This is a genomic window from Streptomyces sp. 3330 (genome assembly GCF_031456635.1).
In the GTDB taxonomy this organism is placed as follows: Bacteria; Actinomycetota; Actinomycetes; order Streptomycetales; family Streptomycetaceae; genus Streptomyces.
This window is the reverse complement of the sequence record NZ_JAVDVA010000021.1, coordinates 1-57671: the sequence shown is the minus strand read 5'-3', so window position 1 is coordinate 57671 and position 57671 is coordinate 1. Positions and strand designations below refer to the sequence as shown.

Annotated in this window: 48 protein-coding genes, 1 tRNA gene and 1 rRNA gene (1 of these 50 running past the window's edge); 19 read left to right on the top strand and 31 right to left on the bottom strand. The window is 72.0% G+C overall.

Annotated features, from left to right (window positions below):
• Nucleotides 1-678: the 5' portion of a tRNA (adenosine(37)-N6)-dimethylallyltransferase MiaA gene (gene miaA, locus J2X68_RS29715; protein WP_310435681.1), read on the bottom strand. Its footprint begins 261 nt before the window's first position; only the first 678 of its 939 coding nucleotides appear in the window; it begins with the start codon at nt 676-678; its stop codon lies off the left edge, out of view.
• A 180-nt stretch (nt 679-858) separates the two neighbouring features.
• Here miaA and J2X68_RS29710 point away from each other — a divergent pair, with 180 nt between their 5' ends.
• A complete protein-coding gene (locus J2X68_RS29710) occupies nt 859-1176 on the top strand; it encodes a hypothetical protein (RefSeq protein WP_310435680.1) in 318 nt (105 codons plus the stop codon).
• A 24-nt stretch (nt 1177-1200) separates the two neighbouring features.
• Nucleotides 1201-1470, top strand: a complete 270-nt coding sequence (locus J2X68_RS29705; protein WP_310435679.1) for an antitoxin — start codon at nt 1201-1203, stop codon at nt 1468-1470.
• 181 nt (nt 1471-1651) lie between these two features.
• Here J2X68_RS29705 and J2X68_RS29700 read toward each other — a convergent pair whose 3' ends face one another.
• The 4 genes from J2X68_RS29700 to J2X68_RS29685 form a co-directional block, all read right to left on the bottom strand.
• Nucleotides 1652-2368 (bottom strand): class III extradiol dioxygenase subunit B-like domain-containing protein, encoded by a 717-nt coding sequence (locus tag J2X68_RS29700; protein WP_310435678.1) that lies wholly within the window; start codon nt 2366-2368, stop codon nt 1652-1654.
• Between the two features lie 61 nt (nt 2369-2429).
• Complete coding sequence (miaB, locus tag J2X68_RS29695) at nt 2430-3959, bottom strand: tRNA (N6-isopentenyl adenosine(37)-C2)-methylthiotransferase MiaB (RefSeq protein WP_310435677.1); 1530 nt, start codon at nt 3957-3959, stop codon at nt 2430-2432.
• Nucleotides 3960-4068: 109 nt separating this feature from the next.
• A complete protein-coding gene (locus tag J2X68_RS29690) occupies nt 4069-4767 on the bottom strand; it encodes a response regulator transcription factor (protein WP_310435676.1) in 699 nt (232 codons plus the stop codon).
• Complete coding sequence (locus J2X68_RS29685) at nt 4767-5750, bottom strand: sensor histidine kinase (RefSeq protein ID WP_310435675.1); 984 nt, start codon at nt 5748-5750, stop codon at nt 4767-4769. Before J2X68_RS29685 ends, J2X68_RS29690 begins: the two co-directional genes overlap by 1 nt.
• Nucleotides 5751-6187: 437 nt before the next feature.
• On the opposite strand from J2X68_RS29685, the gene J2X68_RS29680 reads away from it, so the two are divergent.
• Nucleotides 6188-6673: a TrkA C-terminal domain-containing protein gene (locus J2X68_RS29680; RefSeq protein WP_310435674.1), complete on the top strand. Its 486-nt coding sequence runs from the start codon at nt 6188-6190 to the stop codon at nt 6671-6673.
• Between the two features lie 4 nt (nt 6674-6677).
• Complete coding sequence (locus tag J2X68_RS29675) at nt 6678-7910, top strand: cation:proton antiporter (RefSeq protein ID WP_310435673.1); 1233 nt, start codon at nt 6678-6680, stop codon at nt 7908-7910.
• 43 nt (nt 7911-7953) lie between these two features.
• On the opposite strand, the gene J2X68_RS29670 is transcribed toward J2X68_RS29675, so the two are convergent.
• Nucleotides 7954-8361, bottom strand: coding sequence for a MazG nucleotide pyrophosphohydrolase domain-containing protein (locus J2X68_RS29670; RefSeq protein ID WP_310435672.1), 408 nt, complete (start codon nt 8359-8361; stop codon nt 7954-7956).
• 99 nt (nt 8362-8460) lie between these two features.
• On the opposite strand from J2X68_RS29670, the gene J2X68_RS29665 reads away from it, so the two are divergent.
• On the top strand, nt 8461-9459 hold the full coding sequence (locus tag J2X68_RS29665) for a TAXI family TRAP transporter solute-binding subunit (RefSeq protein WP_310435671.1): 999 nt from the start codon (nt 8461-8463) through the stop codon (nt 9457-9459).
• 9 nt (nt 9460-9468) lie between these two features.
• Here J2X68_RS29665 and J2X68_RS29660 read toward each other — a convergent pair whose 3' ends face one another.
• Both J2X68_RS29660 and J2X68_RS29655 read right to left on the bottom strand, forming a co-directional pair.
• A complete protein-coding gene (locus J2X68_RS29660; protein ID WP_310435670.1) occupies nt 9469-10875 on the bottom strand; it encodes a HAMP domain-containing sensor histidine kinase in 1407 nt (468 codons plus the stop codon).
• Between the two features lie 12 nt (nt 10876-10887).
• Nucleotides 10888-11574, bottom strand: a complete 687-nt coding sequence (locus J2X68_RS29655) for a response regulator transcription factor (RefSeq protein ID WP_310435669.1) — start codon at nt 11572-11574, stop codon at nt 10888-10890.
• 314 nt (nt 11575-11888) lie between these two features.
• Between J2X68_RS29655 and J2X68_RS29650 the strand changes: the two genes are divergently transcribed.
• From J2X68_RS29650 to J2X68_RS29620, 8 genes are all read left to right on the top strand, one after another.
• Nucleotides 11889-12665, top strand: a complete 777-nt coding sequence (locus tag J2X68_RS29650) for an amino acid ABC transporter ATP-binding protein (protein WP_310435668.1) — start codon at nt 11889-11891, stop codon at nt 12663-12665.
• Nucleotides 12666-12729: 64 nt separating this feature from the next.
• Nucleotides 12730-13590, top strand: a complete 861-nt coding sequence (locus J2X68_RS29645; RefSeq protein WP_310435667.1) for a glutamate ABC transporter substrate-binding protein — start codon at nt 12730-12732, stop codon at nt 13588-13590.
• Nucleotides 13591-13699: 109 nt separating this feature from the next.
• Nucleotides 13700-14365, top strand: coding sequence for an amino acid ABC transporter permease (locus tag J2X68_RS29640; protein ID WP_310435666.1), 666 nt, complete (start codon nt 13700-13702; stop codon nt 14363-14365).
• Complete coding sequence (locus J2X68_RS29635) at nt 14362-15264, top strand: amino acid ABC transporter permease (protein WP_310435665.1); 903 nt, start codon at nt 14362-14364, stop codon at nt 15262-15264. Before J2X68_RS29640 ends, J2X68_RS29635 begins: the two co-directional genes overlap by 4 nt.
• A 175-nt stretch (nt 15265-15439) precedes the next feature.
• Nucleotides 15440-17062 carry an FAD-dependent monooxygenase gene (locus tag J2X68_RS29630; RefSeq protein ID WP_310435664.1) on the top strand — a complete coding sequence of 541 codons (1623 nt, stop codon included), beginning with the start codon at nt 15440-15442 and terminating at the stop codon, nt 17060-17062.
• A gap of 460 nt (nt 17063-17522) precedes the next feature.
• Nucleotides 17523-17636, top strand: coding sequence for a putative leader peptide (locus J2X68_RS40345; RefSeq protein ID WP_348983243.1), 114 nt, complete (start codon nt 17523-17525; stop codon nt 17634-17636).
• Between the two features lie 97 nt (nt 17637-17733).
• Nucleotides 17734-18264, top strand: a complete 531-nt coding sequence (locus J2X68_RS29625; RefSeq protein WP_310435663.1) for a cysteine dioxygenase — start codon at nt 17734-17736, stop codon at nt 18262-18264.
• Nucleotides 18261-18689 (top strand): rhodanese-like domain-containing protein, encoded by a 429-nt coding sequence (locus tag J2X68_RS29620; RefSeq protein WP_310435662.1) that lies wholly within the window; start codon nt 18261-18263, stop codon nt 18687-18689. Before J2X68_RS29625 ends, J2X68_RS29620 begins: the two co-directional genes overlap by 4 nt.
• Before the next feature lie 21 nt (nt 18690-18710).
• On the opposite strand, the gene J2X68_RS29615 is transcribed toward J2X68_RS29620, so the two are convergent.
• The 5 genes from J2X68_RS29615 to recA all read right to left on the bottom strand — a co-directional run bounded on the left by J2X68_RS29615 (nt 18711) and on the right by recA (nt 25317).
• Nucleotides 18711-19688, bottom strand: coding sequence for a sugar ABC transporter substrate-binding protein (locus J2X68_RS29615; RefSeq protein WP_310435661.1), 978 nt, complete (start codon nt 19686-19688; stop codon nt 18711-18713).
• Nucleotides 19689-19978: 290 nt separating this feature from the next.
• Nucleotides 19979-22516 carry an ABC transporter permease gene (locus J2X68_RS29610; protein WP_310435660.1) on the bottom strand — a complete coding sequence of 846 codons (2538 nt, stop codon included), beginning with the start codon at nt 22514-22516 and terminating at the stop codon, nt 19979-19981.
• The gene (locus tag J2X68_RS29605; RefSeq protein WP_310435659.1) at nt 22513-23280 is read right to left on the bottom strand and encodes a helix-turn-helix domain-containing protein; all 768 of its coding nucleotides are present in this window, start codon (nt 23278-23280) and stop codon (nt 22513-22515) included. Before J2X68_RS29605 ends, J2X68_RS29610 begins: the two co-directional genes overlap by 4 nt.
• A 111-nt stretch (nt 23281-23391) precedes the next feature.
• Nucleotides 23392-24183: a recombination regulator RecX gene (gene recX, locus J2X68_RS29600; RefSeq protein WP_310435658.1), complete on the bottom strand. Its 792-nt coding sequence runs from the start codon at nt 24181-24183 to the stop codon at nt 23392-23394.
• 3 nt (nt 24184-24186) lie between these two features.
• Entirely contained in the window at nt 24187-25317 is a 1131-nt protein-coding gene (recA, locus tag J2X68_RS29595; protein WP_310435657.1) for a recombinase RecA, read from the bottom strand.
• 356 nt (nt 25318-25673) lie between these two features.
• Here recA and J2X68_RS29590 point away from each other — a divergent pair, with 356 nt between their 5' ends.
• Nucleotides 25674-26516 (top strand): hypothetical protein, encoded by an 843-nt coding sequence (locus J2X68_RS29590; RefSeq protein WP_310435656.1) that lies wholly within the window; start codon nt 25674-25676, stop codon nt 26514-26516.
• A 43-nt stretch (nt 26517-26559) separates the two neighbouring features.
• Here the strand turns inward: J2X68_RS29590 and J2X68_RS29585 are convergent, their stop codons facing one another.
• Entirely contained in the window at nt 26560-27819 is a 1260-nt protein-coding gene (locus tag J2X68_RS29585) for an AI-2E family transporter (protein ID WP_310435655.1), read from the bottom strand.
• A 60-nt stretch (nt 27820-27879) separates the two neighbouring features.
• Nucleotides 27880-28074: a DUF3046 domain-containing protein gene (locus J2X68_RS29580; RefSeq protein ID WP_310435654.1), complete on the bottom strand. Its 195-nt coding sequence runs from the start codon at nt 28072-28074 to the stop codon at nt 27880-27882.
• Between the two features lie 79 nt (nt 28075-28153).
• Between J2X68_RS29580 and J2X68_RS29575 the strand changes: the two genes are divergently transcribed.
• A complete protein-coding gene (locus J2X68_RS29575) occupies nt 28154-29098 on the top strand; it encodes a hypothetical protein (RefSeq protein WP_310435653.1) in 945 nt (314 codons plus the stop codon).
• Between the two features lie 62 nt (nt 29099-29160).
• Here J2X68_RS29575 and J2X68_RS29570 read toward each other — a convergent pair whose 3' ends face one another.
• Genes J2X68_RS29570 through J2X68_RS29560 form a run of 3 tightly spaced genes read right to left on the bottom strand, consistent with a single transcriptional unit; the run spans nt 29161 to nt 31105 of the window.
• Nucleotides 29161-29469 (bottom strand): AzlD domain-containing protein, encoded by a 309-nt coding sequence (locus tag J2X68_RS29570; RefSeq protein ID WP_310435652.1) that lies wholly within the window; start codon nt 29467-29469, stop codon nt 29161-29163.
• Nucleotides 29466-30218, bottom strand: a complete 753-nt coding sequence (locus J2X68_RS29565) for an AzlC family ABC transporter permease (RefSeq protein ID WP_310435651.1) — start codon at nt 30216-30218, stop codon at nt 29466-29468. Before J2X68_RS29565 ends, J2X68_RS29570 begins: the two co-directional genes overlap by 4 nt.
• The gene (locus J2X68_RS29560; RefSeq protein ID WP_310435650.1) at nt 30119-31105 is read right to left on the bottom strand and encodes an AraC family transcriptional regulator; all 987 of its coding nucleotides are present in this window, start codon (nt 31103-31105) and stop codon (nt 30119-30121) included. The genes J2X68_RS29565 and J2X68_RS29560 overlap by 100 nt, the downstream gene beginning before the upstream one ends.
• A gap of 274 nt (nt 31106-31379) precedes the next feature.
• Here J2X68_RS29560 and J2X68_RS29555 point away from each other — a divergent pair, with 274 nt between their 5' ends.
• The 3 genes from J2X68_RS29555 (at nt 31380) to J2X68_RS29545 (ending at nt 38148) form a co-directional block, all read left to right on the top strand.
• Entirely contained in the window at nt 31380-36392 is a 5013-nt protein-coding gene (locus J2X68_RS29555; protein ID WP_310435649.1) for an ATP-dependent helicase, read from the top strand.
• Between the two features lie 42 nt (nt 36393-36434).
• On the top strand, nt 36435-37277 hold the full coding sequence (locus J2X68_RS29550) for a DNA-formamidopyrimidine glycosylase family protein (protein WP_310435648.1): 843 nt from the start codon (nt 36435-36437) through the stop codon (nt 37275-37277).
• A 106-nt stretch (nt 37278-37383) separates the two neighbouring features.
• Nucleotides 37384-38148, top strand: coding sequence for an SDR family NAD(P)-dependent oxidoreductase (locus J2X68_RS29545; protein WP_310435647.1), 765 nt, complete (start codon nt 37384-37386; stop codon nt 38146-38148).
• Nucleotides 38149-38576: 428 nt separating this feature from the next.
• Here the strand turns inward: J2X68_RS29545 and J2X68_RS29540 are convergent, their stop codons facing one another.
• From J2X68_RS29540 to J2X68_RS29495, 10 genes are all read right to left on the bottom strand, one after another.
• Complete coding sequence (locus tag J2X68_RS29540; RefSeq protein ID WP_310435646.1) at nt 38577-38840, bottom strand: hypothetical protein; 264 nt, start codon at nt 38838-38840, stop codon at nt 38577-38579.
• Between the two features lie 175 nt (nt 38841-39015).
• Complete coding sequence (locus J2X68_RS29535; protein ID WP_310435645.1) at nt 39016-39486, bottom strand: DNA starvation/stationary phase protection protein; 471 nt, start codon at nt 39484-39486, stop codon at nt 39016-39018.
• A gap of 206 nt (nt 39487-39692) precedes the next feature.
• Nucleotides 39693-40073 carry a helix-turn-helix domain-containing protein gene (locus J2X68_RS29530; RefSeq protein ID WP_062650917.1) on the bottom strand — a complete coding sequence of 127 codons (381 nt, stop codon included), beginning with the start codon at nt 40071-40073 and terminating at the stop codon, nt 39693-39695.
• A 109-nt stretch (nt 40074-40182) separates the two neighbouring features.
• Nucleotides 40183-40728 (bottom strand): CinA family protein, encoded by a 546-nt coding sequence (locus J2X68_RS29525; RefSeq protein WP_310435644.1) that lies wholly within the window; start codon nt 40726-40728, stop codon nt 40183-40185.
• Nucleotides 40725-41525: a CDP-diacylglycerol--glycerol-3-phosphate 3-phosphatidyltransferase gene (pgsA, locus tag J2X68_RS29520; protein ID WP_310435643.1), complete on the bottom strand. Its 801-nt coding sequence runs from the start codon at nt 41523-41525 to the stop codon at nt 40725-40727. The genes J2X68_RS29525 and pgsA overlap by 4 nt, the downstream gene beginning before the upstream one ends.
• A complete protein-coding gene (gene rimO, locus J2X68_RS29515) occupies nt 41522-42991 on the bottom strand; it encodes a 30S ribosomal protein S12 methylthiotransferase RimO (protein ID WP_310435642.1) in 1470 nt (489 codons plus the stop codon). The genes pgsA and rimO overlap by 4 nt, the downstream gene beginning before the upstream one ends.
• Nucleotides 42992-43080: 89 nt before the next feature.
• Entirely contained in the window at nt 43081-43920 is an 840-nt protein-coding gene (locus J2X68_RS29510; protein WP_310435641.1) for a RodZ domain-containing protein, read from the bottom strand.
• 255 nt (nt 43921-44175) lie between these two features.
• A complete protein-coding gene (locus tag J2X68_RS29505; RefSeq protein ID WP_310435640.1) occupies nt 44176-46896 on the bottom strand; it encodes a DNA translocase FtsK in 2721 nt (906 codons plus the stop codon).
• A gap of 164 nt (nt 46897-47060) precedes the next feature.
• Nucleotides 47061-47750, bottom strand: coding sequence for a response regulator (locus tag J2X68_RS29500; protein ID WP_310435639.1), 690 nt, complete (start codon nt 47748-47750; stop codon nt 47061-47063).
• 261 nt (nt 47751-48011) lie between these two features.
• The gene (locus tag J2X68_RS29495) at nt 48012-53474 is read right to left on the bottom strand and encodes a HAMP domain-containing protein (protein ID WP_310435638.1); all 5463 of its coding nucleotides are present in this window, start codon (nt 53472-53474) and stop codon (nt 48012-48014) included.
• A gap of 375 nt (nt 53475-53849) precedes the next feature.
• On the opposite strand from J2X68_RS29495, the gene J2X68_RS29490 reads away from it, so the two are divergent.
• Nucleotides 53850-56591, top strand: coding sequence for a SpoIIE family protein phosphatase (locus J2X68_RS29490; protein ID WP_310435637.1), 2742 nt, complete (start codon nt 53850-53852; stop codon nt 56589-56591).
• A gap of 59 nt (nt 56592-56650) precedes the next feature.
• On the opposite strand, the gene J2X68_RS29485 is transcribed toward J2X68_RS29490, so the two are convergent.
• The 3 genes from J2X68_RS29485 to rrf form a co-directional block, all read right to left on the bottom strand.
• A tRNA-Thr gene (locus J2X68_RS29485) sits at nt 56651-56726 on the bottom strand.
• Nucleotides 56727-56801: 75 nt separating this feature from the next.
• Nucleotides 56802-57464, bottom strand: a complete 663-nt coding sequence (locus J2X68_RS29480; protein WP_310435754.1) for a DegT/DnrJ/EryC1/StrS family aminotransferase — start codon at nt 57462-57464, stop codon at nt 56802-56804.
• Nucleotides 57465-57578: 114 nt separating this feature from the next.
• Nucleotides 57579-57671, bottom strand: a 5S ribosomal RNA gene (gene rrf, locus J2X68_RS29475); the annotation flags it as partial.

The following is a 57671-nucleotide window of genomic DNA, read 5'->3' as shown; positions in this document are numbered from 1 at the left end:
CGCGCGGACCTCCTCCACCAGCCCCGCGTCCCACATCCGGTCGACGCGGCGGGCGATGCGCTCGTCGAGTTCGGGGCGTGCCACGTCGACCCCGATCTGGACGGTGTCGTAGACCGAGTCGTGACCGGGCAGGTTGGCCGTGAAGGGCTTGCCGGTGATCTCGATCACCTCCAGGGCCCGGACGATACGGCGGCCGTTGCCCGGCAGGATCGCCTGCGCGGCCTCCGGGTCGGCGGCGGCCAGCCGGGCGTGCAGCGCGCCCGAGCCGCGCAGTGTGAGCTCCTCCTCCAGCCGGGCCCGGACCTCGGGGTCGGTGCCGGGGAACTCCAGGTTGTCGACGGCGCCTCGGACGTACAGCCCGGAGCCGCCGACGAGGACCGGCCAGCGCCCCTCGGCCAGCAGGGCGTCGATCCGCTCGCGCGCCAGCCGCTGGTACTCGGCGACTGAGGCGGTTTCCGTCACGTCCCAGACGTCCAGGAGGTGGTGCGGGACGCCGCCGCGCTCCTCGAGCGTCAGTTTGGCGGTGCCGATGTCCATCCCTCGGTAGAGCTGCATGGAGTCGGCGTTGACGACCTCGCCGCCGAGCCGCTGGGCCAGAAAAACGCCCAGATCGGACTTTCCGGCTGCGGTCGGTCCGACGACGGCGATGACGCGGGGGGCGGGGGGTGCGCTGCTCACTGCACCAGTCTCGCAAACCCCGGGCACCGCCCTCGAACGAGTTGCGTGACGGGGCCCGTCCGCCGTCGTTGCCCGTTGCGAGATTCCCGTCACCCTTCGCGGGGGCGGTGACCCGGTGACGCGAACGGACGCACCGGCCGACGCGGGATTTCGCCCGCACGAGTACCGTATGGAGTGGAAATGGGCGTATTGGCGCGAATTCTTCGGAGGCCGAAGGCGACGGAGGAGGCGACGGAGGAGGCGACGGCGGAGACGGCCGGCGCGGCGACCGGTCCGCGGGTGGACGGCGTCGAGGCCGAGCAGACGGGCGAGCCGACGTCGGCGGCATCTGAGCCGGCCGAGGACGGGGACGCCGCGGACGCCGCCGGACCGGAGACAGAGACGGAGGCGACGGCGGAACCGGTTGCCGCCATCGCCGCCGACGGGGTCGAGATTCCCCGGCAGCAGTCCGCCGAAGAGGCGGCCGACAGCGAAGCGGGCGAAGGCGCCCGCGCGTAACGGAACCCGCGAGGAAGGTGCCCCATGGGTCTCTTGCACAACTTGAAGGCCAGACTCTCCCCGGCCAAGGACAAGGTCTCGGGCCTCGCGCACCAGCACGGGGACAAGGTGCAGCACGGTCTCGACAAGGCCGCGAAGGTCGTCGACGAGAAGACCAAGGGCAAGTACAGCGACCGGATCCACTCGGGCACCGGCAAGGCCAAGGGCGCCGTGGACCGGCTCGCGCACAAGGACCAGCCCGCCGGGGGCGGCGACACCTTCACCCCGCCGAAGACTCCCCCGCCGGCCTCCTGACCGGCACCTCACGCGGGCCCGTAGATCGGCGGACGGCCCCGCAGCGGAAACGCGCGCGGCCGTCCGCCGTATCACCGGGGCCCGCGCGTCGCGTCGGCCCGCGCCACTCACCGGGATCCGGACGATTCCGCCGTCCGGATGCGCCGTCCGGATCCGCGGGACGACATCCCCGCAGGGCCGCCTACGACCAGGTCGCCACCACGTATCCGACCCCGTAGGGGGCGTCCTCGTAGAGCAGCTCGCCCGTCAGGCCCGCGTCCTCGGCCGCGCCCGCCAGCACCTGCCAGGGCGCGCGGCCCGAGGCCTTGAGCTCGTACGCCAACTCGGCGTCCAGCGCCTTGAGTGCCGCGAGGTCCGCCGTGCCGACCGCCCGTGCGACCTCGGCGTCGAACGGTGCCGCGCGCTCGTCGAGATAGCCCGGCGCCTTCAGCGTCCGGCAGGCGCTGCCGTCGCCCATCACCAGCAGCGCGACCCGCTCCGCCGACGCGCCGATGCCCCGGCCGACCTCCACGCAGCGCTCGGCCGCGAGCGGTTCCCCGACGCCGAGCCCCTCGACGGGCGCCGCCGACCATCCCGCCCGCTCCAGCAGCCAGGCCGCGACGGCCAGGGACGGCGGCAGCTCGCGTGCGGACGTCGGGTCACCGCCGCCCGGGCCCAGCCGTACGGCGAGATCGACCCCGAAGCCGGCGAACGAGCCCCGTCCGCCCTCCGGGTGCGGGCCACGCCCGGACTGCTCGGCCGGCCCGACGACCACGAGCCGGTCCGGCCGGGCGGCGGCCAGGACGGCCAGCGCGTCCGAGCAGGCGGCCCGCGCGGTGTCGAGCTCGGCGGCGGCGCCCGCGGCGACCTCGGGCACCAGCAGGGGCGGACAGGGACACACAGCGGCGGCGACAAGCATGATCGGCAGCGTAACCCCGCACGCGGGTCACGGGACTACCGGCCGGGCGCCGCGCCGGCGGTCAGTCGCAGCCGCAGCCGCTGCCCGTGGCCACCGGCAGCGGCGCGGGCACGCCGATCTTGGGCAGGCCGAGCAGCACGCCGGCCGGCTTCGCCGCCTTCTCGGCGGTGCGCTTCTCCCAGGCGTCCCCCGCACGCGTGCGGCGCACTTCCAGGACCGGGCCCTCGGCCAGCAGGTGGTGCGGGGCGGCGTACGTCACCTCGACGGTGACGACGTCGCCGGGGCGCACCTCCTGCTCCGGCTTGGTGAAGTGGACCAGGCGGTTGTCGGGGGCACGGCCGGAGAGGCGGTGGGTGGCGCCGTCCTTGCGGCCCTCGCCCTCGGCCACCATCAGCTCGAGCGTGCGGCCGACCTGCTTCTTGTTCTCCTCCCAGGAGATCTCCTCCTGCAGGGCGACGAGACGCTCGTAGCGCGCCTGCACGACCTCCTTGGGGATCTGGTTCTCCATGGTCGCGGCCGGGGTGCCGGGGCGCTTGGAGTACTGGAAGGTGAACGCCTGCGCGAAACGGGCCTCGCGGACCGCGTGCAGGGTCTGCTCGAAGTCCTCCTCGGTCTCGCCGGGGAAGCCCACGATGATGTCAGTGGTGATCGCCGCGTGCGGGATGGCGGCCCGCACCTTCTCGATGATCCCCAGGTAGCGCTCCTGCCTGTAGGACCGGCGCATCGCCTTCAGGACCGTGTCCGAGCCGGACTGCAGGGGCATGTGCAGCTGCGGCATCACGTTGGGCGTCTCGGCCATGGCCGCGATGACGTCGTCGGTGAAGTCGCGCGGGTGCGGGGAGGTGAAGCGGACGCGCTCCAGGCCCTCGATCGCGCCGCACGCCCGCAGCAGCTTGCTGAAGGCCTCGCGGTCGCCGATGTCGGAGCCGTAGGCGTTGACGTTCTGGCCGAGCAGGGTGATCTCGGAGACGCCCTCGGCGACCAGCGCCTCGATCTCGGCGAGGATGTCGCCGGTGCGGCGGTCCTTCTCCTTGCCCCGCAGGGCCGGGACGATGCAGAAGGTGCAGGTGTTGTTGCAGCCGACGGAGATCGACACCCACGCCGCGTAGGCGCTCTCGCGCCGCGTCGGCAGGGTGGAGGGGAACGCCTCGAGCGACTCGGCGATCTCGACCTGGGCCTCCTCCTGCACGCGCGCGCGTTCCAGCAGGACGGGGAGCTTGCCGATGTTGTGCGTGCCGAAGACGACGTCCACCCAGGGCGCCTTCTTCACGATGGTGTCGCGGTCCTTCTGGGCGAGGCAGCCGCCGACCGCGATCTGCATCCCGGGGCGGCTCGCCTTCCTCGGCGCGAGCCGCCCGAGGTTGCCGTAGAGGCGGTTGTCGGCGTTCTCACGGACCGCGCAGGTGTTGAAGACGACGACGTCCGCGTCACCGTCGGACCCCTCGGGGGCGCGCACATACCCGGCTTCTTCGAGCAGACCGGACAATCGCTCGGAGTCGTGGACGTTCATCTGGCACCCATAGGTGCGGATCTCGTAGCTCTTGGGTGTGTGAACGTCCACTGCGAGGCTCCGGTCGCTGCTGCTGGTCATGGCTCAAGGGTAGGCGCTCCCAGGAGCACGCCCGCCTGCCTCGGCCCCCGGCACCAGCACCAGCACCAGCACCAGCACCAGCACCAGCGTCGTACGCCGTCCCCGGGCGTCAGGGATCGATGAGGCCCGCGCGGATCGCGTAGCGGGTGAGCTCCAGGCGGTCGCGCATGCCGAGCTTCTGCAGGAGGTTGGCGCGGTGCCGTTCCACCGTCTTGGCGCTGATGAACAGGAGCGCGCCGATCTCCCTGGAGGTGTGCCCCTCCGCGACGAGCTTGAGGATCTCCTCCTCGCGCTCGGTGATGGGCCGCTCGGGCAGCCCGTCGACGCCGTCGCCGCGGTGCAGCCGCTCCAGGTACGAGCGGACCAGCGCCCGTTCCGCGCCCGGATAGATGAACGGTTCGTCCCGCACCACGGCCCGGCACGCCTCGACCAGGTCCCGGTCGGCGACCGACTTCAGCACGTACCCGCCCGCTCCGGCCTTGAGCGCCTCGAAGAAGTACTGCTCGTTGTCGTACATGGTCAGGATGAGGATGCGCAGGGCCGGCAGGCGGCGGGAGAGTTCACGGGCCGCCTGGAGACCGGTCATCCGGGGCATGGCCACGTCCAGTACGGCCAGGTCGATGTCCCCGGCCCGGGCGCGTTCGACCGCCTCGGCGCCGTCCCCGGCCTCGGCGACCACCGTCAGATCGGGCTCGCCGTCCAGGATGAGCCGCACCCCCCGGCGTACGAGGGTGTGGTCGTCGGCGAGCAGGACCCGGGTCGGAGAGGGCGCCGCCCCGGAGCCGGCCGGTGCCGTGCGGGGCGCCATCAGCGGCCTCCCGCGGCGGCCGCCGCGTCCGCCGCCCGGCCGGTGCCCGCGGCCGCACGCAGCCGTACGTCCGTCCCGCCGCCGTCCGCCCTCGACGACACGGTGAGGGTCGCGCCGATCAGCAGGGCCCGCTCCCGCATGCCCCGGATCCCGGCGCCCTCCCCGGCCGCCGCGCCCAGGCCTCGGCCGTTGTCCCGGACGAGGAGCTCGACGCCGTCGGCGACCGGGCGGAGGCCGAGCTCGGCGCGGTCGGCGCCGGCGTGCCGGGCGGTGTTGGTGAGGGCCTCCTGGGCCACGCGGTAGAGCACGAGTTCCGTCTCCTCGGTCAGCGGGGGCAGGCCGGCGCGCAGGTCGTGGCGCACGGTCAGCCCGTGGGTGGTGAACTCGCTCGCGAGCGAGCGCAGGGCGCTGAGCAGTCCGAGTTCGTCGAGGACGCCGGGGCGCAGCCGACGGGCGATACGGCGGATCTCGTCGAGACCGGCCCGGGTGGCCTCCTGCGCCTGGCCCAGTTCCGCGCGCAGATCCCGCGGGGCCCGGTCGGCGACCCGCTTGAGCTGGAGCAGCACGGCGGTGAGGGTCTGGCCGACCTCGTCGTGGAGTTCGCGGGCGATGCGGTGCCGCTCGCGCTCCTGGGCGGACAGCGCCCCGGCCGCGCTGGCGGCACGCTCGGCCTCCAGCCGGTCCAGCATGGCGTTGTACGTCGTGATCAGCTCGGCCGTCTCGACCGGTCCCGAGACGACGGCCCGGGCCCCGGGGTGCAGCAGGTCGGCGTCGGCCATGGCCCGGCCCAGCCGCCCCAGCGGGGCCAGGCCGACGCGCAGCACGACCGCGTTGACGGTCAGCAGCGCGGCCAGCCCCGCGACCACGACGAGCACCTCGCCCGGCAGGATGGGCGTGGAGACGGTGACCGGGCCCAGCAGCAGGGCGGCCGCGACGATCAGACCGACGGCGTCGAGCATGAAGATCCGCCAGAACAGTGACATGTGCGCGGCTCCTCCTCGTCCCACTCGTCCGATGCGCCCGACCGGGCCCACTCGCCCGTCTTCACCGGCTCGCCCGTCTCCGCCTGCTCCCCTGTCTTCACCGGCTCGCCCGTCCTTGCCGACTCGGCCGACTCGGCCCACCCGCTCGTCTCGGTCGCCTCTTGCGCCTCGGTCCTCTCCTGCGACTCGGACGTCTCCTGCGCCTCGCTCGTCGTTCGGCTCCTGCCGGCTTCCGGGCCGGTCACGCCGGCCTCCCGGTCTCCATGGCACTGCCGTGACCAGCCTCTCCGCCCACCGCCGGCGCTGTCCATCCGTCACGACACCCATGTCGTCACGGTACGGGGGGATGGCAGCATGGCGGCTTCGGGCACGTGTCCCATACGTCGCGGAAAGCGACCACCAACGGCCGAACAACATGACCAGCAAGGGGAAGAAACGTGTCTGCTCCACGTCTCCGGACGACACCGCTGCCAGGCATCGGAGTCCAGTACGACCTCGTGACGCGGGAGCAGCGCCACCTGTCCGTGGTGGCCCACCGCGACGGCACGCGGACGGTCGGCCTGTACCAGGCGGACGACCCCGAGTCCTGCGCCCAGTCCCTGCGGCTGACCGGCGCCGAGGCGGGCTCGCTGATCGACGCGCTGATGCCGTCCCACCACAGCGCGAGCCTGCTGTACACCACCGACCTGGGGCTGGTCGCCGAGCGCATCGAGGTGGCGGCCACCTCGCGCTGGAACGGGCGGCTGCTGGGCGACACCCGGATGCGCACGGAGACCGGCACCTCCATCGTCGCGGTGCTGCGGCGGGCCGAGGCGATCCCGTCCCCGGCGCCGGACTTCCGTCTCGCGGGCGGCGACACCCTCATCGTCATCGGCACCCGCGAAGGTGTGGACGCGGCCGCGGCCATACTCGGTCGGGAGTGATCGCGTGCACTCCGCGGTCCTGCTGATCGAGTTCGGTTCCATCATCCTCGGCCTCGGCCTGCTCGGCCGGTTCGCCGCCCGTTTCCGGTTCTCGCCGATCCCGCTGTACCTGCTGTCCGGTCTGGCCTTCGGCGAGGGCGGGCTGCTGCCGCTCGGCGCGAGCGAGGAGTTCGTCGCCACCGGCGCCGAGATCGGCGTCATCCTGCTGCTGCTGATGCTCGGCCTGGAGTACACGGCGAGCGATCTGGTCTCCAACCTCAAGGCCCACTATCCGGCCGGTCTCGTCGACTGCGCCCTCAACGCCCTGCCCGGCGCGGCCGCCGCGCTGCTGCTGGGCTGGGGGCCGGTGGCGGCCGTGGTGCTCGCGGGCGTCACCTGGATCTCCTCGTCCGGGGTGATCGCCAAGGTGCTGGGCGATCTGGGCCGGGTGGGCAACCGGGAGACCCCGGTGATCCTCAGCGTCCTGGTTCTCGAGGACCTGGCCATGGCGGTCTACCTGCCCATCGTCACCGCGCTGGTGGCCGGGGTCGGACTGGCGGCAGGCAGCGTCACCCTGGCGATCGCGCTCGGTGTCGCGGGACTCGTGCTGTTCGCGGCGGTGCGCTACGGCCGGGTCATCTCCCGGTTCGTGTCGAGCGACGACCCGGAGAAGCTGCTCCTCGTCGTGCTGGGGCTCACGATCCTGGTCGCCGGTGTGGCGCAGCAGCTGCAGGTGTCGGCGGCGGTGGGGGCGTTCCTGGTGGGCATCGCGCTGTCCGGGGAGGTCGCCGAGGGCGCGCACACCCTGCTGAGCCCGCTGCGCGACCTGTTCGCCGCCGTCTTCTTCGTCTTCTTCGGGCTGCACACCGACCCGGCGAGCATCCCGCCCGTCCTGCTGCCCGCCCTCGCGCTGGCCGTCGTCACCGCCGCGACCAAGATCGCCACCGGCTACTGGGCGGCCCGGCGGTCCGGGATCTCGGTCAAGGGGCGCTGGCGGGCCGGCGGCGCGCTGGTGGCGCGCGGCGAGTTCTCGATCGTCATCGCGGGGTTGGCGGTGACCGCCGGGATCGAGCCTTCCCTCGGACCGCTGGCAACGGCGTACGTCCTGATCCTGGTCGTGGTGGGCCCGCTGACCGCCCGCTACACCGAGCCGCTGGCGGCCTGGTGGGCACGGCGGCGGACGCCCCACGACGACGGCCACGGCGCCACCGGGCAGCTTCCCGAGGCGAGGACGACACAGCCCGCGGTCCACGACTGAGGGACGGCCCGCGACCGGGCGACGGTCCGCGACCGAGGCGGCTTCAGGCGGCGCCGTCGGGGGTCCAGCCCTGGCGGCGCAGCACCGCGGACACGTCCGGTCTCTCGTAGTGCTCCCCCTTGAGGACCTTGCCGTCGGCCCGACGGGCGACCTGGCCGTCCGGGCCCAGCTTGGTCATGTTGGACCGGTGGATCTCGGCGAGCACCGCGTCGAGGTCGATCCCGTGCACCAGGGCCGTGCCGTAGGCGACGTAGACGACGTCGGCCAGCTCGTGCGCCAGGCGGTCCAGCGGGCCGCTCACCGACACCTCGGCGACCTCCGCCGCCTCCTCGGCGAGGAGCTCCCCGCGGTGCGCGGCGAGGCGGGGCGACACCTCCGTCGGCGTGCTGCGGGCGTCGAGCCCGAAGGCGCGGTGGAACTCACGGACCAGTTCGGCGGGCGAGGAACTCATGCACCGACTGTAACGACGGCCACTGACAGCCCGGTCCGGAACCGGCCCGGTGAGCCCCGCCCTGGCCAGCACCGCGTCCCGGCTGGCAGGATCGCGCCCATGTCCCCGTTGTTCTCCCGTATCGGCAGGCGGCGCGCCCTCCTGGGCACCGCCGCCGGTGCCGTCGTCCTCGGGCTGCTGCTGTGGTGGCTGCTGCCGCTGGGCGAGGACCCGCCGAGCGGGTCGATCACCTTCAGCACGGGCACGACGAGCGGCGTCTACTACGAGTACGGCAGCCGGCTGCGCGCCGAGCTCGCCCGGGACATGCCCGACCTGGACGTGAAGCTGTCGACCAGCAACGGCTCGCAGGAGAACGTCGCGCGCGTGGCGACCGGCGAGGCCGACTTCACCATCGCCGCCGCCGACGCGGTGGAGACCTACGAGCGGCAGCACCCCGGCTCGGCCGCCCGGCTGCGCGGGGTGGCCCGCCTGTACGACGACTACGTCCAGCTCGTGGTGCCGCGCGACTCCGACGTCCGGTCCGTCGCCGACCTGCGGGGCAGGACCGTGGCGACCGGGCTGCCCCGCTCGGGTGTGCGGCTGATCGCCGAGCGGGTGCTCCGGGCGGCGGGCCTGGACCCGGCGCAGGACATCAAGGCCGTCTCGCAGGGCATCGACACCGGCCCCGAGCAGCTGAAGAAGGGCACGATCGACGCCTTCTTCTGGTCCGGCGGGGTGCCGACGGCCGGGTTGGAGAAGCTGGCCGACACCTTCACCTTCCGGTTCGTGCCGATCGGCCCCGACCTCGTGGCCAAGATGCACGACCAGGACGACTCCACCGGCTTCTACCGGGCCACGAACATGCCGGAGTCGGCGTACCCCACGATCCAGAACGGCTCGACCGTGCCGACGATCGCGGTGTCCAACCTGCTGATGACCCGTACGGACACGGCGCCCCGGCTCACCGAGTGGCTCACCCGGACCGTGATCAAGAGCCGGGACGGGATCGGTGCGCATGTGCACTCCGCGCAGCTGGTCGACCTGCGCACGGCCATCTACACCGACCCGCTGAAGCTGCACGAGGGCGCCCGGCGCTACTACCGCTCCGTCAAGCCGTAGGCCCCCCGGCTACGACGTCGGCGACCTCGGCACCGACACGGTCGCCGTCAGTCCGCTGGGCTCGTGGTGGTCGTAGGAGAGGGAGCCGCCGCCCGCCGCCAGCAGCGCCCGGGAGATGGACAGGCCGAGCCCCGAGCCCTTGATGTTCTGATGGCGGCCGCTGCGCCAGAAGCGGTCGCCCACGCGCGTGAGTTCCTCGTCGGTCAGCCCGGGGCCGTTGTCGGTGACGACGACGGTGGAGGTCTCGCCGTCGGCCGTGACCGTGACCGTGACGTCCTCTCCCGCCGGGGTGAACTTCACCGCGTTGTCGATCACGGCGTCCAGCGCGCTGGACAGCGTCACCGGGTCGGCCCACGCGGTGGTGGGCGGGCAGTCGCCGACCAGCCGCACGCCCTTGGCGTCGGCGGTGGGCGCCCAGGCGGCCACCCGCTCGGCGGCCAGCGCGCCGATGTCGGTGACCCGCAGGTCGGCCTCGGCGTGCTCGGCCAGGGCCAGGTCGAGCAGGTCGTCCAGGACCTGGGCCAGTCGTTTGCCCTCGTTCTGGACGGAGGCGATCTCCTCGTTGCCCTCCGGGAGCGCGTACCCCAGCAGTTCGATGCGCAGCAGCAGTGCGGCGAGCGGGTTGCGCAGCTGGTGCGAGGCGTCGGCGACGAAGGCGCGCTGCTGCTCCAGCACGTCCTCGACGTTGTCCGCCATCTCGTTGAACGCTCCGGCCAGCCGCCGGAGTTCCGGCGGCCCGCCGGCCACCGCGACCCGGGACTTCAGCCGGCCGCTCGCGATCTCGTGGGTGGTGGCGTCCAGGACCCGCACCGGCCGCAGCACCCAGCCGGTCAGCCGCAGGGCGGCGCCGATGGCCAGCAGCATGGCGGCGATCTCACCCGCGCCGACGACCAGCCAGCCGTGCAGGATCCGCGACCGCATCGGCCCGGTGGGCGAGTCGGTGACGACGACGGCGACCACGTCTCCGTCCCGGATGACCGGTGACGCCACGACGAGCCGGTTGCGCTGCCATGGCCACACCTGGCGGGGGTCGTGGCTGCGCCGGCTGAGCAGCGCTTCCTCGAAGGCTTCCCGCACCTCCCCCGTTTCGGGGAGGTACCAGTCCCTCGGGGCATGAGCCATGGGGGTGTCGGTGCCGTAGAAGACACCGGCGCGAATGCCGTAGACGTCGTAGTAGCTGTCGAGCTCCCGGCTGAGCGTGGCGCGTCGCTCGTTCGTCGCCGACGCGGAGTCGTTGACACCCGACGAGGCGGTGACGAACTGGGCGAGCGCCGCGAACCGCGCGGTGTCGTCGATGCGGTCGACGACCACGTTCTGCTGCTGGGCGCCCGCCACACTGACGGCCAGCGGCACCCCGAGGGCCAGCAGGACGGCCGCCATCAGCACGATGAGCAGCGGGAGAAGACGGGTACGCAACCGCGGTCCCCGCTAAGCGGCCGGGGCGACGAGCCGGTAGCCGACGCCGCGTACGGTCTCGATCAGCGCGGGCATGCGCAGCTTGGCTCGCAGCGAGGCCACGTGCACCTCCAGGGTGCGCCCGGTCCCCTCCCAGCTGGTGCGCCACACCTCGCTGATGATCTGTTCCCGGCGGAAGACCACGCCGGGACGCTGGGCGAGCAGCGCCAGCAGGTCGAACTCCTTGCGGGTCAGCTGGACGACCGAACCGTCCACGGTGACGCGCCGGGTCGGCAGTTCGATGTGCACGGGGCCCAGCCGCAGCGCGTCCTCGCCGCCCGCCTCCTGGTCCTCGGGGACCGTGCGGCGGCTGACGGCGTGGATACGGGCGAGCAGCTCCCCCGTGTCGTACGGCTTCACCACGTAGTCGTCGGCGCCCAGGTTGAGGCCGTGGATGCGGGAGCGCACGTCGGAGCGCGCGGTCACCATGATCACCGGGGTGGCGGTGCGCTTGCGGATCTTGCCGCAGACCTCGTAGCCGTCCTGGTCGGGCAGGCCCAGGTCGAGCAGGACGACCCCGAAGCCGGGGCCCTCCGGGACGAGGGCCTGGAGGGCCTCCTCGCCGCTGCGCGCGTGGGTGACGTCGAAACCGTGCCGCTTCAGGACGGCGGACAGCGCGGCGGCGACGTGGTTGTCGTCCTCGACGAGCAGCAGTCTCATGCCGGCCTCCTCCGGTTTATCGGGCATACGGTCTGACTCACTAATACAGGCGTTCGGTTCTCCGGTCGGGAAAACACGGGCACACGCGTGTGTGCATCATGGCAGTCACGCTGATGGACGAGGACGCCGTCAAGAGGGTTCCGGTTGCGCCCGGCTTCCGTTATCCGCCCGATACGCCCGCAGGTCACAAGTGCTACGACACGTGTCCGATTGCTATCGGATCGTGATGCTCAGATTCCCCTCAGATGTAATGACGCTGGTCGCGGCAGGTCACTACTGTCCTCCGAAACCGAGGAGGACGGAGCACCAGAGCGATGACCGAAGTATCGGTGACCAAGGAAGACGCGGTCGCGAGCGGTGAACTGGTCGTCCTGAAGAGCGTCAACAAGCACTTCGGCGCGTTGCACGTTCTCCAGGACATCGACCTCACGATCGACCGCGGCGAGGTCGTCGTGGTCATCGGACCCTCCGGGTCCGGCAAGTCGACCCTGTGCCGCACCATCAACCGCCTGGAGACGATCGACGAGGGCGCCATTACTATCGATGGGAAGCCGCTGCCCCAGGAGGGCAAGGCGCTGGCCCGGCTCCGCGCCGACGTCGGCATGGTGTTCCAGTCGTTCAACCTGTTCGCGCACAAGACCGTGCTCGAGAACGTGATGCTCGGCCAGATCAAGGTCCGCAAGACCGACAAGGCGAAGGCCGAGGAGAAGGCGCGCGCCCTCCTCGACCGGGTCGGTGTGGCCACCCAGGCCGACAAGTACCCCGCACAGCTCTCCGGTGGTCAGCAGCAGCGCGTCGCCATCGCGCGGGCGCTGGCGATGGACCCGAAGATCATGCTCTTCGACGAGCCGACCTCCGCCCTCGACCCCGAGATGATCAACGAGGTCCTCGAGGTCATGCAGCAACTGGCCCGGGACGGCATGACGATGATCGTCGTCACCCACGAGATGGGTTTCGCACGATCGGCTGCAAATCGCGTGGTGTTCATGGCGGACGGGCGCATCGTCGAAGAGGCTGCGCCCGACCAGTTCTTCAGCAATCCGCGCAGCGACCGTGCCAAGGACTTCCTGTCGAAGATCCTGCACCACTGATCTGCACCCCTGACGAAGCCCGCACCGCACGCAGTACTTCACCACTCTTCTAAGGAAGTTCCCCATGAAGCTTCGCAAGGTCACCGCCGCCTCCGCCGCAGCCCTCGTCCTCGCCCTCACCGCGACCGCCTGCGGTGGCGACGACAGCAAGGACGACACCGGCAGCGGCAGCTCCAGCGGCGGCAGCGGCAAGATCAAGGTCGGCATCAAGTACGACCAGCCCGGCCTCGGCCTGAAGAAGCCCGACGGGTCTTTCGCCGGCTTCGACGTGGACGTCGCGACGTACATCGCCAAGCAGCTCGGCTACGAGCCGGGCCAGATCGAGTTCGTCGAGACCAAAAGCGCCGACCGCGAGAACGCCCTCGCGCGCGGCGACGTGAAGTTCATCGCCGCCACCTACTCGATCAACGACGAGCGCAAGCAGAAGGTCGACTTCGCCGGCCCGTACCTGCTCGCCCACCAGGACCTGCTGGTCAAGTCGGACTCGAAGATCGCCAAGGGCGACGACCTCAACGGCAAGAACCTGTGTTCCGTGACGGGTTCGACCTCTGCGCAGAACGTGCAGAAGTCGATCGCCCCGAAGGCGAACCTCAAGGAGGTGAGCTCCTACTCGGAGTGCATCGCCGGTCTCCAGAACGGCTCCGTCGACGCGGTCACCACCGACGACTCGATCCTCGCCGGCTTCGCCTCGCAGGACCAGTACAAGGGCAAGTTCAAGCTCGCGGGCCTGAAGCTCAGCAACGAGAACTACGGCGTCGGCGTCAAGAAGGGCGACTCCGCGACCGTGGACAAGATCAACAAGGCGCTGGAGCAGATGGTCAGCGACGGCTCCTGGCAGAAGGCCGTCGACGCCAACTTCGGCCCGGCCGGTTACAAGAACGAGCCCGCCCCGAAGATCGGCGTGATCGTCCCGAACGCCTCGTAACCACAGCTCAGCAAGCGGGGTATCCGCGGTGCGCCGCCGTCCGTCGCGATCACGGCGGCGGCGCGCCCCGCCCTCCACATACGCCACCCACCCGGAAGCGCGGGAGATCGTGTTCGACTTTCTTGAAGGTTACGACGTCCTAGGGGCGTTCTGGATGACGGTGAAACTCACCGCCCTCTCCGCCGTGGGCTCCCTGGTCTGGGGCACCCTGCTGGCCGGCATGCGGGTCAGCCCGGTCCCGCTGATGCGCGGGTTCGCCACCGCCTACGTCAACATCGTCCGGAACATCCCCCTGACGGTCATCATCCTCTTCAGCTCGCTCGGCCTGGCCGACGTCTTCGGTATGACCCTGGGCGCCGAGGACTTCAAGGTCCAGGGCTTCCGGCTGGCCGTGCTCGGTCTGGTCGGCTACACCGCGGCCTTCGTGTGCGAGGCGATCCGCTCAGGCATCAACACGGTGCCCATGGGACAGGCGGAGGCGGCCCGGGCCATCGGGCTGAGCTTCACCCAGACCCTGACGCTCATCGTGCTGCCGCAGGCCTTCCGCTCGGTCATCGGCCCGCTCGCGAACGTTCTGATCGCCCTGACCAAGAACACCACGGTGGCAGCCGCCATCGGCGTCGCCGAGGCCGCCTACCTGATGAAGACGATGATCGAGAACGAGGCGCAGACGCTGCTCATCGGCGCGGTCTTCGCGTTCGGGTTCGTGGTACTGACCCTGCCGACCGGCCTCTTCCTCGGCTGGCTCAGCAAGCGACTGGCGGTGAAGCGATGAGCTCGGTCCTCTACGACACTCCCGGCCCTCGCGCCAAGCGGCGCAACGTCCTCTTCTCGGTGGTCTTCACCGTCCTGCTCGCCCTTCTCCTGTGGTGGGTGTGGCAGAAGATGGACGACAAGGACCAGCTCACCTCCGCGCTGTGGAAGCCGTTCACCGAGTCCGAGGCCTGGACGACGTACCTGCTGCCCGGCCTCGAGAACACGCTCAAAGCGGCCGCGCTCTCCATGGTGATCGCCCTTCCGCTCGGCGCGGTCTTCGGTATCGCCCGCCTGTCCGAGCACCGGTGGGTGCGGGCCGTCTCCAGCACGGTGGTCGAGTTCTTCCGGTCGATCCCCGTACTGCTGCTGATGCTGTTCGCCAACGAGTTCTACGCCCGCTCCACGGACGTCACCAGCGAGGACCGGCCCCTCTACGCCGTCGTCACCGGCCTGGTGCTCTACAACGCCTCGGTCCTCGCCGAGGTCGTCCGGGCCGGCATCCTCTCCCTGCCCAGGGGGCAGACGGAGGCCGCGTACGCGATCGGCCTGCGCAAGGGGCAGACGATGACCAGCATCCTGCTTCCGCAGGCGGTCACCGCGATGCTCCCGGCGATCGTCAGCCAGCTGGTGGTCATCGTGAAGGACACCGCGCTCGGCGGTGTGATGCTCGGGTTCCCCGAGCTGCTCAACTCCCGCGGCACGCTGGCGGCCAACTACGCCAACGTGATCCCGAGCTTCATCGTCGTCGCGATCATGTTCATCGTGCTGAACTTCATCCTCACCAGCTTCGCGAGCTGGCTGGAGCGTTACCTGCGGCGCAGCAAGCGCAGCACGGGCGCGGTGCTCGGCGTCGACAAGGTGGACGAGCTGAACGCGGCCGAGGTCGGCGGCGGCTTCGGAAGCGGCGCGTCCGCCTGACGCCCGCTCAAGTGGTGTGACCTGTACGGAGGCAGTGGCGTGCGCGCCACTGCCTCCGTCACTTGACGCAAGCAGCGGCAATGGGTTGCATACGTTCTGTGATCGTGCACCCTGCTCCTGCCTCTTGTTCCCTTACGTCCCTGAGGACACCGTCGCGGGCAGGGGGCGGCACGCCGTGGACCCGGTGATCATCGTCGGCGCGGGGCCGGTGGGACTCACGCTCGCCCTCGCGCTGGCCCGCCAGCAGGTGCCGTCCGTGGTCCTCGACGAGGGCCCCGGCAAGGACGAACCACGGCTCGCGCGCACCGTCGTCCTGCGCGAGGACACCGCCGCCCTGATCGAGCGGCTCACCGGAACGCCCCTCGACGGGGCCGGGGTCCACTGGGCCGGATGGCGGTCGATGCGGCGCAAGCAGGTGACACGCGAGGTCAGGTTCGACGACGCGACGGATCCCGCTCCCCTGCACATCGCCCAGCACGCGCTGACGGGCGTCCTGCGCGGCGCCCTCGTGAACCAGCGGCTGGTGAAGATCGCCTTGGACAGCCGCCTGGACGGCATCGAGCAGGAACCTTCCGGCGTCACGGCCCACACCCGCGGCCCCCGGGGCACCTGGTGGCGCGGCAGCCACCTGGTCGGCTGCGACGGCCCGCGTTCCACCGTCCGCAAGCTCCTCGACATCCGCTTTCCCGGCCGCACCGCGGTGGAACGACACGCCGTGGCCGCGCTGCGCACGGAACTTCCTTGGCCCGACGAGGCGCTGCTCCATCGGACACCCCCGTGGCGGGCGTCCGGCCCCTCCGCCGGGGAGGTCATCGGACGCCCGCTGCCGGACGGCGTCTGGCGCCTGGACTGGCTGCTGCCCCCCGGCAAGGACCTCGTCACCCCCGAGCTGCTCGTGGCCCGTGTCCGCGAGACCCTGGGGGGCTGGACCGGCGGCGCCACGCCCGCCTACGAGCTGCTCGACACCGGCGTCCACACCGTGCACCACCGGCTCGCCCGCCGCTGGCGCGTGGGCCGGGTGTTCGTCGCCGGGGACGCCGCGCACCTGCTCGGCGCGTTCGGCACCCAGGGCCTCGACGAGGGCCTGCGGGACGCCGACAACCTGGCCTGGAAACTGAGCCTGGCCTGGCACCACGGCTCGCACGAGGCGCTGCTCGACAGCTACCAGGCGGAGCGCCGCGCGGCCGTCGCCGCCCGGCTGCGCGCCGCCGACCAGGCGCTGCCGGTGCTGCGCGGCGGCGCGGGCATAAGGGCGTACGTCCCCGGCACGGCCCGCGGTCACGACGTGCTGCTCACCGACGGCCACCTCGGCCGCGGTCCGCTGGGCGCGCCGGGCACCTACGACGGCTCGCCGCTCGCGCCCCGTCACCTGGAGGCGGAGGTGCCCGTGGACACCCTTCCCGGCGCGCCGGTCGAGGACGTGCGCGTGACGGCGGAGGACGGCTCCTTCGTACGGCTGCGGGACCGGCTGGGGCGCGGCGCCCTGCTCGTCCTGCTCATCGCGCCGGGCACCGGCGTGTGGGAGCGTCGGCACTGGGTGGGCGCCGGGATCATGCCCCGGCTCGCCGCCGCGGTGACGGCCCTGCCGAGCCCGGCCGAGCTGCTGGTGGCCGAGAGCTATCCGGGCGCGGCCGCCCACACCGTCCTGCTGATCCGGCCCGACGGTCATCTGGTCACCGCGCTCAGCGGGGTCCGCGCGGCCGACCTGTACGCGGCGGCGGAGGCGACGGTGGGCGGCCCCACCGGGGCACGGGAGACGTCCGGGACGGAGGCCACGGCGGGCTCAGCGGCCAAGTGACGGAAGTACCCGCCACCCGCCCGCAACGGGGGCACACGGGGGTCCCACACCTTCCCGCACGGGGAGTTCGGCGCCCTCCGGCACCGGGGGGGGCAGGCGCTCGCCCGATCAGGTGCAGGACGCCGAGCGCACGGGACCGGGCCGGTGCCCGGACCCCGGAAGCGGGCGGGCCGGGCCCGTGACCGGACCCCGGAAGCGGGCGGGCCGGGCCCGTGACCGGACCCCGGAAGCGGGCGGGCCGGGCCCGTGACCGGACCCCGGAAGCACGCGGGCCGGGCCCGTGACCGGACCCCGGAAGCACGCGGGCCGGGCCCGTGACCGGACCCCGGGAGCGGGCGGGCCGGGCCCGTCCACCGGAGAAGACGTGGGAGCCGAGAACCCGGAGGAGAACCGAGGGGCGCACGCGGGATCGCACCGGCGGTGACCGTGCGGTCCACAGGGTGACAGTCAGTTGACCGGGGTGCACCGGCGTGGTGTACTCCGGATCGTGACCGACACCGATGTGCGCCTGTGGCGGAGGGTCCATATGGACCTCGTCCGCTATGCGGGCTGCGTGTGTCGTCCGTCCTGCTGAATTCGCACCCCCCTTCCCCACCGGCGCGCGCCGCCGATGCGCACTGCACCCCGTGCGCGGCCGCACGCTCCCCGCGAACGCCCTCAGGACGGTATCCGTGTCTGTCTCCCCCTCTGTGCCCACCACCGCCGTCGCCGCGCCCACGCAGGCGGACCTCCTCGACTTCGTCCGGCGCACAGCCGCCGACGCGGAGCTGATCGCCTCGCTCCCGCTGGACCCGGAAGGCCGCACCTGGGTGCGCCTGGAGGGCCCCGGCGGCAGCGAGGCCTGGCTGATCGGCTGGCCGCCCGGCACCGGCACCGGCTGGCACGACCACGCCGACTCGGTCGGCGCCTTCCTGACCGCGCGGGGCGAGCTGAAGGAGTACTCGCTCGCCGCACGGCTGCCCACCGACGGCTGGAAGACCCTGGAGCTGACGGACGACGTGGACCGGGAGCGCACGCTGCCGGCCGGCCGGGGCCGCTCCTTCGGGCGTCACCACGTCCACGAGGTCCTCAACGGGTCCACCGAGGAACACGCCGTCTCCGTCCACGCCTACTACCCGCCGCTGCCGCGCATCCGCCGCTACAGCCGTACGGGACACGTCCTGCGGCTGGAGCAGGTCGAGCGCCCCGAGGACTGGCAGTGAGCGGCCCGGTCACGCCTCGGGACGAGCGACCGGACGGCGAGCGGCCGACGGGCGTGGACGAGCTGCTGGAACGGGTGCGCGCGGGGTACGCGCGCGTGCAGGCGCGAGAGGCGTACGAGGCCGCCCGCGCGGGCGAGGCCCTGCTGATCGACATCCGGTACGCGGCCCTGCGCGAGCGGGACGGACTGATCCCCGGCGCCCTGGTCGTCGAGCGCAACGAACTGGAGTGGCGCCTCGACCCCCAGGGCAGTCACCGCCTCCCCGAGGCCACGAGTCACGACGTGCGGGCGGTCGTGATCTGCAACGAGGGTTACGCGTCCAGCCTGGCGGCCGAGTCCCTGCACCGACTGGGTCTGCACCGGGCCACCGACCTCGTCGGCGGATTCCAGGCGTGGAGGGCGGCGGGGCTTCCCGTGACGTCGTAGCCGGGCCGTAGCGCGCCGGGCTCAGTCCTGCGGCGGGCAGTAGAGCGGGGCCGTGTCCGCGTTGTCCCGGGTGACCAGGCGGACGGGCGTCCTGGCGATCCTGTCGGCCCTCCCGTCCTTGCGGAGCAGGGAGACGATGTTCTGCACCGCCAGTTCACCGGTGTCCGCGGCCGAGTTGGAGACGGTGGCGGCGAGGCTGCCGGCCTTGAGCGCGGCCAGCGCCTCGTCGGTGCCGTTCACCGTCACGATCCTGACGTCCTCGGCACCGGCCGCGTCGAAGGCCTTGCGGGCGGCGAACGCCATCTCCTCGCTGGCGACGAAGGCGTAGTCCAGGCCGGGGCGGTCCTTGATGACGGCCGCGGCGACCGTCCGCGCCTTGACGGGGTCGTACATCCCGGGCCGGCTCGCGACCACTTCGGCGTTGTCCGGCAGCCGCCGGGTGAAGGCGGCGGTGAGCAGGTCGGAGGCGGCACCGGGGGCTCCCGCGATCACCGCGACGCTCACCTCGCGGCCTGCGGCGTCCCGCTCGATCCACTCCGCGTCGAGCTCGCCCACCTTCTTCAGATCGACCACGACGGCCCCCAGGAGATCGGACGTGTCGTCGGGGGCTACCGAGGTGAGGAAGATCGGCACCCCGGCTGCCTTCGCCTCGGCGATGTCCCCGTCGAGGGCGTCGACGTCGACGGTCTGTACGACCAGCGCGTCCACCTTGCGGGCGATCATGGCCTTGATGTGGGACACCTCCGTGGCACCGTCCTGGCGCGAGTTGGCCGTGAAGAGGTGGACACCGTGGCTGCGTGCCGTCCGCTCGAAGGACTCCTGGAGGCACGTATGGAACTCGCTGGTACCGCCGTTGACGAAGCCGAGCGTGATCCTGCCCTTGACCGCGCCCGCGGGTGCCGTGGCCTGCGAGGGCCACACCCCACAGCCGGTGAGCAGCAGACCGGCGCCGACGACCGAGACGACGAGCGGTCTCCGGGAGCGGGTGGGCACGGGCATGGCGGGGCCGCCTTTCGGAAGGTGCGGGAGACAACCCCCTTGGCAGAAAGGGGGTTCACAGGCGGCAGCAGACGGTACCGGCAGGCCGGACGACCTCACCCTTCCTGGAGCGCAAGGTAATCCTGCGCTCCCTGGGGGCTGGGCTCCCTCGGGCGCTGCGACCCTCTGGCTGTGAAGCTGCGGGGTCGGTGACCCCTTGAGGTTCGGGGCCCGCGGGGGACGGGCTCCCGAGGCCCATGCCCCCGGCGGTCTCGGAGATCGCGCCGCCCCGCGGGAAACGCGGGCGTCGCTCACTCCTTGGCCGTCGCCACCGTGACCGCGCGCACCCTCAGCGCCACGCGTCCCGGCACGGCGGTGGCGACCAGCGCGAGGAGCCCGGCTGCGGCGATCACCGTGGCGTACACGAGCGGCACGACCGCCGGGGCCGCCCGCCCGGTCATGCCGACGCTGAACGCGGTCAGGACCGCCAGGGCGATGGCACTGCCGAGGGCGACGCCGAGGAGCAGGACCGACAGGGCCTCCGTGCGCAGCATGCACAGCACCTGGCGGCGGGTCGCCCCCGCGAGGCGCAACAGCGCGAACTCACGGACCCGTTCGGCGACCGACATGGCGAGCGTGTTGACCACGGCGATGGCCGTGAACGCCAGTACCAGCCCCATGGCCAGGAAGTTGACCTCGGCGTTCGCCTGCTGCCGCCCGGCCTGCAGTGAGTCGGCCGCGGCGGGTGACATCACGTGGAGCCCCGGGAACTCACGCAGGGTAGTCGCGAGTTGTGTCTGTGTGCGGGTCGTGCTGACGAACAGGGAGGAGGCGAGCGGGTTGTCGACGTGGCGGGCGATCAGGTCGTGCGAGAAGGTGAGGTCTCCGAAGCCGAGACCCCTGGCGTAGACGGCGGCGACGGTGAGCGTGGCGGGCGTGCCGTCGCCGAGCGTGAGCTTCAGGGTGCTTCCCGGCTTCAGATGGCGCTGGTCCGCGGCCAGTTCACTGACGGCGACGGTGTGCTCGGTGAGCCGGTCCAGGGAGCCGGCGGTGACATCGGGGTCCCAGGTACGGCTGACGGCGGCCGGAGTGACGCCCTGGGCCGCGTACTTGTCGAGGCCGACCCGGACGGTCGTACGGACCACCTCGGTGACGACATCGTGCTGGGCGCGCAGGTGTCGTGCCGCTTCGCCGGGCACACCGGGTCCCTGCGCGGCGACGACCCAGTCGGCGCGTACGCCCTCGCGGACCTGGGCGCGGGCCGCGTCGCCGAGGGTGGGCTGGACGAACAGCACCGTGCAGGCCATGCCGACGAGCAGGGTGAGCGGGGTGACGACGGAGGCCGTACGGACCGCGTTTCCGCGGAGGTTGGCGGTGGCGAGCCTGCCGCCGGGACCGGTCAGGCGCAGCGGACCGGCGAGGAGGAACACGGCCGCCTCGACCAGGAGAGGCCCGAGCAGCGCGACGGAGGTGGACAGGACGACGACGGCGAGGAAGGTCACGGGCGTCGAGGCGGACTCGGTGCGCAGGAAGCCGAGGACGCTGACCAGGACCGCCCCGGCCGCGAAAAGCAGCACTCCGGCGAACAGGCGCCCCCAGGCGGGCCGGGTGCGCTCGCTCCGGGCCTCGGACAGCGCCTCTGCCGGGCGGATCCGGGCCACCCGTCGGGAGGCGATCCGCGCGGAGCCCCAGGCGCCGAACAGGGTCGCGGCGAGCGCGGCGAGCGGCGGGAGAGGACTCACGGTGTGCTGGAGCGAGGCCGGCACGGCGCCGAGGGCGACGAACCTGTCGTGCAGCAGACCCCCCAGGGGAAGCCCCAGCAGCGATCCGGCCGTGCCCGCGGCCAGCGCGACGATCAGGGCCTCGCGCCCGAGGAGGCTGCGGATCTGCCCGGAGGTGGCGGCGATGGCCCGCAGCAGGGCGAGTTCGCGTCGACGCTGCTGGACGGAGAGCGCGAGGGTCCCGACGACCACCAGGACCGCCACGAGCAGTGAGGTGCCGCCCATCGCTCCGCCCATGCTGACCAGCTTGACGCGGGCCGCGGCGGCGTCCAGGAACTCGACGGACCCTCGGTCGTCACCGGTGCTGACCTGGGCTCCGGTGCCGTGCAGCGCCATGGCGACCGCCTCGCGGAGCCGGCCCGGGTCGGTGCCCGGCGTCCCCAGCACACCGAACGCGGTGACCTGCCCGGGGTGAGCGGCGAGACGGCGGGCCTCGCCGGTGGAGAAGAAGAGGGCGCTCTGGTGGCGCACGGCTGTGGCGGGTGCGGCGATGCCGGAGACGCGGTAGGTGCGCGGGGCCTGGGTCGACTGGACGGTGAGCCGGTCGCCGGGGGCGAGACGGGCGCGTGCGGCGAGGTCGCGGTCGACGACCACGTCGGTGGCGGCTGCGGGAGCGGTGCCCGTGGTGAGCCGGTAGGGGGTCAGCGCGGCGGAGTCCCAGGCGTGACCGTAGGCGGGCCTGTCGTCGCCGCTCGTCGCACCGGCGGGGATCAACGGCTCGGCGAGGAAAGTGATTTCGGGGATCACCCGGGCGACACCGGGGGCGCCGGAGAGCCTGCGTTCGAGGCCGGCCGGGAGCCAGGCGCGTTCGGCGATGGGTTTGGCCTTGTGCTTGACCTTGGTCTTGCCCTTCTTGTGCTTGACGGTGGTTCGGTGGACGTTCTGGTCGGCGGAGACCACGACCGGGGCCGCCGCATAGCGCTCGGTGCGGATGGCGCCCCGCAGTCCCGTCTCCAGGAGGGTGCCGCAGGCGCTGATCAGGGCGGCCGCGCACAGCAGCGCGAGGAAGGCGCCCAGGAAGCCCGTCTTGCGGGCGCGGACAGTCTTCAGGGCATAGCGCAGCATCATGAGGGGTCGGCCTCTCTTTCCTGACGGACGGCGTCGGCGGCGGTCGAGAGGTCGACGGAGGGGATGGACGGGGCGGAGGGGGTTGAGTCCATGGAGGGGGCGGGACCGGGAGAGGACGTGGGGAAGGCGAGGAAGCGGGTCAGCAGGGTGCGCGCGCCAGGAGGTGTCGCTGCCGCGGGTCGCTTGTACCGGTTGAGGAGAGCGATGTACTCCTCGAAGAATTCGCGGAGTTCGGGCAGCGTGAGCCGGATGGTGCCGCGCGAGCAGGGGAACGCGTCCGCCCACGGATCACCGTCCTGGGCGTCGCGTTGGAGCCGTTCGAAGAGGTCCAGATCGGCGGCGTAGGCATGGTGGTTCAGCTCGTCCATGACGAGTCGCATCTCGGGACTCTGACGGCTGCGCGGCGGGAACCGGCGGTCGCCCGGGACCGCCCGCCACCAGCGCTCCCGGTGCGTGGACGGCTCCGCCCGTCTGGCTTCGGCCCGGTTCTCGTGCCGGTGCGCGGACTTGTCTCCGTCGGTCTCCTCGACGAAGCCGTACCGGGCCAGCTCACGCAGGTGATAGCTGGTGGACCCGGTGTTCAGGCCGAGGGCGCGGGCGAGCGTCGCCGAGGTGGCCGGGCCGTACAGGGTGAGGTGTTCGAGCATGCGCTGACGGCGCGGCTGGGCGAGCGCCTTGAGTGCGGCGAGGTCGCCGAGTTCGACAGGGGGCGGGGAGGCGTGTTCCGCTCCCGGACGCTCGTTGGCACCGGGTTCCTGGGGCATGCGTACACACTCGCCTGTACACAGATGGCTGCGCGCTGAGGCGGCCCGGCGTCCTCAAGCGGGGGTTGTCCCCACCCCGCTGATGACAACCCCTCGTTCAGCGCCCGCCGTTCAGAACTCCTCGCCGTCCAGGAACTCCGTGTCCTGGCCCTCTTCCTCCAGCGCCTGCCGGACCACCCGCAGGGCCATGCCCTCGGGATAGCCCTTGCGCGCGAGCATGCCGGCGAGGCGGCGCAGCCGTTTGTCGCGGTCGAGGCCGCGGGTCGAGCGCAGCTTGCGGGCGACGAGCTCGCGTGCCGTCTCCTCCTCCTGCTCGGAGTCGAGCCGGCCGACGGCGTCCTCGATCAGCTCCGAGTCGACTCCCTTGGTCCGCAGCTCCCGTGCGAGCGCCCGCCGGGCGAGCCCCCGGCCATGGTGCCGCGACTCCACCCAGGCGTCCGCGAAGGCGCCGTCGTTGATCAGACCGACCTCCTCGAACCGCGAGAGCACCTCCTCGGCCACGTCGTCCGGGATCTCTCGCTTGCGCAGGGCGTCGGCGAGTTGCTTCCGGGTGCGCGGGGTCCCGGTGAGCAGGCGCAGGCAGACAGCCCGTGCCCGCTCAGCCGGGTCCCCTGAAGACTCCCCCCGCTCGGCCCTCGACGAGGAGGAGGCGCCTTCGTCCTCGGTGGACGGTTCTCCGAAGCCGCGCCGACGGCGCCCACGCCTCTCGCGTGGACCTCCATCGCCGCCGCGCCGCGCCCGGCCGCCACGGGGCCGGACGTCGCCGTCCGTCCCGTCGTCGTGGTGCGCATCGCCTTCCGGCCGGTCGTCGCCGGCTTGGGCGGGGCCGTCGTCGGCCCCGCCCCCCGCCCCCCAGGGGGTGTCGGGTCGGACGTACTCGGCCCAGTCCGTTCGTCGCGTCACGGATCAGCTCTTGGCAGCCGCGGCCTTGGTCTTGGCCGTCTTGGCGGCGGCAGCCGGAACCGCCTTGGCGGCGTCGTCCGCGGGCGTGCCCGCGGCACCGGCTGCGACCGCGGCCGGCTCGGCGGCGGGCTCCTCCGGACGCACGCCGACGCCCAGCTTCTCCTTGATCTTCTTCTCGATCTCGTTGGCGAGGTCGGGGTTGTCCTTCAGGAAGTTACGGGCGTTCTCCTTGCCCTGTCCCAGCTGGTCGCCCTCGTACGTGTACCAGGCGCCGGCCTTGCGGACGAAGCCGTTCTCCACGCCCATGTCGATCAGACCGCCCTCGCGGCTGATGCCCTGCCCGTAGAGGATGTCGAACTCGGCCTGCTTGAAGGGCGGCGCGACCTTGTTCTTGACGACCTTGACGCGGGTGCGGTTGCCGACCGCGTCCGTGCCGTCCTTCAGGGTCTCGATGCGTCGGATGTCGAGGCGCACCGAGGCGTAGAACTTCAGCGCCCGGCCACCGGTCGTGGTCTCCGGGGAGCCGAACATCACGCCGATCTTCTCGCGGAGCTGGTTGATGAAGATCGCGGTGGTCTTGGACTGGTTGAGGGCGCTGGTGATCTTCCGCAGTGCCTGGCTCATCAGACGGGCCTGGAGGCCGACGTGGCTGTCGCCCATCTCGCCCTCGATCTCGGCGCGCGGGACGAGTGCGGCGACGGAGTCGATCACGATGAGGTCGAGGGCGCCGGAACGGACCAGCATGTCCACGATCTCGAGAGCCTGCTCGCCGTTGTCCGGCTGCGAGAGGATCAGGTTGTCGATGTCGACGCCGAGCTTCTTCGCGTACTCGGGGTCGAGAGCGTGCTCCGCGTCCACGAAGGCGACCTGTCCGCCGGCCTTCTGCGCGTTCGCCACGGCGTGCAGCGTCAGCGTCGTCTTACCGGAGGACTCCGGGCCGTACACCTCCACCACGCGGCCTCGCGGCAGCCCGCCGACCCCGAGGGCGACGTCGAGCGCGGTCGACCCGGTGGGGATGACCTCGATGGGCTCGTTCGGTCGCTCGCCGAGACGCATCACGGCGCCCTTGCCGAACTGCCGTTCAATCTGTGCGAGAGCGGCATCGAGTGCCTTCTCGCGGTCGGTTCCTGCCATGGGTTCCACCCGGTTTGCTTGAGTCGATCGCTTCACGTCAAAGACGCTAACGCCTGCCACTGACAATGCGCCCCGACGCCGGTCCGGCCTGTGGATAACTCGGGTGCTCATCCGTCCGAAACGGGACGGAACACCCGGCCAGCGTCTCACCGGAGCCTTAATAAGAATGGATGTTCGATTTCTGTGTCAAGCGCACCACGCGGCGCTTCCGAGGCTACGTGCACGCGCCGGCCGCACCCCCGCTCCTTCTCGCGCGGGCCTGCGTCCCCCGCGTTCCCGGCTGCTTCCCCGGGCGTACGACGGGTGTCTCCGGCGGGACGACGACGGCGCACGACACGGGCCGGGACGCTCGGTGCATGGATCAGCAGAAGAGCGGGGGCGCCCGTGGCGAAGCGGAGTCCGGGCACCCGGTCCCGCACCCCCGTCCCCCGCACGGCCAGGACCACCCGTACGTCCGGTACCCCCGAGACCGCCTTTACCACCTCTACGGGACGACGGCATTTCTGCTGATCCTCTCCGGGCTCGTCCACCTCGTGGTGTTCGCCGTCGACGGCGGCCCCTGGAACGGGCCCGTCTCCCGGCGCAAGCCGGTGACCTTCGGGCTCTCCTTCGGGGTGACGCTCCTCGCCGTCGTCCGGGTCACCTCGTATGTGCGGATGGGGACGCGGCCGCGCGCCACGCTGCTCGGGGTGTTCGCCGCCGACTGTGTCGTGGAGGTCGCGGGCATCACCCTCCAGGCGTGGCGTGGAGTGCCCTCCCACCTGGACATGGAGACGCCCTTCGACACGGCCGTGTCCATGGTGCTGGCGGTCGGCGGCGGGGTCCTCGTGGTGGTGCTCGCCTGCTTCGCCGTGGCGTCCTTCCGGCACCGGCCGACGGGCCCGGCCGGGATGGCCCTCGCGGTGCGCTCCGGCTTCGCGATCCTGCTCGTCGCGCTCGCCTCGGGGGCGGCGATGATCGCGCGCGGTGTCGTGCTCACCCGCACGGGACACCAGGAGGCCGCGTATCACTCGACGGCCGCGCTCAAGCCGCTGCACGGGGTGAGCCTGCACGCCGTCCTGGTGCTGCCCGCCCTGGCCTGGCTGCTGTCCCGGACGCCGTGGAGCGAGGCGGTGCGCCGGCGCGTCGTGGCCGCGGCGGTGGGCTGCTACGCGGCCGCGGTCGCCGCGGCCGGACTGTGGGCGGTCCTCAGGTACTGACCTCCGCCATCCCGCGCCGGACTCCCCCGCGACCCGTCCGCCCTCAGCCGGACTCGCTCCGCGGCCCGTCCTGCCGGCGCCGCGTCCGGTCCCACAGCCGCCGCGCGCGCGTGAGCGGGCCCGGCCCCTCACCGCGTCTGCGGTGTCCGTGGACACGGGGGTCGTCCGTGACGTCGTAACGCTTCACGTAGGCGCCCAGGAAGGCCTGGAGCGTCGCGACCGCCGGGATGGCGACCAGCGCGCCGACGGCGCCGAGGAGGGCGGTGCCCGCGATGACCGAGCCGAAAGCGACGGCGGGGTGGATGTCGACGGTCTTCGAGGTCAGCTTGGGCTGGAGCATGTAGTTCTCGAACTGCTGGTAGACCACGACGAAGATGAGCACCCACAGCGCGTACAGCGGCGAGACCGTGAAGGCGATCAGCATGGGCAGCGCGCCCGCGAGGTAGGTGCCGATGGTGGGGATGAACTGCGAGACCACGCCCACCCAGACGGCGAGCACGGGCGCGTACGGGATGCCGAGCGCCTCGAGCAGCACGTAGTGCGCGAGGCCGGAGATCAACGCCATCAGTCCGCGCGAGTACAGATAGCCACCGGTCTTGTCGACGGCGATCTCCCACGCCCTCAGCACCTCGGCCTGCCGGGCGGGCGGCAGGACGGAGCACAGCGCGCGGCGCAGGCGCGGTCCGTCGGCGGCGAAGTAGAACGAGAACAGGGCGATGGTCAGCAGCCGGAAGAGACCGCCCAGGACCTGCGTGGAGACGTCCAGCACCCCGGCGGCACTGTTCTGGGCGTACTTCCTCAGCCACTCGGAGTGGAGCAGGCCCTCCTGGATGTCCACGCGCCTGAGCTCGGTGTGGAACGTGGTGTTGATCCAGTTGATCACCGAATCGAGGTAGTCGGGGAAGCCCTCGATCATCTTGATGATCTGACCCGCGAGCATCGAGCCGAGCAGCGTGAAGAATCCGGCGGCCACGATCAGCAGGCCGAAGAAGACCAGGAAGGTGGCCAGCCCCCTGCGCATCCCGCGGGCCGACAGCCGGCTGACCGCCGGCTCTATGGCGAGGGCCAGGAAGAACGCGATCAGGATGTTGAGCAGCAGCCCGATGAGCTGGTGGAAGGCCCAGAGCCCCAGCTGGAACACACCGATGAGGGCGAGCGCGAGCACCATGGCGCGCGGGAGCCAGCGCGGCATCCGCGCGCCCTGTCCCGCTCCGCCGTCGGCCGGGGGCCGCCCGGTGGGCGGCGTCGCGCCGGGCGCGGGTGTGTGCCGGGCGACCTGCCCGGTCTCGTCAGTGGGTGCCACGGACCAAGTCTCGCCTACGGCACCGACAATCGGAGAATCGCCGGCGGTCTGCTCCCGGGATCAGCGCATCTCCTGGGGAACGTTCATCACCGTGCACACCACGCGCCACACGTCCTTGGCCTCCCAGCCGGCGGCCAGCGCCTCGTGCACCGTACGTCCGCCGAGTTCCGCCATCACGTGATCGCGCGCGAACGTCTCGGCGTACCCCGCACCGAAGTGCTCGTCCATTCGCTGCCAGAAGACCGTCAACCGCATGACATCAGTATCCCGCGCGCGGGGGTGCCCCTCGCCGGGACCGCCTGCCGAGACCGCTTTCCGCCCTACGGTCTGACGCATGGCCGAATCCGGAGCATCCCCACTCCCCCCGACGCCCACGGCGCGCTCCCCGCTCTTCCGCGCCGAGCACTTCGTCTGGCTCACCGCGCGCGTGCTGGAGCAGCGCCTCTTCGCGCACGACTTCCTGCACGGCGCCGCCGACCCCGTCGAGACCGCCCTCGACGCCTACCGCAACGAGGACGGCGGATACGGCCACGCGCTGGAGCCCGATCTGCGCGGCCCCGTGAGCCAGCCCCTGCACACCGCGCGGGCCCTGCGCGTCCTGGACTCCGTCGGCCGTCTCGGCGGCCGGCGCGTGGAGCGGGTCTGCAGCTATCTGACCTCGGTCTCCACCGCCGACGGCGCGCTGCCGGCGATCCATCCCAGCCAGCGCGGGTACCCGGCGGCCCCCTTCATCCCCATCGTGGACGACCCGCCCAGCGAACTCCTGGCCACCGGACCGGTGGTGGGCCTGCTGCACCGCAACGACGTGTGGCACGCCTGGCTGTTCAGAGCCACGGACTTCTGCTGGCAGGCGATCGACTCGCTGGAGCGGTCCCATCCCTACGAGATCCAGGCCGCCGTGGCCTTCCTGGACTCCGCGACCGACCGACCGCGCGCGGAAGCGGCGGCCGACCGGCTGGGCCGCCTGGTGCGCGCGCACCGGCTCGCCGCGCTGGACCCGGACCATCTGGACGCGTACCCGGTCGCGCCCGGCTACGCCCCCGGCGAGCACCACTTCCCGTACGACTTCGCGCGGACGCCGCACTCCCTCGCGCGGGCGTGGTTCACCGACGACGAGATGGAACGCTCCCTGGACCACCTCGCCGGCGATCAGCGGCAGGACGGCGGCTGGCCCATCCGGTGGCGCAGCTGGGCGCCCGGCACCGCTCTGGAGGCCCGTCCCATGGTGACGATCGAGGCCCTGCGCACCCTCAGGGCCTACGGCCGCGCCATCGGCTGACCCGGGCGGCCACCGCCCGGGCGACGCCCGCCCGGCCCCGGACGGCTCTCCCCGCGTCCTTCTCACCCTCCCAGGGCCCGCACCCCCGCGGTCACCACCACGGCTGCCGCGACGACCAGCAGGAAGGGAGCCCGCAGGACGAGGGCGACGACGGCCGCGGCGAGCCCCGCGGCCCTGGCGTCCACCACGAGCGCGTGCCCGTCCGCGAAGGTCTGCTGGGCGGTGAGGGCGGCGAGCAGGGCGACGGGCAGGAGGGCGGCGAACCGCCTGACGAGGGGCCGTTCGAGAAGGCCCGCGGGGACGAGCAGTCCGGCGAGCTTGACCGCGTAGCAGCCGAGGGCGGTCGCGGCGATGGCGATCCAGGTGTTCAACGCTCCTCCTCCCCCGTGTCGACCCGGCCGGCCGCCCGACCGGCCCGGCGGCCCTCGACGTACAGGACGACCGGCACGGCGAGCGCGGCCATCAGCACGGGCACACCCGCGGGCAGTACGGGCAGCAGGCCCAGCCCCAGGAGCACCGCGAGCCCGGCGACGGCCCGCTCGGCCGTGGTCCTCAGCATGGGCGCGAGCAGGGCGAGGAAGACGGCGGGGCCGGCCGCGTCGAGCCCCCACGCGTCCGTGTCCCCGATGGCCTCGGCGCCCAGGGCGCCCAGCAGCGTGGTGAGGTTCCACAGCACGTACAGCGTCAGGCCGGTGACGCCGAAACCGATGCGCGCGGCACGCCGCCCGGGCTGGGCGAGCGAGACGGCCGCCGTCTCGTCGATCACCCACTGGGCGGCGAACGGGCGCACCGCGCGCGGGAGCGCCAGCGACTGCGACAGACGCAGGCCGTAGAAGGCGTTGCGCACGCCCAGGAAGAAGGCGCCCGCTGCCGCCGTCAGGGGATTGCCGCCCGCCGCCAGCGCCCCGACGAGGGCGAACTGGGAGGCCCCCGTGAAGACGAGCAGACTGAGCGCGCAGGTCTGCCAGACCGAGAGTCCGCTGCCCGCCGAGGTCACCCCGAAGGCGAAGCCGGAGAGTCCTACGGCGATCCCGACGCCGAGGGCGTCCCGGACGACGGCGGCGTCCGGTCGTCCACCGCCGTCGGCGCGTATGTCCTGGAGAGCTGTCTGTTCTGCCACGACCACGACGGTACGAGCAGCCCTTCGGACGGGTCTTGTACGTTCTTGCGCTCCCGCTGGTAGGCCCCCGGCGGGACCCCGACGATCCGGGCGAAGTGGCGGTTGAGGTGCGGCTGGTCGGTGAAGCCCACCTCGACGGCCGCCTCCGCGGGAGCGACGCCCGCGTCCAGCAGCCGCCGCGCCCGCCGTACCCGGGCATCGGTCAGCCAGGCGTGCGGCGGCAGCCCGTACGCGTCCCGGAAGGCCCGCAGCAGCGCGAACGAGCTGGTCCCCAGGCCCGCGGCCAGCTCCTCCAGTGTCGGCGGATCGGTGAGCCGCTCCTCCAGGACGCCCCGCGCGCGGGCGGCGATCCGCGCCCCGGCCGACCGCACCTCCCGCTGCGGCAGCGGGCCGCCGTTGAGCCGCAGCAGCCGCGTCACGGCCACCCGCAGCAGGGTGTCGGCGGCCAGCGCGTTGCCCTCCTCGGCGGCGCGCAGCACCTGGTGCACGAGCCCGACGGCGTACGCGTCGTCCAGTACGGGACTGACGAATCCCGGGGCGCCGCGAAGAGTCGTGGTCTCGGCCGCGATCTCGGCCACCACCTCGGGCGACGGATACACGGCCCCGTACCGCCAGCCCTCCGGCACCCCGGCCCGCCCGGTGTGCGGGGTGTCCGGGTTGACCAGGGCGAGCGTCCCCGCCCCCGCGTACTGATCGGCCCCGCGGTGGTGGAAGACCTCCACGCCCTCGGCGATGGCGGCGATCACGAAGTGCTCGTGGGTGTGCCGTACGAAGGTCTTGCGGACGTACCGGGCCCGCAGCAGGTCGACACCGGGCAGCTCCGCGTACCGCCAGTGCCGCGCCCGCTCACCTGAACCAGAACCCGAACCCGAACCCGAACGCACCACACACCCATTCTCCGCGACACGCCACCGGACCACCGCGCCGGACCACCGCGCCCCGGCCCAGCAGCGCCACAGCGCCACAGCGCCACAGCCGCAACGCCCAGACCACCGCGCCGTCGCACCACTGCCACGCCGCACAGTCGCCCCGCACGGTCGCCCCGCAGCTCAGCGAACCGCCAACGCGGACGGACCGCGAACGCAGACGGACCCGCGCCCGGAAGGCACCGTATCCGCGCAGGTCAGAGCAATTGTCAGTGGTCGGGTGCAGGATGGACGCATGGTCAGCTCCGCACACCGAGCCCTCGACGGCTTCTCGCCCGCGACCCGCGGCTGGTTCACGGGGGCGTTCTCCGCGCCCACCGCGGCCCAGGCGGGCGCGTGGCAGGCCATCGGCGAGGGCGCGGACGTCCTGGTGGTGGCCCCGACCGGCTCCGGCAAGACACTGGCCGCCTTCCTCGCCGCCCTGGACCAGCTCGCCTCGGCACCTCCTCCCGCCGACCCGAAGAAGCGCTGCCGCGTCCTCTACGTCTCCCCGCTCAAAGCACTCGCGGTCGACGTGGAGCGCAATCTGCGCAGCCCCCTGACCGGCATCCGCCAGGAGTCCGTGCGCCTCGGCCTGCCCGAGCCGGAGGTCAAGGTCGGCATCCGCTCCGGCGACACCCCGCCCGCCGAGCGTCGCGCGCTGTCCACCCGCCCCCCGGACATCCTGATCACCACCCCCGAATCGCTGTTCCTGATGCTCACCTCGGCCACGCGCGACGCGCTGACGGGCATCGAGACGGTGATCCTGGACGAGGTGCACGCGGTGGCGGGCACCAAGCGGGGCGCGCACCTGGCGCTCTCCCTGGAGCGGCTGGACGAACTGCTGCCGAAGCCGGCCCGCCGCATCGGCCTCTCGGCCACGGTCCGGCCGGTCGACGAGGTGGCGCGGTACCTCTCCCCGCAGCGCAAGGTGGAGATCGTCCAGCCGAAGTCCGGCAAGGAGTTCGACCTCTCGGTCGTCGTCCCGGTGGAGGACCTGGGCGAGCTGGGCGGTTCCCCGGTCGCCGAAGGGTCCGAAGGAGCGGAGCGCCCGTCGATCTGGCCGCACGTCGAGGAGCGGATCACCGACCTCGTCCAGGCCCACCGCTCGACCATCGTGTTCGCCAATTCCCGCCGCCTCGCCGAACGCCTGTGCAACCGGCTCAACGAGATCGCCTACGAGCGGGCCACCGGCGAGCCGCTGGACGAGCACCACTCGCCCGCGGAGCTCATGGGCGGCTCGGGCGCCGCCCAGGGCGCCCCGTCCGTCATCGCGCGCGCCCACCACGGCTCGGTCTCGAAGGAGCAGCGCGCGCTGGTGGAGGAGGACCTCAAGGCGGGCCGGCTGCCCGCCGTCGTGGCGACCTCCAGCCTCGAGCTCGGCATCGACATGGGCGCGGTGGATCTCGTCATCCAGGTCGAGTCGCCGCCTTCGGTGGCCTCGGGTCTCCAGCGCGTCGGCCGCGCGGGACACCAGGTGGGCGCGGTGTCCACCGGCGTGGTCTTCCCGAAGTACCGCGGCGACCTCGTCCAGGCGGCGGTCGTCACCGAGCGGATGCGCACCGGCTCGATCGAGTCCCTGAAGGTCCCCGCCAACCCCCTGGACGTCCTGGCGCAGCAACTCGTCGCCATGACCGCGCTCGACACCTGGCAGGTCGACGACCTGCTGACCACCGTCCGCCGTGCCGCCCCGTTCGCGTCACTCCCGGAGTCCGCGTTCACGGCGGTCCTGGACATGCTGGCCGGCCGCTATCCGTCCGACGCGTTCGCCGAGCTGCGCCCGCGCGTGGTGTGGGACCGCGTCGCCGGCACGATCACCGGCCGCCCCGGCGCCCAGCGTCTCGCCGTCACCTCCGGGGGCACGATCCCCGACCGGGGCCTGTTCGGCGTCTTCCTGGCGGGCGCCGACCCCAAGAAGGGCGGCGGCCGGGTCGGCGAGCTCGACGAGGAGATGGTGTACGAGTCGCGCGTGGGCGACGTCTTCACGCTCGGCACCAGCTCCTGGCGCATCGAGGACATCACCCGCGACCGCGTGCTGGTCTCCCCCGCCCCCGGCGTCCCCGGCCGTCTGCCGTTCTGGAAGGGCGACCAGCTGGGCCGCCCGCTGGAGCTCGGCCGCGCGGTGGGCGCGTTCCTGCGCGAGGTCGGCTCCCTGTCCAAGGACGACGCCCGGCTCCGGCTGCTCACCGCGGGCCTGGACGCATGGGCGGCCGACAACGTGCTCTCCTACCTGGACGAGCAGCGCCAGGCCTGCGGACACATCCCGGACGACCGCACCATCGTGGTGGAGCGCTTCCGGGACGAGCTGGGTGACTGGCGGGTCGTCGTGCACTCCCCCTTCGGCGCCCAGGTCCACGCCCCCTGGGCCCTCGCGCTCGGCGCCAAGCTCTCCGAGCGCTACGGCATGGACGCCCAGGTCATGCATGCCGACGACGGCATCGTCCTGCGGCTGCCCGACGCCGACCTCATGAGCCTGGACCTGCTCGACCAGGCGCCTTCGAAGGCGGGCACGGAGTACGACGCCGAGCAGGCGCCGGTCGGCGCCGCCGACGTCGTCTTCGACAAGGGCGAGGTCGATCAGATCGTCACCGATCAGGTCGGCGGCTCGGCCCTGTTCGCGGCCCGCTTCCGCGAGTGCGCCGCCCGCGCGCTGCTGCTGCCGCGCCGCAACCCCGGCAAGCGCACCCCGCTGTGGCAGCAGCGCCAGCGCGCCGCCCAGCTGCTCCAGGTGGCGAGCGAGTTCGGCTCGTTCCCGATCGTCCTGGAAGCGGTCCGCGAGTGCCTCCAGGACGTCTTCGACGTTCCCGGACTCGTGGAGCTGATGGGCGATCTGGAGGCCCGCAAGGTCCGCCTGGTCGAGGTCACCACGCCGGAGCCGTCGCCCTTCGCCCGCTCCCTCCTCTTCGGCTACGTCGCCCAGTTCCTCTACGAAGGGGACTCCCCGCTCGCCGAGCGGCGTGCGGCCGCCCTCTCCCTGGACTCCCGTCTGCTGGCCGAGCTGCTCGGCCAGGCGGAGCTGCGCGAACTGCTCGACGCCGAGGTCCTCACCGAACTGGAGCGGGAACTCCAGTGGCTCACCGAGGACCGCCGGGTGAAGGACGCCGAAGGCATCGCGGACCTGCTGCGGCTCCTCGGCCCGCTCACCGACGCCGAGCTGGCCGAGCGCGGCGCCGAACCGCGGTGGGCGCAGGAGCTGGCCGCCGCCCGCCGTGCCATCCGGGTCCGTATCGCGGGCGCCGACCACTGGGCCGCGATCGAGGACGCGGGGCGCCTGCGCGACGCGCTCGGCACGGCGCTCCCGGTGGGTGTCCCCGAGGCCTTCACGGAGCCGGTCAAGGACCCGCTCGGCGACCTCCTCGCGCGGTACGCACGCACCCACGGCCCGTTCACCTCGGCCGGCGCGGCCGCCCGCTTCGGCCTCGGCGCGGCGGTGACCGAAGGCGCCCTGCAGCGGCTCTCGGCCGGCGGGCGCGTCGTCCAGGGCGAGTTCCACCCGGCCGGTATCGGCCAGGAGTGGTGTGACGCGACGGTCCTGCGCCGGCTGCGCCGCCGCTCCCTGGCCGCCCTGCGGCACGAACTGGAGCCGGTCCCGCCGCCCGCGCTGGCCCAGTTCCTGCCCCAGTGGCAGCACATCGGCAAGGGCCACGCCCTGCGCGGCACCGACGGGCTGGTGCGCGCCCTCGAGCAGCTCCAGGGCGCCTCGGTGCCCGCCTCGGCCCTGGAGAAGCTCGTCCTGCCCTCCCGCGTGCGGGACTACGCCCCGGCGATGCTCGACGAGCTCACCGCGGCCGGAGAGGTGGTCTGGGCCGGAGCGGGCGCCCTCCCCGGCAAGGACGGCTGGATCTCCCTGTACGTGGCGGACGCGGCGCCCCTGCTCCTGCCGCCGCCGCACCCCCTGGAGCTGACGGCACTGCACCAGTCGGTGCTGGACACCCTCTCCGGCGGCTACGGCCTGTTCTTCCGCCAGATCGCCGACCAGGTCCGCGCCACCACCCACCCCGAGGCCACCGACCCGCAGCTCGCCGACACGGTCTGGGACCTGGCCTGGTCCGGCCGGCTCACCAACGACACCCTCACCCCGCTGCGCGCCCTGCTGGGCTCGGGGCGCACGGCCGGCTCCACGGCCCACCGCGCCAAGCGCAGCGTCCCGCGCGGTCGCTACGGCTCGCTCACGGCCGCCGCACGCCCCGCTTCCCGCAGCGGCCCTCCGACCGTCGGCGGGCGCTGGTCCCTCCTGCCGTCCCACGAGTCCGACCCCACGGTCCGCGCGCACGCCCTCGCCCGTACCCTCCTGGACCGGCACGGGGTCGTGACGCGGGGCGCGGTCGCGGCCGAGGGCGTCGAAGGCGGCTTCTCGGCGACGTACCGCATCCTGTCCGTCTTCGAGGAGAGCGGTCAGGCCCGTCGCGGATACGTCGTCGAAGGCCTCGGCGCGGCGCAGTTCGCCATGGACGGCGCCGTCGACCGACTGCGCGCGGTGGCCAACGCCCGCGACCGCGGCGAGCCGCTGCCCGGCCCGGACCCGGCGACCAGCCCCTCGGACAACTTCACCTTCCCCGACGGCTTCCCGGCGGAGGACGCCTGGGACGCCCCCGGTCTCGACGCCCGCCGGGCCTCCCCCTTCGACGCCCCGGCGGCCCCCGCCTCACCGGACGCGTACGTCTCCTCCCACGACTTCGCCTCCCCGGGCGCCGGCGGTCCCCGCGGGGGCGGCGGCCACCCGAACGGCTCAGGCGGACCGAACGCCCTGGTCGGCCCGAGCGGCCCGGGCGGACGAAACGACCCGGGCTTCCCGGCCGGCCCGGGCTTCCCCGACCGCCCCGACGCCCGCCGCGGCCGGAACCGCAACCGCTACGGCGACACATCCGGCGTCTCCCGCGCCGTCGTGCTCGCCGCCGCCGACCCGGCGAACGCGTACGGCGCCGCCCTGGGCTGGCCCGAGCCGCCGAGCGGCGCCGGGCACAAGCCGGGACGGAAGGCCGGTTCCCTGGTGGTGCTCGTGGACGGCGAACTGACGCTCTACATGGAACGCGGCGGCAAGACCCTGCTGGCCTGGCCGTCCACCCCGGACGGCGAGGCCGCGCCCACCGACGACCCTCGCCTGCACGCCGCCGCGCAGGCCCTCGCGGAGGCCGCGCGCGCGGGCTCCCTCGGCACGGTCACGGTGGAGCGGGTCAACGGCGCCTCGGCGCTCACCTCCCCGATCGGCACCCTCCTGGAAGGAGCGGGCTTCATCGCGACCCCGCGCGGCCTGCGCCTGCGCGCTTGACCGCCCCACCCGTCCGGAGCGACCGCATGTCACCCTTGACCCATGCCCGAAGGTGACACGGTCTGGCAGGCCGCGAGGCGTCTGCACGACGCCCTCGCGGGCAAAGTGCTGACCCGCTCCGATCTGCGGGTGCCCAAGTTCGCCACCGCCGACCTCACCGGCCGCACCGTCCTGGACGTCACTCCGCGCGGCAAGCATCTCCTCACCCGGATCGAAGGCGACCTGACGCTCCACTCGCACCTGCGGATGGACGGCTCGTGGAAGGTGTTCACCCACGACCAGCGCTGGACCGGCGGCCCGGCGCACCAGATCCGGGCGATCCTCGGCAACCACGACCGCGCCGCCGTCGGCTACCGCCTGCCCGTCCTCGAACTGCTGCGCACCGCCGACGAGTCACGGGCCGTCGGTCACCTGGGCCCCGACCTGCTGGGCCCCGACTGGGACCCCGAGCAGGCCCTCGCCAACCTCCTGGCGGAACCCACCCGCTCCCTCGGCGAGGCCGTCCTCGACCAGCGCAACCTCGCCGGCATCGGCAACGTGTACAAGAGCGAGCTCTGCTTCCTGCTGGGCGTCACCCCATGGCTCCCCGTCGGCGCCCTCCCCGCCGACCGCGCCGCGAAGCTGCCCGCTCTCGCGAAGAAGCTGCTGGAGGCCAACCGCGACGACCCCGTCCGCAACACCACGGGCCGCCGCGGCCAGAACCTGTTCGTCTACGGCCGCGCGCCCCGGCCCTGTCTGCGCTGCGGAACACCGGTCCGGGTCGCCGACCAGGGCGACGGCTCCCGCGAGCGCCCGACCTACTGGTGCCCCGCCTGTCAGACCGGCCCCGCCCCCGCACCGGGCTCCCCGCCGACGCGCCGCTTCCGTCAACGCACCATCCGCTGACCACCTCGACGACCGGCTCCGCGCCCCTCGTCGCCGCGCCGACCACAACGTCCGACCGGCTCCAGCCCAATTGACGGGCCGTCAGAAACCCTCGTACCGTCTCTTCATGGCCGTCAAGGCGTACGACCTCACCGGACGCACCGCATTCGTCACCGGCGCCGCAAGCGGAATCGGCCGCGCCTGCGCCGTACTTCTCGCCCAGGCGGGCGCCACCGTGCACGGCGCGGACCGCGACGAACAGGGCCTGCACGAGACGGCGACGCTGATCAAGGACCTGGGCGGCACGGCCCGCACCCACCCTCTCGACGTCACCGACCGCGTCCAGGTCCGGCAGGCCGTCGAGTCCTGTGAGCGGCTGGACGTCATGGCGGCCGTCGCCGGGATCATGCACAGCAGCCCCGTCCTGGAGACCCGGGACAAGGACCTCGACCGGGTCCTGGCCGTCAACTTCAAGGGAGTGCTGTACGCCTGCCAGGAGGCCGCCCGCCTGATGCTGGCCCACGACACTCGCGGGAGCATCGTCACCATGGCCTCGGGCGCCGTGGACACCGGCGGCCCGGGTCTGCTCTGCTACGGCGCCGCCAAGGCGGCCGTGGTCCAGCTGACGAAGACCCTGGCGACGGAGGTCGGCCGGTACGGCATCCGCGTCAACGCCGTCGCCCCGGGCTGGATCCGCACCCCCATGACCGACCGCCACGACGCCGGCGCACAGGCGCACACCGAGGCGCTCATGTCCCGCATGTCGCCCCTGGGCCGGGTCGGCGAACCGGAGGACATCGCCCACGCCGTCCTCCACCTGGCCTCGGACGCGTCGGCGTTCACCACGGGCCAGATCCTGCGCCCGAACGGCGGCGTGGCCATGCCCTGGTGACCACGTCCCCCGAACCCCACGCCAGGCCCTCGGACCACCGGCCGGACCGCCCCCAGCCCCCACCACACCTGCGCCCCGCCCGGCCCCCCATCCTCCGGATCCCGCCCCGCCTCCGGCCCCCGAACCTCACCACGCACGCCTGCCCGCCCACATGCCGCCCGCCCGGGCGCCTGCCCACCCGTCCACACGCCTGCCCGCACGCCCGCCCACAGAGCCTCGAACCCGACCGTCCGGCCCCTCTGCGCCGCCCACACCACCCACACCGCCCGCACCACCCGCCCCGTCTCAGCCCGCGAGAGCACCCAGCCCGGCGCTGCCACTCCCCGACCGCCCGGAGGGCCCCAGCACCCACACACAGCCGTCCGTCCGGCGCTTCCCTCGCAGCATCACCTCCACCCCACACCCCGCCTCACCGCCCCACCATCAGCTCACCCCCCACCGGCCTTCCCACCCCCCGCACCGCCCCGCCAAGCGGCCTTCCAGCGCCCCTCGCCGACCGCCCCCACCGCACGCGCCTTGGCCACGCAGTGCACGGGCAGCAGGCTCAGCCCCCATCCTCCGGCGGCGACCGCTCCCTCCAGCGCCCCGGCGTCGGGCGTCACGGCGAGCCTCAGGACGGCCCACCACCACACCGTGCCCAAGCCCAGGCCGAGCCCCAGCACGGCCCCACGCTCCGCTATTCGCCCCGCCACAGCCGTCACCTCCAGCCCGAGCCCGATCGCGGCACTCGGTAGTCCCCCGCGACCCCCGGTCCCCCGTGCCCGCCCGGTGGCCGACGCTATTCGGCCGTCCCCGCTCGCGGCAGGGCGCACGGGCGGCACATCGGCGCGTCGGACAAGCCGATCCGCCGCCCACGCCCCTGCCGCCTCACACACTCTCCGCCTGGAACATCCAGTGATGCTTCTCGAGATCGGCGGTGATCCCGATGAAGATGTCCTGGCTCACGGGATCCGCGTCGCCCGTGGCCGCCACCCGCTCCCGCATCCGGGTGATCACCGCACCCAGGGCGGCGACGAGCGTGCCCACCGCGTCGGTGTCCTTGATCCAGCCCGCCGCCGCCGCGCTGATCCCGCTGCCGGCCGCCACCGTCGCCGCCCGGCCGTCCGGTGAGACGCCCAGCGCCGAGGCACGCTCCGCCACGGTGTCGGAGTGGGTGCGGGCGACGTCCACGACCTCGTCGAGTTGGAGGTGGACGGACCGGAAACGCGGCCCGACGACGTTCCAGTGGACCTGCTTGGCGACGAGCGACAGGTCGACCAGGTCGACGAGCGCGCCCTGCAACGCCTCCGAGACGGTCTTCAGGTCGGTGTCGGACAGGGGACTCTTCACGACGTACATCGGTACCTCCGGTGGTTGGCCCCCGAGATGCCCCTCCACGATGACCTCGGCGCCCCGCACCGGCAAACGGACGACAGACGCGAAAAACCCCGACCGCACCCTCTCCGGATCTTCCGGAGAAGCCCCGGCCGGGGCCTCACACATGCATTCCTGCGTGCCTGTGTCGCGTCACACGCTCACGCGTCACACGCCCGCGCGCGTGAATGTCACGCGGCGACCACGTCCACCGCCTCGGCGGGTGCCTTGATGGTCACCCGCTCCGGTGGCACACCGGTCACCGACACGGAACCCAGCATCGGACGGACCGACGCCGGTACAGGCTCGCTGGGGGTGGCGGCAGCAGACTGAGCCAGCTCGGCGAGAGCGAGTTCGTCGCTCACTTCCCGCATGAGCTCGGACATCCGTACGTCCAGCGCGTCGCAGATGGCGGAGAGCAGCTCGGAGGAAGCCTCCTTCTGCCCCCGCTCCACCTCGGAGAGATAGCCGAGTGAGACTCGGGCGGACGAGGAGACTTCGCGCAGAGTACGGCCCTGGCGCTGGCGCTGCCGACGCAGCACGTCACCCAGCAGGCGACGGAGCAGAATCATCGGTGGCTCCCTCCTCGGACCGCGTAGCCGCATCCTTCACGCCCCACCGTACCGCCTCGCGCTGCGGCCGTGCGGGGAGCGATGTCGTGTTCACTCAGGGCTGCAAACATCAAAACCCCCCGTTCTGTTCCGTATCCTGTGCCCGCTCATTCCCGGTGTGTTCGCCCGCAAGCTCTGTGAGGAGCAGTGCGAGTACGCTCCGTACACTCTCTCTACGAATTTCCGCCCGGTCGCCGTTCAACCGCAGGGCCTCCACTTTTCCGCCGCCGGCAGAACCGGATCCCGCTGCGAACGGGCCGTCCACCGCCACGAAAACCGTGCCCACCGGCTGTCCGTCCTGGGGGTCGGGGCCGGCGACGCCGGTGGTCGCGATGCCCCAGTCGGCGCCCAGCACCTTGCGCACTCCCGCGGCCATCTGGGCCGCGACCTGCGCGTCCACGGCCCCGCGCGCGGCCAGCAGGTCCGCGTCCACCGCGAGCAGCCCGTGCTTGAGGTCGGTGGCGTAGGCGGTGACGGAACCGCGGAAGACCTTGGACGCGCCGGGGACCGCCGTGATCTCCGCCGCGACCAGGCCACCGGTCAGCGACTCGGCCACGGCGAGCGTCCCTTGCCTCACCGTGAGTAGTCGCACCACGTCGGTGGCCGCGGAATTCACGCCTGCGTCTCCTCCAGCGCGGCCTTGCGCTCGGCGATTCCCTGCCTGCGCAGCACAATGGCCTGTCGTACATAGTCGAGCCCGGTCACGACGGTCAGGACGACCGCGGCGGCCATCGCCCACCATCGCAGGGTGGCCAGCCAGCCCGTCAGCGGCAGGACGTACATCCCGACCGCCACGCCCTGGGTGAGCGTCTTGAGCTTGCCACCCCGGCTCGCCGGGATGACGCCGTACCGGATGACCAGGAAACGCAGGAGGGTGATCCCGAGTTCCCGGCCGAGGATCACGATCGTCACCCACCACGGCAGGTCGCCGAGCGAGGAGAGGCAGATCAGCGCCGCTCCCATGATCGCCTTGTCAGCGATGGGGTCGGCGATCTTCCCGAAGTCGGTGACGAGGTTGTACGTCCGCGCGATGTGCCCGTCGAACAGGTCGGTGATCATGGCGATCGCGAAGGCCGCCCAGGCGAACGCCCGCCACGCCGGGTCGTAGCCGCCGTCGGCCAGCATCAGGGCGACGAAGCCGGGCACCAGGATCAGCCGAAGCATCGTCAGCAGGTTGGCGATGTTCCAGACGCTCGCCTGGTTGACGGCGGCGGCCGCCAGCTTCGCGGCCCTCGGCGGCCTGCCGGCATCCTCCGGCTCGGCGCCCGAGCCCGCGCCGCCGGTCACTCCCGAGGGAGCCACCGCGGCGCCCGCCGCCTGAGCGGTCTGCGGAGCCTGGGAACCCGGTGGGGTCGGCGAAGCCGGTGAAGCCTGCGAGGAGCCGCCCGCAGCCGATGCCGGAACACCCGTCATCTGCCCGCCTCCTCGCTACACCCGAACGAGCCCGGCAGGGGCTCGGCCACCAGGTCGACACCTTCCGTGCCGACCACCTTCGCCTCGACCATACGACCGACGCTCATGTTTTCGCCCGATGTGAGCAGCACCTGGCCGTCCGTCTCCGGAGCCTGGTGCTCCCCGCGGCCGTGCACGCCCTCCTCGTCCACCGACTCGACCAGAACCCGCACGGTCTCGCCGACCCGCTCCTCGGCGCGCTGCGAGACGAGCTCCTCGGCGAGCCGGGAGACGCGGGCCAGTCGCTCGGCCACGACGTCCACGTCGAGCTTGCCGTCGTACGTCGCGGCCTCGGTGCCGTCCTCGTCGGAGTAGCCGAAGACGCCGATCGCGTCGAGTCGCGCGCCGTTCAGGAAGCGCTCCAGCTCGGCCAGGTCGGCCTCCGACTCACCGGGGAAGCCGACGATGAAGTTGGAGCGCACACCCGCCTGCGGGGCCTTGCTGCGGATGGTGTCGAGCAGTTCCAGGAAGCGGTCGGTGTCACCGAAGCGGCGCATCGCGCGCAGCACATCGGGCGCCGAGTGCTGGAAGGACAGGTCGAAGTAGGGCGCGATCTTCGGCGTCGAGGTCAGCACGTCGATCAGACCGGGCCGCATCTCGGCCGGCTGGAGGTAGCTGACCCGCACCCGCTCGATGCCGTCGACGTCCGCCAGCTCGGGCAGCAGCGACTCCAGGAGCCGGATGTCGCCGAGGTCCTTGCCGTAGGAGGTGTTGTTCTCGGAGACCAGCATGATCTCCTTGACGCCCTGCTCGGCCAGCCAGCGCGTCTCGTTCAGCACGTCGCTCGGCCGGCGGGAGATGAAGGAGCCGCGGAAGGACGGGATGGCGCAGAAGGAACAGCGCCGGTCGCAGCCGGAGGCGAGCTTGACCGAGGCCACCGGGGCGCCGTCGAGCCTGCGGCGCAGGGGCGCGCGGGGGCCGGAGGCCGGGGCGACTCCCTCGGGGAGGTCGGTCGGCCCGTGGCCGGGCAGGGCCACCGAGGCGGCCGACTCCTGCCGCTCCGCCGGGCTGATCGGCAGCAGCTTGCGCCGGTCGCGCGGGGTGTGGGAGGCGTGGATGCCGCCGTTCAGGATGGTCTGGAGGCGGTCGGAGATGTCGGAGTAGTCGTCGAAGCCGAGCACACCGTCGGCCTCGGGCAGGGCCTCGGCGAGTTCCTTGCCGTAGCGCTCGGCCATGCAGCCCACCGCCACGACGGCCTGGGTTCTGCCATGCCCCTTGAGGTCATTGGCCTCCAGCAGGGCGTCGACGGAGTCCTTCTTGGCGGCGTCGACGAAACCGCAGGTGTTGACGACGGCCACGTCCGCGTCTTCGGCGTCCTCCACGAGCTGCCAGCCGTCCGCCTCCAAACGGCCTGCGAGCTCCTCCGAGTCCACCTCGTTACGGGCGCAGCCAAGGGTGACGAGTGCGACGGTACGGCGTTCAGGCATGGGCTCAAGACTACTTTGTCCCGCCGACACCGAACGTCGACGGGGTTGGCGATCTTCGCCAACCCCGTACACCCGAAGGCACGCCCGGGTCATCCGACCTTGGGGTCGCCCTTCGTGTACGTCAGCCGCTCCACGGCACCGGGCCGGAAGTCGTCGTCGAGCTTCTTGCCGTTGACGTAGAGATCGATCGCGCCGGCGTCGCCGAGGACGAGGTTGATCTTCTCGCTGTCCTGGAAGGTCTTGGAGTCGCCCTTCTTGAGGAGCCCGTCGAAGAGCAGCCGGCCGTTGTGGTCCTTGACGGCGACCCAGCTGCGGCCGTCGGCAGCGCTGACCTGGACGGTCACCTTGTCCTGGGGGGCCGCGGCGATGGCGCTGTCGGAGGGCTCCGGCTTCTCGCCGGCGGGCTTGTCGGTCTTCGTCGTGGGTGAGGCGGTCTTGCCGGTCGCGGGCGCGGTGCCCTCGGCCACCTGTTCCTTCGACCCGTCGTCGTCGCCGCCCGAGAAGGCGGTGAAGCCGACGAAGCCGACCACGGCGACGATCGCGGCGACCATGGCCGCGGTCCAGTTCGGCCCGCGCCGCTCGGGGCGGATACGTTCCGCCTCGAAGAGGGGCGCGGCCGGGGTGGGCGCCGGACGGCCGCCGTGGGTGTCGTCGTAGCGCTCGATCAGCGGGGCGGGGTCGAGGCGCACGGCCCTGGCCAGGGTCCGGATGTGCCCGCGGGCGTAGACGTCCCCGCCGCAGGCGGCGAAGTCGTCGGACTCGATGGCGCGGACGATGGCGATGCGGACCCGGGTGGCGGAACTGACGTCATCGACGGTCAGCCCGGCCGCGATACGGGCCTGCTTCAGGGCGCGGCCGATGGAGAGGGGGGCTTCCTCGGACGGGTCTTCGAACGGACGCTCGTCTTCAGGGGAGTTGCCGATGGACACGGGGGCGCCTTTCGAGCGTGTAGCCACCTGTGCTGGAGGTTCAGTCTAGGGGGGGTGCCAAAGGGAGGGGCAACCGGGCGGTACGACTTTGTACGCCATCGGTATGGCCGGTCACACCGATGACGGGCCGGTTACGGCCCCGGCGGGGAGCCGCACCTGTCCTCTCGCTCAACTGGACGTACGCCAAAGGGAAACGGTTGCCCACTGCTCCCTAACGGGTGAGTCACGGTCGGCCTCCCCTTCCCTGACTGACGTCTACCCCCCAGAATCCCCTCGGATCACGGCGAGAACGCCGTCCAACTCGTCCGGCTTCACGAGAACGTCACGCGCCTTGGAACCCTCGCTGGGCCCGACGATGTTCCGTGACTCCATCAGGTCCATCAGCCGTCCGGCCTTGGCGAAGCCGACGCGCAGCTTGCGCTGGAGCATGGACGTCGAGCCGAACTGCGTCGAGACGACCAGCTCGGCCGCCTGGCACAGCAGGTCGAGGTCGTCGCCGATGTCCTCGTCGATCTCCTTCTTCTGCTTGGTGCCCACCGTGACGTCGTCCCGGAAGACCGGCGCCATCTGGTCCTTGCAGTGCTGGACGACGGCCGCGACCTCGGCCTCGGTCACGAAGGCGCCCTGCATACGGGTCGGCTTGTTCGCGCCCATCGGCAGGAACAGTCCGTCGCCCTTGCCGATCAGCTTCTCGGCGCCCGGCTGGTCGAGGATGACGCGCGAGTCGGCGAGCGAGGAGGTGGCGAAGGCGAGCCGCGAGGGCACGTTCGCCTTGATCAGGCCGGTGACGACGTCGACCGACGGACGCTGGGTGGCGAGCACCAGGTGGATGCCGGCCGCGCGCGCGAGCTGCGTGATCCGCACGATCGAGTCCTCGACGTCACGCGGCGCGACCATCATCAGGTCGGCCAGCTCGTCGACGATCACCAGCAGGTACGGGTACGGCTGCAGCTCGCGCTCGCTGCCCTCGGGCGGCTTGACCTTGCCGTTCCTTATGGCCGCGTTGAAGTCGTCGATGTGCCGGAAGCCGAACGCCGCCAGGTCGTCGTAGCGCAGGTCCATCTCGCGCACGACCCACTGCAGCGCCTCGGCGGCCCGCTTCGGGTTGGTGATGATCGGCGTGATCAGGTGGGGGATGCCCTCGTAGGCGGTCAGTTCGACGCGCTTGGGGTCGATCAGGACCAGCCGCACGTCCTCCGGGGTCGCCCGGACCATGATCGACGTGATCAGGCAGTTGATGCAGGACGACTTGCCGGAACCGGTGGCGCCGGCCACCAGGACGTGCGGCATCTTCGCCATGTTGGCCATCACATAGCCGCCCTCGACGTCCTTGCCGAGCGCCACCAGCATCGGGTGGTCGTCCTCGGCCGCGTCCGCGAGCCGCAGCACGTCGCCGAGGTTGACCATCTCCCGGTCGGTGTTCGGGATCTCGATGCCGACCGCGGACTTGCCCGGGATCGGGCTGATGATCCGCACGTCGGGGCTGGCGACGGCGTACGCGATGTTCTTCGCCAGCGCCGTGATCCGCTCGACCTTCACGGCCGGGCCGAGCTCGATCTCGTAACGGGTGACCGTCGGCCCGCGCGTGAAGCCCGTGACCGCCGCGTCGACCTTGAACTCGGTGAAGACGTTCGTCAGCGAGGCGACGACGGCGTCGTTGGCCGCGCTGCGCGCCTTGCCGGGCCCGCCGCGCTCCAGCAGGTCGAGCGACGGCAGCGAGTAGGTGATGTCTCCGGACAGCTGGAGCTGCTCGGCGCGCGCCGGGAGATCGCGCGGCTCCTGGGGGGCCGACTTGGTCAGGTCGGGGACCGATCCGCCGCCCGTCTTGAGCTTCTCCTGCCGGGGCCTCGAGGCCGGCGCCGGGACGGGCGTCGGCGTGGTCGGCTCCCCGTCGCCGCCGCTCACGCCCTGGGTCAGGTCGGCGACGATCCGCGAGGGCGGCATGCCGTGCAGCACCGCGCCGTCGAGGTCCGCCGCGGCGGCCGCGGCGATGTCCACGGCGTCCAGCCGCCGGTCCATGGACGGCTGCGGCACCGCGGAGCGCCTGGGGCGGCCACGGCGCCGGGAGAGCGCCTCCTGCTCGGCGTCCTCGGGGTCGTACGCCTCGGCGCCCCCCGCGCGCCGGCGGGAGCGTCCGGGCAGCGCCTCGCGCCACTGCTCGTCGTAGCGCTCGTCGTCGACGTCGTCGTACTCGTCGGCCGCCGGGTCGTGCAGCACGCCCAGCCGCACGCCGAGCTGCCGCAGCCGCTGCGGGATCGCGTTGACCGGGGTGGCCGTGACGACCAGCAGACCGAAGACCGTGAGCAGCACCAGCAGCGGGACGGCGAGGACCTCGCCCATGGTGTACGTCAGCGGGGTCGCCGCGCCCCAGCCGATGAGTCCGCCCGCGTCCCTTATCGCCTGCATGCCACCACTGCGGGCGGGCGCGCCGCAGGCGATGTGGACCTGGCCGAGCACGCCGATGACGAGCGCGGACAGGCCGATCACGATACGGCCGTTGGCCTCGGGCTTCTCGGGGTGCCGGACGAAGCGCACGGCGATGACGGCCAGCAGGATCGGCACCAGCAGGTCGAGCCGCCCGAAGGAGCCGGTCACCAGAATCTCGACGAGGTCGCCGACCGGTCCGCGCAGGTCCGCCCAGGTCCCCGCGGCGACGATCAGCGCGAGGGCGAACAACAGCAGCGCGACGCCGTCCTTGCGGTGCGCCGGGTCGAGGTTCTTCGCGCCGTTCCCTATGCCGCGGAACACGGCGCCGACGGCGTGCGCCAGCCCGAGCCAGACGGCACGCACCAGCCGGTAGACGCCGCCCGTGGGGCTCGGGGCCGGCGCGGGCGCGGGTTTCCTGGCCGCGGCTTTCCTGGCGGGCGCCTTCTTCGCCGGGGCTTTTTTGGCGGCGGCCCTCTTCGCCGGAGCCTTCACGGGAGCAGCCGCCTTCTTGGCGGGCTGCTTCTTGGCGGCGGACGGACGTGAGGCCATGGGTGTGAGGTTACCGGTGGAGACCACAGCGGACACGTGTGCCCACTGCTTCACCCGTTCGTGTCGCACTCCCGAAGGCGCGGAACTGACCCGTCGGCCTTCCCTGGAGGTGGAACTGACGCGCCCTCACGCACAACTCGATGCGTCGCACGCGTCAGTTCCGTTCAGTTCGGCGACGGCACCGCGGCCGTGCCGCTGCCGGTGCCCGGCTCCAGTGCGTCCAGCGCCCGGCGCAGGCCGGTGAGTTTGCGCTCCAGGTGCGCCGCCGTGGCCACCGCCGCCGCGTCCGCGGACTCGTCGTCCAGCTGCTTGGACAGGGCCTCGGCCTGCTCCTCGACGGCCGCGAGCCGCGCGGAGAGCTCCGCGAGCAGCCCCGCGGACTCCTTGACGCCACCGGCCGCCGCGGCCTTGCCGCCACCGCCTTCCAACTGCAACCGCAGCAGCGCCGCCTGCTCGCGCAGCTGGCAGTTCTTCATGTAGAGCTCGACGAACACCGAGACCTTCGCGCGCAGCACCCACGGGTCGAACGGCTTGGAGATGTAGTCGACCGCGCCCGCCGCGTACCCGCGGAAGGTGTGGTGCGGCCCGTGGTTGATCGCGGTGAGGAAGATGATCGGGATGTCCCTGGTCCGCTCCCGCCGCTTGATGTGCGCGGCCGTCTCGAAGCCGTCCATTCCCGGCATCTGAACGTCCAGCAGAATGACCGCGAAGTCGTCCGTCAGCAGTGCTTTCAGCGCCTCTTCCCCGGACGATGCCCGCACCAGCGTCTGATCGAGCGCAGAGAGGATCGCCTCCAGCGCCAGCAGATTCTCCGGCCGGTCATCGACCAGGAGGATCTTGGCCTTCTGCACCATGGCCCGCCCTCCTCGCCCCGGCAGTGCACCGGGCGCCGCCCCTGGGGACGACTCCGTTGCGCCGCCCTTCCTTGTGCCGGTCATGGTAGCCGCACCCCGACCGTCGCCACACCCTGTCACCGTGATGTCACTGTGCACGTAGCAGGAACGCAGCAGGAGACCAGAAGGTTCCCCGAATTCCGTCCCGCTACACGACAACGGACACCCTGAGTCAGCAACTCCGGGCGCCCTCCGAAGGTTCCCGTCACGCCGTGGATCCCCTCACTCGTCCCGCATCCACTGCCGCATCACCGACAGCAGGTGATCGGGGTCGACCGGCTTGGTCACGTAGTCGGAGGCGCCCGACTCGATCGCCTTCTCCCGGTCGCCCTTCATCGCCTTCGCGGTCAGCGCGATGATCGGCAGCCCGGAGAACTGCGGCATCCTGCGGATGGCCGTGGTCGTCGCGTAGCCGTCCATCTCCGGCATCATGATGTCCATCAGGACGACCGCCACGTCGTCGTGCTGCTCCAGGACCTCGATGCCCTCACGGCCGTTCTCCGCGTACAGCACCGACAGCCCGTGCTGCTCCAGGACGCTGGTCAGCGCGAACACGTTGCGGATGTCGTCGTCGACGATCAACACCTTCTCGCCGCCGAACCGGATGCCCACGCGCGTGGGCGCACCCGCCTCCTGCGCGCGGGCCGGCCACTGCTCCGGCCGCCCCACCTGCTCGCCGCCGCTCACCAGCCGGCGCCGCCGCCGGAAGAGAGCCGCCGGCCCGTTCTGCGCGTCCTGGTACGACCGCACCTCGGCCGGGGTCTCGATCTCGGCCTCGGACAGCTCCGACGCCTCGCGGGCCCCGCTCTCCGAGGCCACCAGGTCACCGGCCTCCAGCGCGGGCACGACCTGCTGGTAGCCCTGCGGCGGCAGCTCGCTCGGGTGCAGCGGCAGATAGAGAGTGAACGTCGAACCACGGCCCGTCTCGCTCTGCGCGTGGATCTCACCGCCGAGCAACTGCGCGATCTCCCGCGAGATCGACAGCCCGAGGCCGGTGCCGCCGTACTTGCGGCTGGTGGTGCCGTCCGCCTGCTTGAACGCCTCGAAGATCACCCGCATCTTGCTCGCGGCGATCCCGATGCCGGTGTCGGTCACCGAGAACGCGATCAGCGGCGCGTCCGCGTCGGTCAGCGAACCGGCCTCGAGCAACTGCTCCCGGATCGCCACCGGCACCTCCGCCCCGGCCGGCCGGATGACCAGCTCGACCGACCCGGAGTCGGTGAACTTCACCGCGTTGGACAGCAGGTTGCGCAGCACCTGGAGCAGCCGCTGTTCGTCGGTGTGCAGCGTGGCCGGCAGTTCCGGCGACACCCGCACCGACAGGTCGAGGCCCTTCTCCGCCGTCAGCGGACGGAAGGTGGCCTCCACGTAGTCGACCAGCTGGACGAGCGCGATCCGCGTCGGAGAGACGTCCATCTTGCCCGCCTCGACCTTCGACAGGTCCAGGATGTCGTTGATCAGCTGGAGCAGGTCGGACCCGGCGCCGTGGATCGTCTCGGCGAACTCGACCTGCTTCGGCGTCAGGTTGGTGTCCGCGTTGTCGGCGAGCAGCTTGGCCAGGATCAGCAGCGAGTTGAGCGGGGTGCGCAGCTCGTGCGACATGTTGGCGAGGAACTCGCTCTTGTACCGCATCGACACCGCGAGTTGCTCGGCACGCTCCTCCAGGACCTGCCGCGCCTCCTCGATCTCGGTGTTCTTCACCTCGATGTCACGGTTCTGCTGGGCCAGCAGCTCGGCCTTCTCCTCCAGTTCGGCGTTGGACGCCTGAAGGGCCTTCTGCCGCTGCTCCAACTCCGCCGAACGCTCGCGCAGTTGCTCGGTGAGCTCCTGCGACTGCTTCAGCAGCTGCTCCGTCTTGGTGTTGACGGAGATCGTGTTGACGCTGGTCGCGATCATCTCGGCCAGCTGGTTCAGGAAGTCCTTCTGGATCTGCGTGAACGGCGTGAACGACGCCAGCTCGATCACCCCGAGCACCTGGCCCTCGAACAGCACCGGCAACACGATCACCTGCGCGGGCGGCGCCTCGCCGAGCCCCGAGGAGATCTTCAGATAGCCGGTCGGGGCGTTCGCGACGAGAATCGTCCGCTTCTCCTCCGCCGCCGTCCCGACCAGCGCCTCACCGGGCCGGAACGACGTCGGCATGGAGCCCATCGAGTAGCCGTACGAGCCCAGCATCCGCAGCTCGTACAGGTCCGTGCCGCCCTCGGCCGGCGGCATCGCCAGGAAGAACGCGCCGTGCTGCGCGGCCACCAGGGGCGGCAGCTCGCTCATGATCAGCGACGCGACGTCCTGGAGGTCGCGCCGGCCCTGCATCAGGGCGGACACGCGCGCGAGGTTGCCCTTGAGCCAGTCCTGCTCCTTGTTGGCGATCGTGGTGTCGCGCAGGTTGGCGATCATCTTGTTGATGTAGTCCTGGAGTTCCTGGATCTCGCCGGACGCGTCCACGTCGATCTTCAGGTTCAGGTCGCCGCGGGTCACCGCGGTCGCCACGCGCGCGATGGCACGCACCTGCCGGGTCAGGTTCCCGGCCATCTCGTTCACCGACTCGGTCAGGTCGCGCCAGGTGCCGTCGACGTCCCGCACGCGTGCCTGACCGCCCAGCTGCCCCTCGGTGCCCACCTCGCGGGCCACCCGGGTGACCTCCTCGGCGAACGACGACAGCTGGTCGACCATCGTGTTGATCGTTGTCTTCAGCTCGAGGATCTCCCCGCGCGCGTCGATGTCGATCTTCTTCGTCAGGTCGCCCTTGGCGATGGCCGTCGTGACCATGGCGATGTTGCGCACCTGGCCGGTCAGGTTCGACGCCATGCCGTTCACCGAGTCGGTGAGGTCCTTCCACGTGCCCGCCACACCCGGCACATGCGCCTGACCGCCCAGGATGCCGTCCGTGCCCACCTCACGGGCCACCTTGGTGACCTGCTCGGCGAACGAGCTCAGCGTCTTCACCATCGTGTTGAAGGTGTCGGCGAGCTGCTGGACCTCACCGCGCGCCTCGATCGTCACCTGCCGCGTCAGGTCGCCGTTGGCGACGGCCGCCGCGACCTGGGAGATGTTGCGCACCTGCATGGTCAGGTTCTTGGCCATCAGGTTGACGTTGCCGCTGAGGTCCTTCCAGATGCCCGTGACGCCGGGCACGTGCGCCTGGCCGCCCAGGATGCCCTCGGTGCCCACCTCGCGGGCCACCCGGGTCACCTGCTCGGCGAACGACGACAGCTGGTCGACCATCGTGTTCACGGTGGTGACGAGCTCCAGGATCTCGCCCTTGGCGTCGACCGTGATCTTCTTCGACAGATCGCCCTTGGCGACCGCGGTCGTGACCTCGGCGATCTGGCGCACCTGGATCGTCAGGTTGTTCGCCATGAAGTTCACGGACTGCGTGAGGTCCTTCCAGGTGCCGGAGACACCCTGCACCTCGGCCTGTCCGCCGAGCTGCCCCTCCGTACCCACCTCACGGGCCACTCGCGTGACCTCCTGGGCGAACGACGACAGCTGGTCGACCATCGTGTTCAGGGTGTTCTTCAGCTCGAGGATCTCCCCGCGCGCGTCCACGGTGATCTTCTGCGACAGGTCACCGCGGGCCACGGCGGTGGCGACCTGGGCGATGTTGCGCACCTGGGCGGTGAGGTTGCCGGCCATGCCGTTCACCGAGTCCGTCAGGTCCCGCCACACACCGGCCACGCCGGGCACCTGCGCCTGCCCGCCCAGCCGGCCCTCGGTGCCCACGTCCCGCGCCACCCGGGTCACCTGGTCGGCGAAGGCGGAGAGCTGGTCGACCATCGTGTTGATGGTGTTCTTCAGCTCGAGGATCTCCCCGCGCGCGTCCACGTCGATCTTCTGCGACAGGTCACCGCGCGCGACGGCCGTCGTCACCTGCGCGATGTTGCGCACCTGGGAGGTCAGGTTCCCGGCCATCGAGTTGACGGAGTCCGTCAGCTCCTTCCAGGTGCCCGACACGCCGTCCACCCGGGCCTGTCCGCCCAGCCGGCCCTCGGTGCCCACGTCCCGGGCCATCCGGGTCACCTGGTCGGCGAACGACGACAGCTGGTCCACCATCGTGTTCACGGTGTTCTTCAGCTGGGCCATCTCGCCGGAGACGTCCACCGTGACCTTCTGCGACAGATCACCGTTGGCCACGGCCGTGGTGACCTGCGCGATGTTCCTCACCTGTCCGGTGAGATTCCGGAACGCCGTGTTGACGGAGTCCGTCAGGTCCTTCCACGTGCCGGCCGCGCCCGACACCTGCGCCTGACCGCCCAGCTCACCCTCGACCCCGATCTCCCGCGCCACGCGCGTCACCTCGGCGCCGAAGGCCGACAGCTGGTCGACCATCCCGTTGACGGTGTTCTTCAGCTCCAGCATCTCGCCGGCCACGTCCACCGTGACCTTCTGCGACAGATCACCGCTGGCCACGGCCGTCGTCACGGCCGCGATGTCCCGCACCTGCGTGGTGAGGTTCCGGAAGACGGTGTTGACGGAGTCCGTCAGGTCCTTCCAGGTGCCCGCGGCCCCCGGCACGTTCGCCTGGCCGCCCAGCTGCCCCGCGGCGCCCACCTCGTTGGCCACCCGCGTGACCTCGTCGGCGAAGGTCCGCAGCGTCTCCGTCATCTGGTTGATCGTGTCCGCGAGCTGAGCGACCTCACCGCGCGCCGACACCGTCACCTTCTGCGACAGATCGCCGTTGGCGACCGCCGTCGTCACCTCCGCGATCCCGCGCACCTGGGCCGTCAGGTTCCCGGCCATGGTGTTCACCGAATCGGTGAGTTCCTTCCACACACCGTCCACGCCGGACACCTGCGCCTGGCCGCCGAGGATGCCCTCGGTGCCCACCTCGCGGGCGACCCGGGTCACCTCGACCGAGAACGCGGAGAGCTGGTCCACCATCGTGTTGACGGTGTTCTTCAGCTCGAGCATCTCGCCCTCGACGTGAACCGTCACCTTCCGTGACAGATCACCCTTGGCCACCGCCGTCGTCACCAGCGCGATGTCCCGCACCTGCGCCGTCAGCCGGTACGCCATCGTGTTGACGGACTCGGTGAGGTCCTTCCACGAGCCCGACATGCCGCGCACCTGGGCCTGACCGCCCAGCTTGCCCTCGGTCCCCACCTCGCTGGCCACCCGCGTGACCTCGTCGGTGAACGTGGAGAGCTGGTCGACGAGGTTGTTGACCGTCCGCCCGACCTTCAGGAACTCGCCGCGCAGCGGATGCCCGGTCCCCTCCGCCGTCTGCGTCCGGAGCTCCATCCGCGGCGACAGATCACCCTCGGCGACCGCCGACAGCACCCGCCCGACCTCGGAGACAGGCCGTACGAGGTCGTCGACCAGCGCGTTCGAGTTGTCGACGGCCGTCGCCCAGGACCCCTCGCAGGCGCCCGTCTCCAGCCGCTCGGTGAGCTTTCCCTCCCGGCCCACCATCCGCCGGACGCGCGAGAGCTCACCCGTGAGATGCAGGTTCCGGTCCGCGACCTCGTTGAACACGGCCGCGATCTCCGACATCACGCCGTCGCCCGACACCGTGAGCCGCTTGCGGAAATTGCCGTCCCGCATGGAGCCGAGGGCCCCCAGCAGCCGGTCCAGGGCCGCCGTGTCCACGACGGTCGTCCCGCCGCGTGGTGTACGCGGCCTGCTCAGAGACTGTCCGCCTTTCGCGCGCGTCTTAGTGCCCCGCGTCGCTGCGCCAGACTCCACTTGTCCCTCCCACAGGGATCGACCGTTACCGCCGTGCCTGGGTGCTACTGCTCGCCCTACCTGGTGCCACTCGGCATTCCGCCCGATGAAACCAGGCCGACCCGGGAGGCTGCTGCCCCCTGTACTCAGAAGACACCCAGTCTGCCCGGACCTTCACAAGAAGCCTGCCCAGTGTTTCACCCTTGCCGAACCAGGCCATAACAGTTCGGCAGCTTCGCACATCGTCCGCACACCCTCGGGCGGAAACACTGGCGACCGGCATCCGTACGGGCCGGGAAGGTAAGTAACCTTGCATGCGGCTGTCCAGCCACGCCGGTCCGACCGGCCTGGGCGGTGGCACGAGCACGAGCGGGCATCGGAGGGGCGGCCGCACACATGACCACCGGACTGATCCCGGGGGGACAGACCCCGGACCCCCGGCCTTCCAGCACGCGCCCGCCCCATCAGCGAGGCGACCTGTCCGGCCAGGGAGCCCTGCACGTCGACGACCGGCCGAGGAGTCCAGTGATCACCGCGCGCGCGGCTGCCAGCTTCGAGCCCGTCGGGAGATCGGTGGCGACCGCCCGCGCCTTCGTCCGCGACACCCTCCAGGGCTGGGGGTTCGCCGACATCATCGACGACGCCGTGGTCCTCACCAGCGAACTGGTGACCAACGCGGTCGTCCACGCGGGCACCCACGCCGACGTGCTGTGTCTGCGCAGCGCCGACGGCGTGCGCATCGAGGTGTCCGACCGGTATCCCGAACGTGAGATTCCTCTTCAGGGCTCGCTCGCCACCATGGGCAGCCCGGACCGCGAGGGCGGCCGCGGCCTCCAGCTGTGCGCGGCCATCGCCGGCCGCTGGGGCGTCGAGTACACCCCCACCCACAAGCAGGTCTGGTTCCAGCTCGACCTGCCCGACCGCCCGGTCGGCACGCGCACGGCGGGACCGTCCCTCCCGGCCGACCTCCTGCCGCTCGCCGACAGCCGGGTGCGCGTGGCGGTCGTCCAGATCGACCGCACGGGCGCCATCTCGGCCTGGAACGAGGACGCCGAGGAGCTCTTCGGCTACTCGGCCGACCAGGTCACCGGCAAACCCCTCACCGACCTCGCCGCCTGGCCGCACACGCCCGGCACCAGCACCGGCATCGTCGAAGCCCTCCAGCTCTCCCGCTGGGAGGGCAGCTACGGCATCCGCGGCGCCAGCGGCCGTGTCATCCCCGTGTACGCCTCCCACCTGCGCGTCCGCGACACCGACGGCGAGCCCTCCACGGTCTGTCTGCTCGTCCGCGACCACGAGCGCGCGGTCCTGCAGACCCCGTCGCGCGGCCCGGCGTCCGACCCGTCCACCGCCTCGGACGGCCAGAACGCAGACCCCTTCGAGGTCTTCATCGGCTCCCCGGCCCCGGACGACCTCGACGGTCTCCTCCAGCGGACGGTGGAGCGCGCCCGGGACATGCTCGACGGCGACTCGGCCTTCCTCCTCCTGGCGACCGACGACGAGACGGAGCTGGAGGTCCGCGCCTCCACGGGCCTGCCCTCCGCCCGCCAGCGCTTCGCGCGCGTCCCCGTCGAGGCGGGACCCGGCCGCTACGGCTCGGCCCGCATGCCGGCCGTCCACGAGGACCTTCTGGCCGTCCCCGGCGCCGTCCCCCTGCTCAACGGCACGGGCATGCGCTCGGTCGTCACGGTCCCGCTGAAGGTCGAGGGCCGTCTCACGGGCTCCCTCGGCGTCGCGGCGGAGGCTTCCGGCCGCTACTCCAACGAGGAGGCGCTGCGCCTGCAGTTCGCGGCCGACCGCATCGCCCTGGCCGTCGAGTCGGCGCGCCTCGGCGAGCTGGAACGCCTGCGCCGAGGCTCCCTCAGCTTCCTCGTCGAGGCCTCCGACCTCCTCGCCGGCACCCTGGACCGCGACCAGACCCTGGCGCTCATGGCCCAGATGACCGTTCCGACCCTGGCCACCTGGTGCGCGGTCTACACCATCGCCGACCAGGCCTCCGATCCCTACCTGTCGTACGTCCTGCACGAGGACGAGGAGTTCATCGACGGGATCAAGTCGCTGCTGTCGAAGATCGCGCCGCCCGACCCGGTCCCCACCCCCGGCGCCCGGGTCTGGGGAGCCCCGGCCGCCGCGGCCCACGACGCGGCCCTGCGCAGCTCGATGCGCAGCCTCGGCCTGAGCGGCGGCCCGACCCACCAGGTGGCGTCCGGCATCGGCCCCACGCTCGCCACCGCCTCGGCGGTGGGCGGCGAGACGGTCGTGCTCCCCCTGGTCGCCCGCAACCGCGTCATCGGTATGCTGACCCTCGGCAAGCCCACCGACGAGCACTTCCGCCAGGAAATCCTTGAACTGGCCGAGGACTTGAGCCGCCGAGCGGCCCTCGCCCTCGACAACGCCCGCCTCTACTCGGAGCGCACGGCCATCAGCCAGGCCCTCCAGCGCAGCCTGTTGCCGCCGGAACTGCCCGAGATCGACGGCGTCGAGGTCGAGGTCATCTACCGCGCGGCCGGCGAGGGCAACGAGGTCGGCGGTGACTTCTACGACGTCTTCCCCATCAGCGACGGCGCGTACGGCTTCGCCATCGGCGACGTCTGCGGCACGGGCCCCAACGCGGCGGCGGTGACCGGCCTGGCCCGCCACGCCCTGCGCCTGCTGGCCCGCGAGGGCCTCAGCGGCCCGGCCGTCCTGGAGCGCCTCAACTCGGCCATCCTCGACGAGGGCGCCCGCAGCCGCTTCCTGACCCTCCTCTACGGCGAGATGCGTCCGCAGGAGGACGGCAGCGCCGAGCTGAAGGTGGTCTGCGCCGGCCACCCGCTCCCCCTGCGCCTGCGCCAGGACGGCACCGTGGAGCCGGCCGCCGAACCGCAGCCGCTCCTGGGCGTCATGGAGGACCTGGAGCTCTACGAGCAGACGGTCACCCTGGACCCGGGCGACGTCCTGCTCTGCGTCACGGACGGCGTCACGGAACGCCGTGAGGGCACCCGCATGCTGGGCGACGACGGTCTCGCCGACGTCCTCACCACCTGTACGGGTCTCACCGCCGGCGCGGTCGCGGCCCGCATCATGCGCGCGGTGGAACGCTTCGCGTCCGACGCCCCTTCCGACGACATGGCGATCCTGGCGATGCGCGTGGCGTGAGAAGAAAGCACACAGAACATGAAGAAAGCCCCCGCCCGAAAGGGCGGAGGCTTTCTTTGTGGAGCCCCCTAACGGAATCGAACCGTTGACCTTCTCCTTACCATGGAGACGCTCTGCCGACTGAGCTAAGGGGGCTGGTCACTTTTCGAGGTTTCCCTCGCGGCAACAGAACAGATCGTACCCTGAACTGGCCGGTGTTCCCAAACTCGTTCAGAAGGCCGGTTGCAGCAGTCCGCCGAGTGCGTTGCAGGCGGACACGATCCGCTGCATGTCCCGCTTGGTCAACGAGGCGTCCACCGGCAGCGCGAGGGTCTCGTCCGCCGCAAGCTCGGTCTCGGGCAGCGACACACGGCGCCGGAACTCGGGCAGCCGGTGCAGGGGGGTCTTCACCGGTACCCGGCACTCGACTCCCTTTCCGCGCAGGGCTCTTGCGAAGGCGTCCCGGTCGGGCCGGCCGTTGCCCGGCACCCGCACGACGTACTGCTGATAGGTGTGCCCGTCCCCGCCGTCCGGCATCCGCACCCCGCGCAGCCTGCCGTCCAGGTAGGCAGCCCGCTCCCGACGCTGCGCGATCTCGTCGTACGGCGCCTCGGACTCCCCCTGTTCCAGCACCAGCAGCCCTTGCCGCTGCCCCACCCCGTGCAACCGCCCGACATCCGCCGGCCGACCGAAGCGATGCACGACGACAACCGCCGCGGTGCGCGCGGTGACGACCGCTTCGACGGCGGCCGGGTCGAGGCAGTAGGTCACCGGATCGACGTCGGCGAACACCGGAAGCGCACCCGCCAGGGCGACCGCTCCGGCGACTTCCACATTCCCGAAGGCCGGCACGATGACCTCGTCACCGACTCCTACGCCCGCGGCCCTGAGCATTGCAGCAGTACCCATGCCGTGGATGCTGATCGCGGAACATGAACGTCAAGTAGCCCAAAACAGAAAAGGGTTGGTCCCTGAACCAAAGTTCAGGGACCAACCCTTTGAATGATTGTTCGGCGGTGTCCTACTCTCCCACAGGGTCCCCCCTGCAGTACCATCGGCGCTGTGAGGCTTAGCTTCCGGGTTCGGAATGTAACCGGGCGT

Bases quoted from the DNA above. Each gene is read 5' to 3' on its own strand.
- miaB (WP_310435677.1), bottom strand. From the start codon at position 3,959: ATGACCAGCAGCAGCGACCGGAGCCTCGCAGTGGACGTTCACACACCC.
- J2X68_RS29610 (WP_310435660.1), bottom strand. From the start codon at position 22,516: ATGATGCTGCGCTATGCCCTGAAGACTGTCCGCGCCCGCAAGACGGGC.
- pgsA (WP_310435643.1), bottom strand. From the start codon at position 41,525: ATGACGGGTGTTCCGGCATCGGCTGCGGGCGGCTCCTCGCAGGCTTCA.
- J2X68_RS29480 (WP_310435754.1), bottom strand. From the start codon at position 57,464: ATGCTCAGGGCCGCGGGCGTAGGAGTCGGTGACGAGGTCATCGTGCCG.
- J2X68_RS29670 (WP_310435672.1), bottom strand. From the start codon at position 8,361: ATGAGTTCCTCGCCCGCCGAACTGGTCCGTGAGTTCCACCGCGCCTTC.
- J2X68_RS29690 (WP_310435676.1), bottom strand. From the start codon at position 4,767: ATGGCGCCCCGCACGGCACCGGCCGGCTCCGGGGCGGCGCCCTCTCCG.
- J2X68_RS29530 (WP_062650917.1), bottom strand. From the start codon at position 40,073: ATGATTCTGCTCCGTCGCCTGCTGGGTGACGTGCTGCGTCGGCAGCGC.
- J2X68_RS29710 (WP_310435680.1), top strand. From the start codon at position 859: ATGGGCGTATTGGCGCGAATTCTTCGGAGGCCGAAGGCGACGGAGGAG.
- J2X68_RS29575 (WP_310435653.1), top strand. From the start codon at position 28,154: ATGGCCGAATCCGGAGCATCCCCACTCCCCCCGACGCCCACGGCGCGC.
- J2X68_RS29500 (WP_310435639.1), bottom strand. From the start codon at position 47,750: ATGGTGCAGAAGGCCAAGATCCTCCTGGTCGATGACCGGCCGGAGAAT.
- J2X68_RS29635 (WP_310435665.1), top strand. From the start codon at position 14,362: ATGAGCTCGGTCCTCTACGACACTCCCGGCCCTCGCGCCAAGCGGCGC.
- J2X68_RS29605 (WP_310435659.1), bottom strand. From the start codon at position 23,280: ATGCCCCAGGAACCCGGTGCCAACGAGCGTCCGGGAGCGGAACACGCC.
- J2X68_RS29590 (WP_310435656.1), top strand. From the start codon at position 25,674: ATGGATCAGCAGAAGAGCGGGGGCGCCCGTGGCGAAGCGGAGTCCGGG.
- J2X68_RS29580 (WP_310435654.1), bottom strand. From the start codon at position 28,074: ATGCGGTTGACGGTCTTCTGGCAGCGAATGGACGAGCACTTCGGTGCG.
- J2X68_RS29655 (WP_310435669.1), bottom strand. From the start codon at position 11,574: ATGAGACTGCTGCTCGTCGAGGACGACAACCACGTCGCCGCCGCGCTG.
- J2X68_RS29645 (WP_310435667.1), top strand. From the start codon at position 12,730: ATGAAGCTTCGCAAGGTCACCGCCGCCTCCGCCGCAGCCCTCGTCCTC.
- J2X68_RS29535 (WP_310435645.1), bottom strand. From the start codon at position 39,486: ATGTACGTCGTGAAGAGTCCCCTGTCCGACACCGACCTGAAGACCGTC.
- J2X68_RS29555 (WP_310435649.1), top strand. From the start codon at position 31,380: ATGGTCAGCTCCGCACACCGAGCCCTCGACGGCTTCTCGCCCGCGACC.
- J2X68_RS29615 (WP_310435661.1), bottom strand. From the start codon at position 19,688: ATGCCCGTGCCCACCCGCTCCCGGAGACCGCTCGTCGTCTCGGTCGTC.
- J2X68_RS29505 (WP_310435640.1), bottom strand. From the start codon at position 46,896: ATGGCCTCACGTCCGTCCGCCGCCAAGAAGCAGCCCGCCAAGAAGGCG.
- J2X68_RS29550 (WP_310435648.1), top strand. From the start codon at position 36,435: ATGCCCGAAGGTGACACGGTCTGGCAGGCCGCGAGGCGTCTGCACGAC.
- J2X68_RS29490 (WP_310435637.1), top strand. From the start codon at position 53,850: ATGACCACCGGACTGATCCCGGGGGGACAGACCCCGGACCCCCGGCCT.
- J2X68_RS29700 (WP_310435678.1), bottom strand. From the start codon at position 2,368: ATGCTTGTCGCCGCCGCTGTGTGTCCCTGTCCGCCCCTGCTGGTGCCC.
- rimO (WP_310435642.1), bottom strand. From the start codon at position 42,991: ATGCCTGAACGCCGTACCGTCGCACTCGTCACCCTTGGCTGCGCCCGT.
- J2X68_RS29705 (WP_310435679.1), top strand. From the start codon at position 1,201: ATGGGTCTCTTGCACAACTTGAAGGCCAGACTCTCCCCGGCCAAGGAC.
- J2X68_RS29665 (WP_310435671.1), top strand. From the start codon at position 8,461: ATGTCCCCGTTGTTCTCCCGTATCGGCAGGCGGCGCGCCCTCCTGGGC.
- recA (WP_310435657.1), bottom strand. From the start codon at position 25,317: ATGGCAGGAACCGACCGCGAGAAGGCACTCGATGCCGCTCTCGCACAG.
- J2X68_RS29685 (WP_310435675.1), bottom strand. From the start codon at position 5,750: ATGTCACTGTTCTGGCGGATCTTCATGCTCGACGCCGTCGGTCTGATC.
- J2X68_RS29650 (WP_310435668.1), top strand. From the start codon at position 11,889: ATGACCGAAGTATCGGTGACCAAGGAAGACGCGGTCGCGAGCGGTGAA.
- J2X68_RS29545 (WP_310435647.1), top strand. From the start codon at position 37,384: ATGGCCGTCAAGGCGTACGACCTCACCGGACGCACCGCATTCGTCACC.